Source organism: Streptomyces sp. NPDC052101 (genome assembly GCF_040680235.1).
In the GTDB taxonomy this organism is placed as follows: domain Bacteria; phylum Actinomycetota; class Actinomycetes; order Streptomycetales; family Streptomycetaceae; genus Streptomyces.
In genome coordinates, this window is record NZ_JBFAWH010000008.1 from 233,797 (window position 1) to 290,513 (window position 56,717).

Annotated in this window: 53 protein-coding genes (1 of these 53 running past the window's edge); 11 read left to right on the plus strand and 42 right to left on the minus strand. The window is 70.3% G+C overall.

Annotated elements, in window-relative coordinates; translation table 11 throughout:
- On the plus strand, positions 1-1,180 hold the 3' portion of the coding sequence (locus AB0L75_RS17385; RefSeq protein WP_365181622.1) for an amino acid deaminase/aldolase. 23 nt of this gene lie to the left of the window's left edge; only the last 1,180 of its 1,203 coding nucleotides appear in the window; the start codon falls outside the window, past its left edge; the stop codon is at positions 1,178-1,180.
- 9 nt (positions 1,181-1,189) lie between these two features.
- On the opposite strand, the gene AB0L75_RS17390 is transcribed toward AB0L75_RS17385, so the two are convergent.
- From AB0L75_RS17390 to AB0L75_RS17400, 3 genes are read right to left on the minus strand one after another with little or no spacing between them, the layout of a single operon-like run.
- Complete coding sequence (locus AB0L75_RS17390; protein WP_365181624.1) at positions 1,190-1,972, minus strand: 3-oxoacyl-ACP reductase; 783 nt, start codon at positions 1,970-1,972, stop codon at positions 1,190-1,192.
- On the minus strand, positions 1,969-3,357 hold the full coding sequence (locus tag AB0L75_RS17395; protein WP_365181626.1) for an aldehyde dehydrogenase family protein: 1,389 nt from the start codon (positions 3,355-3,357) through the stop codon (positions 1,969-1,971). The genes AB0L75_RS17390 and AB0L75_RS17395 overlap by 4 nt, the downstream gene beginning before the upstream one ends.
- A 23-nt stretch (positions 3,358-3,380) precedes the next feature.
- The gene (locus AB0L75_RS17400; protein ID WP_365181627.1) at positions 3,381-4,739 is read right to left on the minus strand and encodes a glutamine synthetase family protein; all 1,359 of its coding nucleotides are present in this window, start codon (positions 4,737-4,739) and stop codon (positions 3,381-3,383) included.
- Between the two features lie 96 nt (positions 4,740-4,835).
- Here AB0L75_RS17400 and AB0L75_RS17405 point away from each other — a divergent pair, with 96 nt between their 5' ends.
- A complete protein-coding gene (locus AB0L75_RS17405; protein WP_365181629.1) occupies positions 4,836-5,573 on the plus strand; it encodes an FCD domain-containing protein in 738 nt (245 codons plus the stop codon).
- A 52-nt stretch (positions 5,574-5,625) separates the two neighbouring features.
- Complete coding sequence (locus tag AB0L75_RS17410; protein WP_365181630.1) at positions 5,626-6,312, plus strand: gamma-glutamyl-gamma-aminobutyrate hydrolase family protein; 687 nt, start codon at positions 5,626-5,628, stop codon at positions 6,310-6,312.
- A 51-nt stretch (positions 6,313-6,363) separates the two neighbouring features.
- Here the strand turns inward: AB0L75_RS17410 and AB0L75_RS17415 are convergent, their stop codons facing one another.
- Complete coding sequence (locus AB0L75_RS17415; RefSeq protein ID WP_365181632.1) at positions 6,364-7,287, minus strand: LysR family transcriptional regulator; 924 nt, start codon at positions 7,285-7,287, stop codon at positions 6,364-6,366.
- A 70-nt stretch (positions 7,288-7,357) separates the two neighbouring features.
- Between AB0L75_RS17415 and AB0L75_RS17420 the strand changes: the two genes are divergently transcribed.
- Positions 7,358-8,524 (plus strand): TDT family transporter, encoded by a 1,167-nt coding sequence (locus tag AB0L75_RS17420; RefSeq protein ID WP_365181634.1) that lies wholly within the window; start codon positions 7,358-7,360, stop codon positions 8,522-8,524.
- Here AB0L75_RS17420 and AB0L75_RS17425 read toward each other — a convergent pair.
- From AB0L75_RS17425 to AB0L75_RS17440, 4 genes are all read right to left on the minus strand, one after another.
- Entirely contained in the window at positions 8,436-9,155 is a 720-nt protein-coding gene (locus AB0L75_RS17425; RefSeq protein WP_365181635.1) for a helical backbone metal receptor, read from the minus strand. The two genes, AB0L75_RS17420 and AB0L75_RS17425, sit on opposite strands and share 89 nt — an antisense overlap.
- Entirely contained in the window at positions 9,155-9,724 is a 570-nt protein-coding gene (locus AB0L75_RS17430) for a helix-turn-helix domain-containing protein (RefSeq protein WP_365181636.1), read from the minus strand. Before AB0L75_RS17430 ends, AB0L75_RS17425 begins: the two co-directional genes overlap by 1 nt.
- A gap of 304 nt (positions 9,725-10,028) precedes the next feature.
- Complete coding sequence (locus AB0L75_RS17435) at positions 10,029-11,843, minus strand: ABC transporter permease/substrate binding protein (RefSeq protein ID WP_365181638.1); 1,815 nt, start codon at positions 11,841-11,843, stop codon at positions 10,029-10,031.
- Positions 11,836-12,912, minus strand: a complete 1,077-nt coding sequence (locus AB0L75_RS17440; RefSeq protein ID WP_365181640.1) for a glycine betaine/L-proline ABC transporter ATP-binding protein — start codon at positions 12,910-12,912, stop codon at positions 11,836-11,838. Before AB0L75_RS17440 ends, AB0L75_RS17435 begins: the two co-directional genes overlap by 8 nt.
- Before the next feature lie 202 nt (positions 12,913-13,114).
- Here AB0L75_RS17440 and AB0L75_RS17445 point away from each other — a divergent pair, with 202 nt between their 5' ends.
- Entirely contained in the window at positions 13,115-14,035 is a 921-nt protein-coding gene (locus tag AB0L75_RS17445; RefSeq protein ID WP_365181642.1) for a 5'-3' exonuclease, read from the plus strand.
- 111 nt (positions 14,036-14,146) lie between these two features.
- A complete protein-coding gene (locus tag AB0L75_RS17450; RefSeq protein ID WP_365181643.1) occupies positions 14,147-14,992 on the plus strand; it encodes a siderophore-interacting protein in 846 nt (281 codons plus the stop codon).
- Between the two features lie 13 nt (positions 14,993-15,005).
- Here AB0L75_RS17450 and AB0L75_RS17455 read toward each other — a convergent pair whose 3' ends face one another.
- The 5 genes from AB0L75_RS17455 to AB0L75_RS17475 all read right to left on the minus strand — a co-directional run bounded on the left by AB0L75_RS17455 (position 15,006) and on the right by AB0L75_RS17475 (position 19,303).
- Positions 15,006-15,944: a 5'-nucleotidase gene (locus tag AB0L75_RS17455; protein ID WP_365181645.1), complete on the minus strand. Its 939-nt coding sequence runs from the start codon at positions 15,942-15,944 to the stop codon at positions 15,006-15,008.
- Between the two features lie 11 nt (positions 15,945-15,955).
- Positions 15,956-16,732, minus strand: coding sequence for an ABC transporter permease (locus tag AB0L75_RS17460; protein WP_365181647.1), 777 nt, complete (start codon positions 16,730-16,732; stop codon positions 15,956-15,958).
- Positions 16,729-17,736, minus strand: a complete 1,008-nt coding sequence (locus AB0L75_RS17465) for an ATP-binding cassette domain-containing protein (protein ID WP_365181649.1) — start codon at positions 17,734-17,736, stop codon at positions 16,729-16,731. The genes AB0L75_RS17460 and AB0L75_RS17465 overlap by 4 nt, the downstream gene beginning before the upstream one ends.
- A gap of 258 nt (positions 17,737-17,994) precedes the next feature.
- Positions 17,995-18,615: a PadR family transcriptional regulator gene (locus AB0L75_RS17470; RefSeq protein ID WP_365181651.1), complete on the minus strand. Its 621-nt coding sequence runs from the start codon at positions 18,613-18,615 to the stop codon at positions 17,995-17,997.
- A 106-nt stretch (positions 18,616-18,721) separates the two neighbouring features.
- Complete coding sequence (locus AB0L75_RS17475; RefSeq protein WP_365181653.1) at positions 18,722-19,303, minus strand: GNAT family N-acetyltransferase; 582 nt, start codon at positions 19,301-19,303, stop codon at positions 18,722-18,724.
- A 66-nt stretch (positions 19,304-19,369) separates the two neighbouring features.
- On the opposite strand from AB0L75_RS17475, the gene AB0L75_RS17480 reads away from it, so the two are divergent.
- The gene (locus tag AB0L75_RS17480) at positions 19,370-20,317 is read left to right on the plus strand and encodes an RluA family pseudouridine synthase (protein WP_365181655.1); all 948 of its coding nucleotides are present in this window, start codon (positions 19,370-19,372) and stop codon (positions 20,315-20,317) included.
- 19 nt (positions 20,318-20,336) lie between these two features.
- Here the strand turns inward: AB0L75_RS17480 and AB0L75_RS17485 are convergent, their stop codons facing one another.
- The 16 genes from AB0L75_RS17485 to AB0L75_RS17560 form a co-directional block, all read right to left on the minus strand.
- Complete coding sequence (locus AB0L75_RS17485; RefSeq protein ID WP_365181657.1) at positions 20,337-21,824, minus strand: cytochrome P450; 1,488 nt, start codon at positions 21,822-21,824, stop codon at positions 20,337-20,339.
- Between the two features lie 51 nt (positions 21,825-21,875).
- Complete coding sequence (locus AB0L75_RS17490; RefSeq protein WP_365181659.1) at positions 21,876-22,496, minus strand: ATP/GTP-binding protein; 621 nt, start codon at positions 22,494-22,496, stop codon at positions 21,876-21,878.
- The gene (locus tag AB0L75_RS17495) at positions 22,477-22,893 is read right to left on the minus strand and encodes a DUF742 domain-containing protein (RefSeq protein ID WP_365181661.1); all 417 of its coding nucleotides are present in this window, start codon (positions 22,891-22,893) and stop codon (positions 22,477-22,479) included. Before AB0L75_RS17495 ends, AB0L75_RS17490 begins: the two co-directional genes overlap by 20 nt.
- A complete protein-coding gene (locus tag AB0L75_RS17500) occupies positions 22,890-23,294 on the minus strand; it encodes a roadblock/LC7 domain-containing protein (protein ID WP_365181663.1) in 405 nt (134 codons plus the stop codon). The genes AB0L75_RS17495 and AB0L75_RS17500 overlap by 4 nt, the downstream gene beginning before the upstream one ends.
- Positions 23,291-24,961 (minus strand): ATP-binding protein, encoded by a 1,671-nt coding sequence (locus AB0L75_RS17505; RefSeq protein WP_365181665.1) that lies wholly within the window; start codon positions 24,959-24,961, stop codon positions 23,291-23,293. The genes AB0L75_RS17500 and AB0L75_RS17505 overlap by 4 nt, the downstream gene beginning before the upstream one ends.
- A 394-nt stretch (positions 24,962-25,355) precedes the next feature.
- The gene (locus AB0L75_RS17510) at positions 25,356-28,208 is read right to left on the minus strand and encodes a DEAD/DEAH box helicase (protein WP_365181667.1); all 2,853 of its coding nucleotides are present in this window, start codon (positions 28,206-28,208) and stop codon (positions 25,356-25,358) included.
- Positions 28,209-28,293: 85 nt separating this feature from the next.
- Positions 28,294-29,238, minus strand: a complete 945-nt coding sequence (gene tatC / locus AB0L75_RS17515; RefSeq protein ID WP_365181669.1) for a twin-arginine translocase subunit TatC — start codon at positions 29,236-29,238, stop codon at positions 28,294-28,296.
- Positions 29,239-29,285: 47 nt separating this feature from the next.
- Entirely contained in the window at positions 29,286-29,573 is a 288-nt protein-coding gene (tatA, locus tag AB0L75_RS17520; protein WP_069781847.1) for a Sec-independent protein translocase subunit TatA, read from the minus strand.
- A 240-nt stretch (positions 29,574-29,813) separates the two neighbouring features.
- Entirely contained in the window at positions 29,814-30,008 is a 195-nt protein-coding gene (locus tag AB0L75_RS17525) for a hypothetical protein (RefSeq protein ID WP_365181671.1), read from the minus strand.
- 42 nt (positions 30,009-30,050) lie between these two features.
- Entirely contained in the window at positions 30,051-30,311 is a 261-nt protein-coding gene (locus AB0L75_RS17530) for a hypothetical protein (RefSeq protein WP_365181723.1), read from the minus strand.
- Between the two features lie 197 nt (positions 30,312-30,508).
- Positions 30,509-31,501: a WYL domain-containing protein gene (locus AB0L75_RS17535; RefSeq protein WP_365181673.1), complete on the minus strand. Its 993-nt coding sequence runs from the start codon at positions 31,499-31,501 to the stop codon at positions 30,509-30,511.
- A 14-nt stretch (positions 31,502-31,515) separates the two neighbouring features.
- A complete protein-coding gene (locus tag AB0L75_RS17540) occupies positions 31,516-32,469 on the minus strand; it encodes a WYL domain-containing protein (RefSeq protein ID WP_365181675.1) in 954 nt (317 codons plus the stop codon).
- A 182-nt stretch (positions 32,470-32,651) separates the two neighbouring features.
- Positions 32,652-33,023, minus strand: coding sequence for an FKBP-type peptidyl-prolyl cis-trans isomerase (locus AB0L75_RS17545; RefSeq protein WP_365181677.1), 372 nt, complete (start codon positions 33,021-33,023; stop codon positions 32,652-32,654).
- A gap of 84 nt (positions 33,024-33,107) precedes the next feature.
- Positions 33,108-34,106, minus strand: a complete 999-nt coding sequence (locus AB0L75_RS17550) for an FKBP-type peptidyl-prolyl cis-trans isomerase (RefSeq protein ID WP_365181679.1) — start codon at positions 34,104-34,106, stop codon at positions 33,108-33,110.
- 143 nt (positions 34,107-34,249) lie between these two features.
- On the minus strand, positions 34,250-35,611 hold the full coding sequence (gene pafA / locus AB0L75_RS17555) for a Pup--protein ligase (RefSeq protein WP_365181681.1): 1,362 nt from the start codon (positions 35,609-35,611) through the stop codon (positions 34,250-34,252).
- 9 nt (positions 35,612-35,620) lie between these two features.
- The gene (locus AB0L75_RS17560; protein WP_365181683.1) at positions 35,621-36,880 is read right to left on the minus strand and encodes an MFS transporter; all 1,260 of its coding nucleotides are present in this window, start codon (positions 36,878-36,880) and stop codon (positions 35,621-35,623) included.
- A gap of 96 nt (positions 36,881-36,976) precedes the next feature.
- Between AB0L75_RS17560 and AB0L75_RS17565 the strand changes: the two genes are divergently transcribed.
- Entirely contained in the window at positions 36,977-37,993 is a 1,017-nt protein-coding gene (locus tag AB0L75_RS17565) for a LacI family DNA-binding transcriptional regulator (RefSeq protein WP_365181685.1), read from the plus strand.
- A gap of 92 nt (positions 37,994-38,085) precedes the next feature.
- Here the strand turns inward: AB0L75_RS17565 and prcA are convergent, their stop codons facing one another.
- From prcA to arc, 6 genes are all read right to left on the minus strand, one after another.
- Positions 38,086-38,838, minus strand: coding sequence for a proteasome subunit alpha (gene prcA / locus AB0L75_RS17570; protein ID WP_365181687.1), 753 nt, complete (start codon positions 38,836-38,838; stop codon positions 38,086-38,088).
- A gap of 63 nt (positions 38,839-38,901) precedes the next feature.
- On the minus strand, positions 38,902-39,747 hold the full coding sequence (gene prcB, locus AB0L75_RS17575) for a proteasome subunit beta (RefSeq protein WP_365181689.1): 846 nt from the start codon (positions 39,745-39,747) through the stop codon (positions 38,902-38,904).
- Positions 39,699-40,211 (minus strand): endonuclease VII domain-containing protein, encoded by a 513-nt coding sequence (locus tag AB0L75_RS17580; protein ID WP_365181691.1) that lies wholly within the window; start codon positions 40,209-40,211, stop codon positions 39,699-39,701. The genes prcB and AB0L75_RS17580 overlap by 49 nt, the downstream gene beginning before the upstream one ends.
- 123 nt (positions 40,212-40,334) lie before the next feature.
- Positions 40,335-40,553 (minus strand): ubiquitin-like protein Pup, encoded by a 219-nt coding sequence (locus AB0L75_RS17585; RefSeq protein ID WP_365181693.1) that lies wholly within the window; start codon positions 40,551-40,553, stop codon positions 40,335-40,337.
- A gap of 180 nt (positions 40,554-40,733) precedes the next feature.
- Positions 40,734-42,245, minus strand: a complete 1,512-nt coding sequence (gene dop, locus AB0L75_RS17590; protein WP_365181695.1) for a depupylase/deamidase Dop — start codon at positions 42,243-42,245, stop codon at positions 40,734-40,736.
- A gap of 232 nt (positions 42,246-42,477) precedes the next feature.
- Positions 42,478-44,244, minus strand: coding sequence for a proteasome ATPase (gene arc / locus AB0L75_RS17595; protein WP_365181697.1), 1,767 nt, complete (start codon positions 44,242-44,244; stop codon positions 42,478-42,480).
- Between the two features lie 520 nt (positions 44,245-44,764).
- Here arc and AB0L75_RS17600 point away from each other — a divergent pair.
- The gene (locus tag AB0L75_RS17600) at positions 44,765-45,067 is read left to right on the plus strand and encodes a ferredoxin (RefSeq protein ID WP_365181699.1); all 303 of its coding nucleotides are present in this window, start codon (positions 44,765-44,767) and stop codon (positions 45,065-45,067) included.
- A gap of 43 nt (positions 45,068-45,110) precedes the next feature.
- On the opposite strand, the gene AB0L75_RS17605 is transcribed toward AB0L75_RS17600, so the two are convergent.
- The 3 genes from AB0L75_RS17605 to AB0L75_RS17615 form a co-directional block, all read right to left on the minus strand.
- A complete protein-coding gene (locus tag AB0L75_RS17605; protein ID WP_365181701.1) occupies positions 45,111-45,692 on the minus strand; it encodes a hypothetical protein in 582 nt (193 codons plus the stop codon).
- Between the two features lie 244 nt (positions 45,693-45,936).
- Complete coding sequence (locus AB0L75_RS17610; RefSeq protein ID WP_351549202.1) at positions 45,937-46,839, minus strand: tRNA (adenine-N1)-methyltransferase; 903 nt, start codon at positions 46,837-46,839, stop codon at positions 45,937-45,939.
- Positions 46,840-46,886: 47 nt separating this feature from the next.
- Positions 46,887-48,713: a site-2 protease family protein gene (locus AB0L75_RS17615; protein ID WP_365181703.1), complete on the minus strand. Its 1,827-nt coding sequence runs from the start codon at positions 48,711-48,713 to the stop codon at positions 46,887-46,889.
- Between the two features lie 179 nt (positions 48,714-48,892).
- Here AB0L75_RS17615 and AB0L75_RS17620 point away from each other — a divergent pair, with 179 nt between their 5' ends.
- Positions 48,893-49,945, plus strand: coding sequence for a PD-(D/E)XK nuclease family protein (locus tag AB0L75_RS17620; RefSeq protein WP_365181705.1), 1,053 nt, complete (start codon positions 48,893-48,895; stop codon positions 49,943-49,945).
- A gap of 14 nt (positions 49,946-49,959) precedes the next feature.
- Positions 49,960-50,631 (plus strand): response regulator transcription factor, encoded by a 672-nt coding sequence (locus tag AB0L75_RS17625; protein WP_069781827.1) that lies wholly within the window; start codon positions 49,960-49,962, stop codon positions 50,629-50,631.
- 81 nt (positions 50,632-50,712) lie between these two features.
- Here the strand turns inward: AB0L75_RS17625 and AB0L75_RS17630 are convergent, their stop codons facing one another.
- From AB0L75_RS17630 to AB0L75_RS17645, 4 genes are all read right to left on the minus strand, one after another.
- The gene (locus AB0L75_RS17630; protein WP_365181707.1) at positions 50,713-52,293 is read right to left on the minus strand and encodes an ABC transporter substrate-binding protein; all 1,581 of its coding nucleotides are present in this window, start codon (positions 52,291-52,293) and stop codon (positions 50,713-50,715) included.
- Between the two features lie 97 nt (positions 52,294-52,390).
- Complete coding sequence (locus AB0L75_RS17635; RefSeq protein ID WP_365181709.1) at positions 52,391-53,995, minus strand: ABC transporter substrate-binding protein; 1,605 nt, start codon at positions 53,993-53,995, stop codon at positions 52,391-52,393.
- 433 nt (positions 53,996-54,428) lie between these two features.
- Entirely contained in the window at positions 54,429-55,130 is a 702-nt protein-coding gene (locus AB0L75_RS17640) for an HAD family phosphatase (protein ID WP_365181711.1), read from the minus strand.
- 310 nt (positions 55,131-55,440) lie between these two features.
- Positions 55,441-56,717: vitamin B12 dependent-methionine synthase activation domain-containing protein (locus AB0L75_RS17645; RefSeq protein WP_365181713.1), on the minus strand; the 1,277-nt coding region annotated here is incomplete at its 5' end.

Consider the following 56,717-nt stretch of genomic DNA (forward strand, 5'->3'; position numbering starts at 1 on the left):
GGCCCGTTACGACCGGGCCACCGCCCATCTCGACGCCCCTCTCGCGATCGTGGACCTGGACGCCTTCGACGCCAACGCGGCCGATCTCGTCCGCCGGGCCGCCGGCAAGCCGGTCCGGGTCGCGAGCAAGTCCGTGCGCTGCCGAGCCCTGCTGGAGCGGGTGCTGGCCAGGGACGGCTTCCAGGGGATCATGTCGTTCACCCTGGCCGAGTCGCTGTGGCTCGCCCGTTCGGGGTTCGACGACATCCTGCTGGCCTATCCGTCCGCCGACCGGGGCGGCTTCGCGGAGCTGGCCGCCGATCCCAAGCTCGCCGCCGCGGTGACCGTGATGGTGGACGATCCGGCGCACCTCGACCTCATCGACGCCGCCCGCGACGGCGGGCGTGAAGTGGTGCGGGTCTGCCTGGAGTTGGACACCTCGCTGCAGCTGCTGGGCGGCCGGGTCCGGGTCGGGGCGCTGCGCTCTCCGCTGCGCTCCCCCGCCCAACTCGCCGAACTGGCCCGCTCGGTGGCCCGGCGGCCGGGCTTCCGGCTGGTGGGCATCATGGCGTACGAGGGGCACATCGCGGGGGTCGGGGACGCGGTGTCCGGGCGGCCGCTGAGGTCGCGGGCCATCCGGCTGATGCAGGCGGCGGCCCGCCGGGAGCTGGCCGAGCGGCGGGCCGCGGTGGTGCGTGCGGTGCGGGCCGTCGCGCCCGGCCTGGAGTTCGTCAACGGCGGTGGCACGGGCAGTGTGCAGCACACCGCCGCCGAGGACGCCGTGACGGAGATAGCGGCCGGTTCGGGGCTGTACGTGCCGCGGCTCTTCGACAACTACACGTCGTTCACCGGCCGCCCGGCAGCCCTGTTCGCCCAGCCCGTCGTACGGCGGCCGGGGGTCGGGGTCATCACGGTGCTCGGCGGCGGGTATCCGGCCTCCGGCGCGGCCGGTCCCGACCGGCTGCCGGTGCCGTACCTGCCCGAGGGGCTGAGGTACGACCCGCAGGAAGGCCCCGGCGAGGTGCAGACCCCGCTGCTGGGCTCGCCCGCCGACGACCTCCTCATCGGCGACAAGGTGTGGTTCCGGCACGCCAAGGCGGGCGAGCTGTGCGAGCGGTTCGAGGCCCTGCACCTGGTCGCGTCGGACGCGGTCACGGCGACCGTGCCGACCTACCGGGGCGAGGGGCACACGTTCCTGTGACCGGTGCGCCTACAGGGGCGTGACGTACGCGCCCGCGATTCCGCCGTCCACCAGGAAGTCGGTGGCGTTGACGAAGGAGGAGTCGTCGCTGGCCAGGAAGGCGACGGCGGCGGCGATCTCCTCGGCATCGGCGAACCGGCCGACCGGGATGTGCACGAGCCGGCGGGCGGCCCGCTCGGGGTCCTTGGCGAACAGCTCCTGCAGCAGCGGGGTGTTGACCGGGCCCGGGCACAGGGCGTTGACCCTGATGCCCTCACGCGCGAACTGGACGCCCAGTTCGCGGGACATGGCCAGCACTCCGCCCTTGGAGGCGGTGTACGAGATCTGGGACGTGGCCGCGCCCATCCGGGCCACGAAGGACGCGGTGTTGATGATGGAGCCCTTGCCCTGGCGGCGCATGTAGGGGATGGCGGCCTTGCAGCACAGGTAGACGGAGGTGAGGTTGACCTCCTGGACGCGCTTCCAGGCCTCCAGGCCGGTCTCCAGGATGGAGTCGTCGTCGGGCGGCGAGATGCCGGCGTTGTTGAAGGCGATGTCGACGCTGCCGTAGGTGTCGTACGCCGTCTTGAACAGCGCCTCGACCTGCTCGGGGTCGGTGACGTCGACCTTCACGAAGAGTCCGCCGACCTCGTCGGCGGCGGCCTTGCCGCGGGCCTCGTCGACGTCCGCGCAGACCACGTGGGCTCCTTCGGAGGCGAGCCGGCGGGCGGTGGCGAGGCCGATGCCGCTGCCGGCTCCGGTGACGACGGCGGTACGGCCGACCAGGCGGCGGCAAACAGATTCTGCGGTCACTGTGCGGTGCCCTCCGTGCTGGGGGAGACGTTGCTGATGAAGACGTTCTTGGTCTCGGTGAAGGCGGTCAGGGCGTCGGGGCCCAGTTCGCGGCCGAGACCGGACTGCTTGTAGCCGCCGAACGGGGTCCAGTAGCGGACGCTGGAGTGCGAGTTGACGGACAGGTTGCCCGCGCGGACGGCCTGGGAGACGCGCAGGGCGCGGCCGAGGTCCCGGGTCCACAGGGAGCCGGAGAGGCCGTAGGGGGTGTCGTTGGCGAGGCGGACGGCGTCGGCCTCGTCGGTGAAGGGCAGGAGGACGGCGACGGGCCCGAAGATCTCCTCGCGGGCGGCCCGGCTGTCGTACCGCTCCCCCGTGAGGACGGTCGGCGGGAACCAGAACCCCGGGCCGTCGGGGGCGCTGCCGCGCAGGGCGGGGGCGTCCTTCGGGACGTACGACCGTACGCGCTCCAGCTGCTGAGCGGAGATCAGCGGGCCCATCTGGGTCTTCTCGTCGGCGGGGTCGCCCACGACGACGGCGGCCAGCGCGTCGGCGAGGAAGTCCCGGGCCTCCTCCAGCACCGTCTCCTGGACCAGGATCCGGGTGCGGGCACAGCAGTCCTGGCCGGAGTTGTCCAGGAAGGAGAAGGGGTCGAGGGCGGTCCGCAGGTCGGCGTCGGCGAAGACGATGTTGGGGCTCTTGCCGCCGAGTTCCAGGGTGACCGGCTTGACCAGGCGGGCACAGCGCTCCATGACCTCGCGGCCGGTGCGGGTGGAGCCGGTGAACACGATCTTGGCGACGTCCGGGTGGTCGACCAGGGCGCGTCCGGCGGTGTGGCCGTAGCCGGGCAGCACCTGGAAGACGTGCTCGGGCAGGCCCGCCTCCAGGGCGAGTTCGGCGAGGCGGAGCGCGGTGAGCGGGGTGGTCTCGGCGGGCTTGAGGACGACCGCGTTGCCGGCCGCGAGCGCCGGGAAGGAGCCCCAGGCAGCGATCGGCATCGGGAAGTTCCAGGGGGCGATCACGCCGATGACGCCGAGGGGTTCCTGGAAGGTGACGTTCCAGCCGCCGGGCACCGGGATCTGCCTGCCGAGGACGCGTTCGGCGCCGCCTGCCGCGTACAGCAGCAGGTCGCGGGCGTTGCCGGCCTCCCAGCGGGCGTTGCCGACGGTGTGCCCCGCCTCGCGGACCTCCAGCTGGGCGAGTTCCTCGGTGTGGGCGTCGACCACGTCCGCGAAACGGCGCAGCAGCCGGGCCCGGTCGGCGGGGGCGAGGGCGGCCCATCCGCTCTGGGCGCGCGCGGCCCGTACGACGGCGGCGGCCACGTCCTCCTCGGTCGCGGCGGGGACGGTGGCGACGACCTCTTCCGTGGCGGGGTTGAGGACCTTCAACTCGTCTGAGTCGGACACGAATTGACCTTTCACGGGCTGGCTCACAGGCGTTCGAAGGAGCGGCGAAGCTCCCAGTCGGTGACCGCGGCGTCGAAGGCCTCCAGCTCGACGCGCGCCATGTTGCGATAGTGGGCGACGACCTCGTCCCCGAAGGCCGCCTTGGCGATCGCACTGTTCTCCCACAGCTCGGCGGCCTCGCGCAGAGTGGTCGGGACGTGGGCGAGGCCGGCGGTGTAGGCGTTGCCGGTGCAGGGTTCGGGGAGTTCGAGTTTCTGCTCGATGCCGTACAGGCCGGCCGCGACCAGACCGGCGACGGCGAGGTGGGGGTTCACATCACCGCCGGGGAGGCGGTTCTCGAAGCGCAGGGAGCGGCCGTGGCCGACCACGCGCAGGGCGCAGGTGCGGTTGTCGTGGCCCCAGGCGACGGCGGTGGGGGCGAAGGAGCCCGGCTGGAAGCGCTTGTAGGAGTTGATGTTCGGGGCGTAGAGGAGGGAGAAGTCACGCAGGGCGGCGAGCTGGCCGGCGAGGAAGTGCCGCATGACGTCGGACATTCCGTCGCCGTCGGCCATGGCGTTGTGGCCGTCGGCGTCGGCGAGCGAGAGGTGGATGTGACAGGAGTTGCCCTCGCGCTCGTTGTACTTGGCCATGAAGGTGATCGAGACGCCCTCCTGGGCGGCGATCTCCTTGGCGCCGGTCTTGTACAGCGCGTGCTGGTCGCAGGTGACGAGGGCCTCGTCGTAGCGGAAGACGATCTCGTGCTGGCCCGGGTTGCATTCGCCCTTGGCGGACTCGACGGTGAGCCCGGCGCCCGACATGTCGTTGCGCAGCCGGCGCAGCAGGGGCTCGATGCGGCCGGTGCCGAGGATGGAGTAGTCGATGTTGTACTGGTTGGCGGGGGTGAGCCCGCGGTAGCCCGCGTCCCAGGCCTGTTCGTAGGAGTCCTTGAAGACGATGAACTCCAGCTCGGTGCCGACCTGGGCGGTGTAGCCCAGCTCGGCGAGCCGCTCCAGCTGGCGGCGCAGGATCTGGCGGGGCGCGGCGACGACCGGCGAGCCGTCGTTCCAGGCGAGGTCCGCGACCAGCAGGGCGGTGCCGGGGTGCCAGGGGATGCGGCGCAGGGTGGCGAGGTCGGGGCGCATCGCGAAGTCGCCGTAGCCGCGGTCCCAGGAGGACATCGCGTAGCCGTCGACGGTGTTCATCTCGGTATCGACGGCGAGGAGGTAGTTGCAGCCCTCGGTGCCGTGGTGCAGGACCTCGTCGAGGAAGAAGCGGGCGGCGAACCGCTTGCCCTGGAGGCGCCCTTGCATATCGGGGAAGGCCAGGACGACAGTGTCGATCTCACCGCTCGCGACGAGGGCGTGCAGTTCCTCGACGCTGAGCGGGGGTGTGCGGTCTGCCACGGGAGAGCCTCCTTCGGCGCCTTCGCGCTTTTTCGGCCGGGCCGGGAGCCATAAGGTATTGCTCAGAACCATTGCTTGGGAAGGGGGTACGGCCGGATGTCCCAGGAGAGCGACGCGCAGGGAGTGGGTGACCGGCTCGCTCCGGTGCTGCGGCCGGTGCGGGCGGGCAACGGCTTCGAGGAGGCGCTGGAGCAGATCCTCCAGGTCGTACGGCTCGGACTGGTGCCGGGCGGGGAGCGGCTGCCGGCCGAGCGGGAGCTTGCGGAGCGGCTCGGGATCAGCCGGGTGACGCTGCGCGAGGTGCTGAAGGTGCTCCAGGACCAGGGGCTGGTGGAGGCGCGGCGCGGACGCTACGGCGGAACGTTCGTCCTGCCGCGTGCCGACGCCGGCGGCGAGGACGAGCTGCGGCGGCGGATCGCCGAGGTCGACATCGAGGACGTGCTGCGTTTCCGCGAGGTCCTGGAGGTGGGCGCGGCCGGGCTGTGCGCGGCGCACGGGCTGGCCGGGGAGCAGGCCGGCCGGCTGCGCGAGGCGCTGGACCGCACCCACGAGGCCCCGCTCGCCGACTACCGGCGGGCGGACACCCTGCTGCATCTGACGCTGGCCGAGCTGTGCGGCTCGCCCTCGCTGACCGCCCAGTACGCGGCGGTCCGGGCCACGGTGAACGACCTGCTCGACTGCATCCCGCTGCTGGTGCGCAACCTGGAGCACTCGCAGCGCCAGCACACCGCGCTGGTGGAGGCGGTGCTGGACGGGGACGCGGACGGCGCGCGGGAGATGATGCGCGAGCACTGCGCGGGCACGGCGGCGCTGCTGCGGGGCTTCCTGACATAGGACGGTTCTGCAAAGGTATACAGATGAACCTTTGACTGCCGGGGAGGGCAGCATGACCGGACGGCCGCTGATCGGTGTGAGCACATATCTGGAGACCGGCGCGCGCTGGGGCGTGTGGGAGCTGGAGGCGGCGCTGCTGCCGGCCGGCTATCCACGGCTGGTGCAGCGGGCCGGCGGCCTGGCCTGCATGCTGCCGCCGGACGCACCCGGGCGCGCGGCGGAGACGGCGGCCCGGCTGGACGGGCTGGTCATCGCGGGCGGCCCGGACGTGGACCCGGCCCGCTACGGCACCGAGCGCGACCACCGTACCGGCCCTCCCGCCCTGGCCCGTGACGCCTGGGAACTCGCCCTGATCGAGGCCGCGTTGGACGCCGGCCTGCCCCTGCTGGGCATCTGCCGGGGCATGCAGTTGCTGAACGTCGCCCTCGGCGGGACGCTGACGCAGCACCTCGACGGACACGTGGAGGCCGTCGGCAGGTTCGGCGGGCACCCGGTCAAGCCGGTGCCGGGGACGTTGTACGCCGGGATCGCCCCGGAGGAGACGACCGTGCCCACCTATCACCACCAGGCCGTCGACCGGCTCGGCGCGGGACTCGTGCCGTCGGCCCACGCGGCGGACGGGACCGTGGAGGCGATCGAGCTGCCCGCCGACCGGGGCTGGGCACTGGGTGTGCAGTGGCATCCCGAGATGGGCGAGGACCTTCGGGTGATGGAGGCGCTGGTCACCGCCGCCTGCTGAGCCGGGGCCAAGTGGGCGGGCCGGGCGGCGCCGCCCCGGAGTGGCGCGCCGTCACCCCCGTGTCAGCGACAGCAGCTCCCGTGCCGGGCCCGTCGGGCGGTGCCCCGTGGGCCAGACCGCCCGCAGGGCACGGCGCAGGGTGACGTCCTCCAGCGGGATGCTGACCAGGCGCCGCATCGACAGCTCCTCCCCCACCGCCAGTTCGCTCAGCACCGAGGGGCCCGCTCCGCTCACCGCCGACGCCTTCACCGCCGTCGTCGAGGACAGCTCGATCAGGGGGCGGGCGAGGCCGCCGAGTGCCGCGTCCAGGACCTGGCGGGTGCCGGAGCCGCGCTCACGGAGGATGAGGGGCGTGGCGGCCAGCTCCTCGGCCGTCAGGGGGCGCCTGCGGCGGGCCCAGGGATGGCCGGGCGCCGTGACGACGACCAGGCGGTCGTGGGCGATGACGGCGGAGTCCAGGCCCGTCGGGACCGACAGCCCCTCCACGAAGCCCAGGTCCGCCTCACCGGACAGCAGCAGCTCCGCGACCTTCGCCGAGTTGCCGGCGAGGAGGGAGACCGCCGTGTCCGGGCGCTCGGCGTGGAGCGCGAGGAGCCAGCCGGGCAGCAGGTACTCGGCGATGGTCATGCTCGCCGCGACCCTGAGGCGCGAGTCCCGCCGGTCCCGCAGCGCCCGCGCCCCCACGTCGAAGGCCGCCGCCGCCTCCACGACCCGGCGGGCCCAGTCCGTGACCAGGGCGCCCGCGTCCGTGAGCCGGGAACCGCGCGGCGAGCGGTCCACCAGGGCCACGCCCAGCTGCCGTTCCATGGAGCGGATCCGGCTGCTGGCGGCGGGCTGGGTGATGCCGACCTCGCGCGCCGCCGCGCCGAGACTGCCCAGCCGCGCCACCGCCAGCAGCAGCTCCAGCGCGGCCAGGTCGGGCACCCGGTGTGCCAGTGATGTGGTGCGCTCTCGCTGCCCCTCGACCTCAGTCATAAGACCAGCTTATGTCCTGATAGAAAGGAACTCCCTGGTCAGGGGCGGGCGGCGGCGGGACCGTGGGGTCATGGTCACCGCAGCCCACCCCCTGTCCGCCACCTCCGCCGCCCGCGCCGCCCGGGTCCGCCACCTCGGCCCCAACTGGTACGCGTCCGTCATGGGCACCGCCATCCTCGGCTCCGCCGGAGTCGCGCTCCCCGCGCAATCGGGGGTCCTGCGCGATGTCTTCGCCGGGGCCTGGGCCCTGTCCCTGACCATGCTGTGCGCCCTGCTGGCGGCCCGGACCCTGCATTGGGCCCGGCACGGTGACCAGGCCCGCGCCCACCTCCTCGACCCGGCCGTGGCGCCCTTCTACGGCTGCCTGTCGATGGCCCTGCTGGCGGTCGGCGGTGGCGCCCTGACGGCCGGGCGGGATCTGATCGGCACCCGCCCGGCCGTCGTCCTGGACGCCGTCCTGTTCACCGCCGGTACGGCGGTCGGGCTCGCGGCCGCCGTGGCCGTGCCGTACCTGATGGCCGTACGGCATCGGGCCGACCCGGCGCAGGCGACCCCGGTGTGGCTGCTGCCGCTGGTCGCGCCCATGGTGTCGGCCGCGCTCGGACCGCTGCTCGTGCCGCATCTGCCGCCGGGCCAGCCCCGCGAGACCCTGCTGCTGGCCTGCCTGGCGATGTTCGGGCTGAGCCTGCTCGCGACGCTGCTGATGCTGCCGCTGGTCTTCGCCCGGCTGATCGGCCCCGCCCCGCTGCCGCTCGCGCTCACCCCGACCCTGTTCCTGGTCCTGGGCCCGCTCGGGCAGTCCACCACCGCGGTCGGCAAGATCGCGGACCTGGCGCCCGGGGTCGTGCCGGCCCCGTACGACCGCGGCCTCAGCGTGTTCGCCGTGCTGTACGGGGTGCCGGTCATGGGGTTCGCGCTGCTGTGGCTGGCACTGGCGACCGCGCACGTGGTGCGGGCCCGCCGGCGGGGCATGGGGTTCGCGATGACCTGGTGGGCCTTCACCTTCCCGGTGGGCACCTGTGTCACCGGCGCCATGGCCCTCGCCCGGCACACCGGTCTCGCGGTGTACGACGGGCTGGCCGTAGCGCTGTACGCCGTCCTCGCCGCCGCCTGGCTGGCCGCCGTGGCCGGCACCGTGCGCGGGCTGCTCAGCGGCGAGCTGCTCGCAGCGCCTCGCCCAGCACCCGTGGCGCGACTCGCAGCGACGGGCCGTACCAGGTCAGATGCCGCCCGCTGACCAGGGCGCAGGGCAGGCCCGGGAAGGCCTCCGGTCCGTCGTCGGCGGTGAAGCGGTAGGGCTCGTCGGGGAGCACCACCAGGTCCGGGGCAGCCTCCCGCAACTCCTCCAGCGGGACGCGGGGGTAGCGCTCGGGGTGGCCGGCGTGGCGGTGGTCGACGCCGAGCCGGGCGAGGACGTCACCCGCGAAGGTGTCCCGGCCGAGAACCATCCAGGGCCGTCGCCAGATCGGCACGACCGCCGTCGTACGGCCCCGCGCCCGCGGCAGGGCCGCCCACGCCTCCTCCGCCTCCACCAGCCAGCCGGGGCGTCCCCGCGCGCCGCACGCGGTGAGCACCCGCGCCAGCTCGGCGAAGGCCTGCGGCACCCCGCGCACCTCGGTGACCAGCACCCGCAGGCCCGCCGCGCGCAGGGCGTCGAGGTCCGGCGCGCGGTTCTCCTCCTCGTTGGCGATCACCAGATCGGGGGCGAGGGCGACGATCCGTTCCGTGTCCGGGTTCTTCGTCCCGCCGATCCGGCTGACGTCCAGGCCCGCCGGGTGGGTGCACCAGTCGGTCGCACCGACGAGGACTTCGGGCAGCGTCACGGCGACGGCCTCGGTGAGGGACGGGACCAGGGAGACGACCCGCACTAACGCGACCGGTCCTGCACGGCCTCGATGTGTTCCGCCACCGCCACCACGACCACCCGCGTGTCGGGGACGGTCGCCCGCCACCGGTGCCGGACCCCGCCGGTCAGGTACAACGTGTCCCCGCGTCCCAGGCGATACGCGCGCCCCTCGGCCTCGATCTCCACGGCACCGTCGGCGACGTACATCAGCTCGTCGTTGCGGTGCTGGAACTCGCGGCCGGCGTCGTGGTCGCCGGTGAACTCGGAGGCGTGCAGCTGGTGGTGGCCGCGCACCAGGGAGCGGGTGCGGGGCGCCAGGTCGCCCTCGGCGGCCGGGTCGGCGCGCACGACGTCCACACTGGCCGCCGGGTCGGCGGCGGCGAGGAGTTCGACGGCCGTGGTGCGCAGGGCGTCGGCCAGCTTCTCCAGGGAGGTGCGGCTGGGGCGGGCCCGGTCGTTCTCGACCTGGCTGAGGAAGGGCACCGAGAGACCGCTTCGCTCGGCGACGACGGCAAGGGTCAGGTTCAGGGCACGGCGGCGGCGCCGCACGGCCGCGCCCACCCGAACGGGCTGTTCTTTGTGGTCGCCCATCGCTCCGGCTCCCTCCCTCGCTCGTCGTGCCGCTGTCCGGGCGCCCGGGTCCGGGCGCACCGCTCCTGATGACTTCTCTGCACCCTACGCATGTTCGGCAAACCGTTTCACGCGGCTGTCACATCCTCGACATGCCGCCGAACCCCCGACCTCATGGTTCGCGCCAGTGTGACAGGGCACCCGGTGCGCCCGGGACGTCCTCCCGGACAGGGGTGAATATGCCGATCAGCTGGGCCGGGCACCCATCCTGGCCAAGGTTCGCCACGATCTGTGATTGACCGGATTCCTGCCGTACTCGGTCAGGTCACCCGGCCGCCCGGCCGCGGGCGTCGTTCCTGGCGACCGGGGCCCATGTGTCGACCAGGCCGGGGTTCTGCCGCAGCCAGCTGCGGACGGCGTCCTGCTCCTGGCCCTTGCCTGCCTGCTGGATCCGCGCCTCCAGGCTCGTGAGCTGCTTCTCGGTCATGGAGAAGTTCCTCAGCCAGCGTCCGACCTGCGGATTGTCCTGCGTGAAGCCCTTGCGGGAGAGGGTGTGCACGCCGTCGCCCTTGCCCCAGGCGCCCTGGGGGTCCTTGAGCTTCTTCAGGTCGTAGGTGTTGTAGGCCCAGTGCGGGGACCACAGGGTGACGACGACCGGCTCCTTCCTGGCGTAGGCGCGCTTGAGCTCGGCGAGCATGGCCGGGGTGGAGCCGTCGATCACCTCGTACGTGCCCTGCAGGCCGTACTCCTTGAGGACCTTGCTCTTGAGCAGGCCCATCTCGCCCGCGCTGGGCTCGATGCCGACGATCTTCCCGCCGAACTCGGAGGCGTGGTCCTTCAGGTCCGCCAGGGAGTTCACGTCCTTCACATACGACGGGACGGTCAGCTCCAGGGAGGTGGGGCCGAACCACGAGCCGAGGTCGTCCAGCTGCTTGCCGTACTTCTTCCAGTACTCGGCGTGGGTGGTGGGCAGCCAGGAGTCGGTCTCGAAGTCGATCTGGCCGGTGGCGAGGCCGGTGTAGAGGGGGCCGGCCGCGTACTGGGTGGTGGTGACCTTGAAGCCGCGTTCCTCCAGGATCTCCTTCCAGAGGAAGGTCGAGGCGACGCCCTCGTCCCAGGGGATGTAGCCGATCTTGATCTCCTTGCCCTTGCCGACGTCGGTGCCGGAGGCCTCGGAAGTGCCGTTCGAGGAGCCGAAGATCCCCATCCCGCCCGCGACGAGCGCGAGGACGACCACGCCGACGACGGCGACGGCCGGGCGCGGACGGTACGTCCACGCGCGCGTGGGCGCCTTCGCGGCGGCCCTGCGGCCCAGCGGGGAGAGCTGGGTGCCGAGCGCGCCGGTGATCCGGTCCAGGTAGATGGCGAGGACCACGATGCCGACGCCCGCCTCGAAGCCGTAGCCGATGTCGAGCTGGCCGATGGCCTCGTTCACGGCGCCGCCGAGGCCGCCGGTGCCGACCATGCCGGCGATGACGACCATGGACAGGCCCAGCATGATCACCTGGTTGACGCCGGCCATGATGGTCGGCAGGGCGAGCGGCAGCTGGACGCGCCACAGGATGTCCCGCGGGGTGGTGCCGAACGCCTCGGCGGCCTCGACCAGTTCGGCGTCGACCTGGCGGATGCCCAGCTCGGTCATGCGGACGCCGGGGGCGAGCGCGAAGATCAGGGTGGCGACGACACCGGCGGCGGTACCGAGGCCGAAGAACAGCATGGCCGGGATCAGCAGCACCATCGACGGCATCGTCTGGAGCAGGTCCAGAACGGGTCGTACGACCGCGCTGACCGCCTTGGAGCGGGCCGCCCAGATGCCGAGCGGGAGCGAGATCACCAGCGCGATCACGGTCGCCACGAGGACCAGGGCGAGCGTGGACATGGCCCGGTCCCACAGGGCGAGCGAGTCGACGAGGGCGAATCCGGCGAAGGCGAGGACACCGGCCAGCAGTCCGCGCAGCCACCAGGCGATGACGGCGAGGATGCTGGCCATCAGCAGCGGCTCGGGCGCGCCGAGCACGGCGTCGATGCCGTTGTACATGCCCTCCATGACGGTCTTGATGGCGTCGAAGAGCCAGGAGAGGTGGTCGACCAGCCAGTTGACGCCGGAGTCGACCCAGTCGCCGAGGTGGATCCTAGGCACGGCTGATCACCTTCCCGTCCGGGTTGTCGCAGGGCGCGGCATCGGCCGTCTCGTCGCCGAGGAAGCCGAGCAGCCGCTGCCTCGGGACGACACCGATGACCCGGTTCGCCTCGTCCACGACGGAGACGCGGTGGGACAGCCGGGCGCTGATGGCGCACAGCTTCGTGAACGGCGTCTCGCGGGTCGCGGTCTCACAGCCGCACAGGGGCGCGTCGGCCGTGACCGAGGTGTCCATGAGGGCGCCCGCCGTCAGCACGCGGGAGCGGTCGACGTCCTGGATGAAGGAGGCGACGTAGTCGTTCGCGGGGCGCAGCAGGATGTCCTCGGCGGTGCCGGTCTGCACGACGCGGCCGTCGCGCATGACGGCGATGCGGTCGCCGAGGCGCATGGCCTCGTTGAGGTCGTGGGTGATGAAGACGATGGTTTTCTTCAGCGTCTTCTGGAGTTCGAGGAGCTGGTCCTGCATGTCACGGCGGATCAGCGGGTCCAGGGCGCTGAACGACTCGTCCATCAGGAGCAGGTCGGCGTCGGTGGCGAGGGCGCGGGCGAGGCCCACGCGCTGCTGCATGCCGCCGGACAGCTCGTCGGGCCAGGAGTCCTCCCAGCCGGCCAGTCCGCACAGGGCGAGCGCCTCGTCGGCGCGGCGCTCGCGCTCGGGTCGGGGCACGCCCTGCACCGCCAGGCCGTAGGCGGCGTTGTCGCGGACGCTGCGGTGCGGGAACAGCGCGAAGTGCTGGAACACCATGCTGATCTTCTTCGAGCGCAGCTCGCGCAGTTCGCGGGCGGTGAGCCGGGTCAGATCCTGGCCGTCGAAGCGGACGCTGCCCGCGGTCGGCTCCAGCAGGCCGTTGAGCATGCGCAGCAAGGTGGACTTTCCGGAGCCCGACAGACCCATGACGACGAAGATCTCGCCCGCCTCGACCCGGAAGGAGGCGTCGATCACGGCGGCGGTGGTGCCGTCGGCGCGCAGCTCCTCCCGGTCGGCGCCCTGCCGCAGGCGCTGCACCGTTTCGTCCGGTCGTCTGCCGAACACCTTGAACAGGTGCTCGGCCTCAAGCCTCGATCCCACGCGTACCTCTCGTCTCGATGACGGAACAGGGAGACGAAGAGTCGCCGACAGTCGGAAAGAGCAACCCCCCTCGCTCCGGGGCGGCGCCTGCCCAGGTCAAGAGAGGGCAAACCGAGCAGTGGCCGGGCTCACGGCGATGCGCATCACGCAACGCGTTCCGGGGCGAAGGGCGCCTGTCAGTGCCGTACGGCATGATGCGAGCGTGACCGGACGACTCATGCTCCTCGACACCGCATCGCTGTACTTCCGCGCCTATTTCGGCGTCCCGGACTCCGTGAAGGCACCGGACGGCACGCCGGTGAACGCCGTGCGCGGGCTGCTGGACTTCATCGACCGGCTGGTCAAGGACCACCGGCCGCAGCAGCTGGTGGCCTGCATGGACGCCGACTGGCGGCCGCAGTGGCGGGTGGACCTCATCCCCACCTACAAGGCGCACCGGGTCGCCGAGGAGCACGAGGGCGCCCCGGACGAGGAGGAGGTGCCCGACACCCTCTCCCCGCAGGTGCCGGTCATCGAGGACGTGCTGGACGCGCTCGGGATCGCCCGGGTCGGCGTCGCCGGCTACGAGGCGGACGACGTGATCGGCACGTTCACCGCACGCGCCGAGGGCCCGGTGGACATCGTCACCGGCGACCGCGATCTGTACCAGCTGGTGGACGACGTGCGCGGGATCCGGGTGCTGTACCCGCTCAAGGGCGTCGGCACGCTGCAGCTGACCGACGAGGCGGTGCTGCGCGAGAAGTACGGAGTCGACGGTCGGGGGTACGCGGATCTGGCGCTGCTGCGCGGCGACCCGAGCGACGGCCTGCCGGGCGTGGCCGGGATCGGCGAGAAGACGGCGGCCAAGCTGCTCGCCGAGTTCGGCGACCTGGACGGGATCATGGCGGCGGTGGACGACCCGAAGGCGAAGCTGACGCCGTCGCAGCGCAAGCGGCTCACCGAGGCCCGGCCGTATGTGGCGGTCGCGCCGAAGGTGGTCCGGGTGGCCGCGGACGTGCCGCTTCCGGACATCGACACGGCCCTGCCGCACGCCCCGCGCGACCCGGCGGCGCTGGAGAAACTGGCCGGGCGATGGGGGCTCGGCGGCTCCCTGCAGCGGCTTCTGACCACGCTCACCGGATGACCTTGATCGGAATATTCCGGCAAAAGCCTCTCCCTCACCACCCGGAGAAGAGGTGTTCCCTGGAGGCGGATGCTAACTTAGGTAAACCTAACCAACTTGCAGGAGGCCGTGATGGCAGAGCGTCCGGGACGTAAGCCGCGCCAGACCCGCACCGCCCAGGTGGTCCGCACCGAGCGACTGACCCCGCACATGCAGCGGGTGGTGCTCGGCGGCGAGGGCCTCACCGACTTCGCGGCGGACACCTGCACCGACCACTATGTGAAGCTGCTCTTCGGCCCCGCGGGCATGACCTACCCGGAGCCGTTCGACCTGGAGCGGATCCGCGCGGAGTTCCCTCGGGAGCAGTGGCCGGTGACCCGGACGTACACCGTGCGTGCCTGGGATCCCGGGCACCGGGAGCTGACCCTGGACTTCGTCGTCCACGGCGACGAGGGCCTGGCAGGCCCGTGGGCCACCCGGGTGCAACCGGGCGAGACCGTGCGCTTCATGGGCCCCGGCGGCGCCTACGCCCCCGACCCGGCCGCCGACTGGCATCTGCTCGCCGGTGACGAGAGCGCGCTGCCCGCGATCGCACGGTCCCTGGAGGCCCTGCCCGCCGGCGCCCGCGCCCATGCCTTCGTGGAGGTGTCCGGCCCCGAGGAGGAGCAGAAGATCGACTCCGATGTGGAGGTCGTCTGGCTGCACCGCGGGGACCGGCCGGTCGGCGAGGCACTGGTGGAGGCCGTGCGCGCGCTCCGGTTCCCCGAGGGCCGGGTGCACGCGTTCGTGCACGGCGAGGCGGCCTGCGTCAAGGAGCTGCGCCGGCTGCTGCGGGTGGAACTCGACCTCCCGCGCGAGGACCTGTCGATCTCCGGCTACTGGCGCCTCGGCCACAACGAGGACGGCTGGCAGGCCTCCAAGCGGGACTGGAACGCCCGTATCGAGGCCGAGCAGGAGGGCGGCGCGCAGGCCGCGTGAGGGCGGTCCGCCCTCAGGGTGCCGTCTCGTTGAGCTTGCCGAAGGGGATGTGCACGCTGGGCGTGGTCCGGGACGCGCTCTCCAGGTGGGTCACCTGGTCGTCGAAGAAGATGTGCGGTCGGAGCACCTTCAGGACCGCGCCCTTCTCTATCCCGCCGAGGAAGAAGGCGCCGTTGACCCGCACACCCCACTGCTTGAGGCTCCGCACGGCCCGTTCGTGCGCCGGCGCGTTGCGCGCGGTCACGAGGGAGACGTGCACCCGGCTCGGGTAGCCCGGATCGATCGCGCGTCGCTCCTCCTCCCGCCGCTGTATCCGGTTCACTCCGGCGAGGAAGTCGCGCAGCGGCCCGGGGTCGTGCGGGGTCGCCGCGTTACGGGCCTCGTGCGCGCGGAACTCCTCCAGACCGTCGGCCTGGTAGACCCGCTCGGCGGCGTCGGTGGCGAGCACCCCGTCGAAGTCGAAGGCGATCCGCAGCTCGCGGTCGGCGGGGTCGTCGGCGTACGACGATCCGAGCACATGCCCGGCCGGCAGACCGGCGGCGACCGCCTCGCGCACGTCGTCTCCGTTCGCGGACAGGAACAGCGACATGTTCAGCGCGGTGATGAACGCATGCGGCGCTCTGCCCTGCATGAACACGGCCCGGCTGATGGGCAGTTCATGGGCCTGGATGGACCGCATGACCCGCAGGCCGGTGTCGGGGTCGTTGCGGGAGAGGATGATGACCTCGACGAGCGGATCTCCCGGCTCGCCGAGGTCGTTCAGCGACAGCAGCCTGCGGATGAACGCGAACGCGACCCCGGGCCGGAGCGTCGCGTCCACGTTCTCCTCCTGGTAGGCCCGGTAGGCCTCCTCGCCCTGCTCGCGGAAGACCGCGTCCGACTCCCGCAGATCGAACAGGGCGCTGGAGGCGACACCGACGACGAGTCGGTCCGCGAGGTCATAGGCGGGCATGCCCTACATCATCACACCGACCTCTGGTAGGAGCGGACCGTGCGGATCGACAGCCACACCGCCGCGATCGCGAGCGCGAGCAGCGCGCCGCCACGGCTGAGGACGGCAGCCCGGTCCGGATCCCCGGACATCGCCGAACGTCCCGCCACCATCGCCCAGTTGAGCGGGTTGAAGTCGGCGATGTGCCGCATCCAGCCCGGCATCTGCGAGGGTGCCATGAAGGCGCTGGAGAGGAAGGTCAGCGGCAGCAGGAGGAAGGTGTTGATGCCGATGATCGACTCCCGTTCGCGCACGAGCATGCCGAGCGCGTTGGACAGGGCTCCGAAGACCGTGCCGAGCAGTACGGCGGCCAGCACGAGGATCGCGATGCCGCCGATGCCGCCGGGGTAATCGGCGCCGCCGAGCAGGCCGAGCAGCACGATGACGACCGACTGGAACACGGTGACCAGGCCGTTGTTGACGACATTGCCGTTCATCAGCGCGGCCCGGCTGACCGGGGTGGTCAGGAACCGGTCGAGGGTGCCGCGCTGGATCTCCTCCAACGTGCCCATGCCGGCCCACATGCTGGAGCCGAGCGCGCTCATCACCACGACACCGGGCACCAGGTAGTCCAGATACGAGGTGGTGCCGAAGCCGCCCAGCTCGACGACCTTCTTGAACAGGTTGCCGAACAGGAACAGCCAGATCACCGGCTGGATCAGGGTGATGACCGCGTAGGCGGGCTGCCGGGCGAACACCCGCAGCTGGCGCTGGGTCATGTACCAGGTCTGGGTGAGGGCGTTGCTCATCGCGCATCTCCTGTTCCGGTCAGGACGGTCTGTGCCTCGGCCTCCGCGTACCGGCGCCCGGCGTGCCGGAGGTAGACGTCGTCCAGTGAGGGCCGGGCGACGGTGGCGGAGGCGACGGTGACCCCGGCCCGGTCCAGCGCGGCGAGCAGCGCGGGCACCGCGGCCGCGCCGTCATCGGCGCGGACGCTGATCCGGCGCCCCTCGCACAGTGCCTCGTGCACTCCGGGCAGGGCGGTGAGGGCGCCGGTGAGCGGGGTGCGCCCGGCCTCGCCGACCGGCTCGTCCAGCTCCATGTGCACGGCGTCGCCGCGCAGTTCGCCCTTGAGGGCGTCCGGGGTGCCCTCGACCACGATCCGGCCGCGGTCGACGATCGCGATGCGCTCGGCGAGCCGGTCGGCCTCCTCCAGATAGTGCGTGGTGAGCAGGATCGTCAGACCGTCCTGGCCGGCCAGCCGGTCGATCTCCTCCCACATCGCGGTGCGCGCCTCCGGGTCCAGTCCGGTGGTCGGCTCGTCCAGGAAGAGCACCTCGGGCCGGTGCACCAGCCCGAGGGCGACGTCGAGACGGCGCCGCATGCCGCCCGAGTAGCCCTTGACCTGCCGGCGGGCGGCGTCGGCGAGGGCGAACCGCGCCAGCAGCTCGTCCACCCGGCGGTTCAGCGCCGCGCCGCGCAGTCCGTAGAGGCGGCCCTGGAGTTGCAGGTTCTCCCGGCCGGTCGCGACCGGATCGGCGCCGGAGTGCTGGGCCACCACGCCGATCGCGCGGCGCACCCGGTCGGGGTGGCGCAGCACGTCGTGCCCGGCGACGGCGGCGGTGCCGGAGTCGGGGCGGGCCAGCGTGGTGAGGATCTTGACGGTGGTGGACTTGCCGGCGCCGTTGGGGCCGAGGAGCCCGAAGACGGTGCCCGGTGCCACGGTGATGTCCATGCCGTTGAGGGCGGTGATGTCACCGGGATAGGTCTTGACGAGTCGGCGCGCCTGCACTGCGGGCGCAGGAGTGTTCATGACGGCTGCTCTCCTGAATGAGCGGATGACGGACGATCCGCCGAGCGAGCGGACCATGGACGATCCGCTGAGCACGCGGACCGTGGAAGATCCGCCGAGCGCGCGGATCACGAAGATCCGCGTGAAGAGCGCCGGGCTATCCTGGGTGTGCCGCACCTCGATCGCCCGGAGCCGCCGCACGGCGGATCCGTTTCGGGGTTCGCGACCCCGGCGGAGCTGCTGCAACAGCCCTGCCGGGGTCGGCTTTCTCTGCTGGGTTCAGCTGAATTCGGCCGGCAGCTCCCCTGTCTCGTGGTAGCGCCGCCAGCCGTCCACGCCCGGCAGCGTGCCCTTCTCGATCTCCTCCAGGAAGCCGCGGACCCAGTCGGTCTGCGCCTGGAGCATGTGCAGCTGGTACTCCGTCTCCACGAGGAAGAGCCGCGGAAGGGTCTCGTACAGCTTCTCCAGCGCGCCGCGCCCGCTGGCCACCTGCACCTCCAGCGTGCTCAGCCGCTCCTGGAGCAGCCGCACCACGTCATCGGGGTGCAGGACCCCCATGACGGACAGGGCGGTCTCGAAGATCGGGAACTCCTTGACCGGGACGGCCATCAGGTCCGACAGCCACTCGGTCAGCTCCTCGCGCCCGGCGTCGGTGAGCCCGTACACCGTGCGCTCGGGGCGGTTGCCCTGCCGCTCGACGTCGGTCACCTCGACCAGGCCGTGCTTCTCCAGGCTCTGCACGACCGTGTAGAGCGAGCCGTAGTTGATCTTCGTGCTGCTGTCCTTGCCCTGGCGGCGCAGGGTCTGGGCGATCTCGTACGGGTGCATGGGCTTCTGCCACAGGGTCGCCAGCACCGCGAGTGCCAGCGGGTTGCCGAGCTTGCGCCGCTTCACGGCCATGACGATCACCTCGCTCCCGAATATCCGTGACCGAACATATCGCGTCCCGCATGCGGGGGCAATACACACGATGTATCGCGTTCGACGGGACGGTCCGAGGGCTGGGTCAGTCCCCGCGGACGCGCGCGTGGAGGTGCATGTCGTGCCAGCCGTCCGGATGCAGCAGGGCGCTGCGCTTGGTGCCCTCCGCGGCGAAGCCGGCCTTCACGGCCACGCGGCAGGAGGCCTCGTTGGCGGTGGCGTGGGAGAGTTCGAGGCGGTGGAAGCCGACCTCGTCGAACGCCCAGCGGGACAGGGCGGTGGTGGCCCGCACCGCGACACCCCGGCCCCGCGCCCGGGCGACCGTCCAGTACGCGACCTCGGCGCAGCCGTCGCCGAGCAGCATCTGGCGCAGTGCGACCCGGCCCCGCAGTTCGCCGGTGTCCGCGTCCACGACGGCCCACTGGGCCTCGGTCTCCTCCTTCCAGCCGCTCACCCACTGCGTGATCCAGCCGGCGACCTCCTCCTCGGAGTCGGCGGCCCGGATGTGCCACTGGTGCATCAGCGGATCCTGGAAGGCGGCGTACACGGCGGGCGCGTCCTGCGGCTGCCAGGGGCGCAGCAGCAGGCCGTCGCCGGTGGGAAGGGCGGGCTGGGCGGTGCGGGCGAGCGTGCCGGCGGGCACGACCGGGCTGATGAGATACGGCATGATCCACATCCTGCCGACCGCCCGACCCGCACCGCACCCACTTTGCGCCTCGTACCCTTGACCACGATGAGACGCCGTACGCCACCCCCGCCCGCCCCGCTCCCCCAGCGCGACGGTGTCGACCCGGTGCGGGTGCGGCTGCCGTACGGCGGGGCGTGGGCCACCGTGCGGGAGCATCTGGTGGAGCGGCTGACGGGGGCCGGGCCCGGAGTGATCGCGTCGATGTTCGACGACGGGCTGGTCGTCGGCGCCGACGGGCGGGCGGTGGCGCCGGACGCGCCGTACGAGCCGGGGATGTTCGTGTGGTTCCACCGCGAGCTGCCGCCCGAGGTGCCGGTGCCGTTCCCGGTGGACGTGCTCTACCAGGACGCGCACATCGTCGTCGCCGACAAGCCGCACTTCCTCGCCACGACCCCGCGCGGCTCCCATGTCGCGCAGACCGCGCTGGCCCGGCTGCGGCACGAGCTGGGCATCCCGGAGCTGACCGCCGCGCACCGCCTGGACCGGCTGACGGCGGGTCTGGTGCTGTTCACGGTGCGGCCGGAGGAACGCGGTACGTACCAGACGCTGTTCCAGGACCGGCGGGTGCGCAAGGAGTACGAGGCGATCGCCCCGTACGATCCCGCGCTGGTCCTGCCCCGGACCGTGCGCAGCCGGATCGTGAAGGAGCGCGGGGTGCAGGCGGCCCTGGAGGTCGAGGGCGAGCCGAACGCCGAAACATATGTCGAACTGGCCGGGCACCGGGGCGGCCTCGCCCGCTACCGGCTGGTCCCGGCGACCGGGCAGACCCATCAGCTGCGGGTGCACCTGAACGCGCTCGCCGTGCCCATCCTCGGCGATCCGCTGTATCCGGAGGTGACCGGCCCGGTGCCGGCCGGCGACTTCCGGCGTCCGCTGCAACTGCTCGCGCGGAGGCTGGAGTTCACCGATCCGGTCACCGGCAGGGAGCACGCGTTCGTCAGCGGACGCGTGCTCCGGGCATGGTCGTCCTACGGCAGCTGGGCCGAGGAGTAGGACAGGCCCTGGCCCCCGGTCACTCTCCGCGCCACCAGCGGAGCACGCGGCGCCACAGGCCCCGGGGGCGGGCCGGTTCGGGTGCCGTGGGGTAGGGCACCGGCGCGGCGGGGGGCGGCGTGGCGGGGCGTGGCTCGGGGGCCGGGGCCTGCTCGGTGCGCGGGGTGCCGACCTGCCAGGTGGAGCGCTGCGCCGGGACGGCCATGGGCCGCGGCGGAAGGTTGACGTCCTGCTGCGGCTTCGGTTCGAAGCGCACGGGCAGGGCCACCAGGTGCCGGGAGGCGATGGACGAACGCCAGCGCAACTCCGCTTCCGGGCAGTCGAGTTGGATGTCGGACAGCCGCATCAGCAGCGCGTCGACGCCGACGTCGGCGATGGCGCGGCCGATGTCCTGTCCGGGGCATTCGTGCGGGCCGCCGCCGAAGGCGAGGTGGGAGCGGTTGCCCTGCATGCTCGCGGACAGGTCCGGGCGGATGTGCGGGTCGAGGTTGCCCGGCGCGGGCGCGAAGAGCAGCCCGTCGCCCTTGCGGATGCGCTGCCCGCCCAGCTCGGTGTCCTGCTTGGCGTAGTAGCCGAGGACGGTGCTGAACGGCGGCTCGTCCCACAGGGACTGCTCGATCGCCTCCGGCACGGTCATCTGGCCGCCGCTGAGCTGGGCGCGGAAGCCCGGCTCGGTCAGCACCATGCGCAACGCGTTGGCGAGGAGGTTCGCGGTGGCCTCGTAGGCCGCGAAGAGGACGAGCCGCAGGTGTTCGCGGACCTCGTCGTCGCCGAGTCCGGCGGGGTGGGTGACGAGGTGGCTGGTGAAGTCGTCCTCGGGCCGGGCGCGCCGCCGGGTGGTGAGCCGGCTCAGCGCGTCCATGACGTAGGTGTGGCTCTGGATGGCGGTCTCGGTGCCCTTCAGGGCGTCCCGGGCGGCCTGCACCATCCGGTCGTTGTACTCCTCGGGCATGCCGAGGATCTCGCACATGACGGCCATCGGCAGGTGCTCGGCGAACTGCGAGACCAGGTCGGCCCGGCCGAGTTCGCAGAAGCTGTTGACCAGGCCCTGGGTGTAGCGGCCGATGTGGCGGCGCAGGGTGCGCTGGTCGATGGTGGCCATGGCCGAGGTGACCGCCGCGCGCAGCCGCTGGTGCTCGTCGCCCTCGGCGTGCGAGCAGATCGGCTGCCAGGCGATGTGCGGCATGAGCGGGTGGTCGGGCTTGACCATGCCCTCCGCCAGCGGACTCCAGATCCGGCTGTCGCGCGTGTACAGGGAGGGGCTGCGCACCAGGTGCAGGTTCTCGGCGTGCCCGAGGACCACCCACATCGGTACGTCCTCGTGCAGCAGCACGGGCGCCACGGTGCCGTGCTGCTCCCGCAGCTGCTCGTAGAGGTCGCCCAGGTCCTGCGCGCCGGGGCCGTAGAGCCGGTGCACACCGCCGGGGCCGAGGTCGTGCGCGGGGCAGCCCGGCGGCGGGCCGGCGGTGGGGTCTGTGTCGGTCAGCGGGGAGGAATCAGACGTCACGGTGTCGCTCCGGAACGGGAAGGTGTGGGGGTCGGTCGGCTGCGGATCGGGTCAGGTGAGGGCCCGGGACAGGGCGATGGAGTGCAGGAAGCGCATCAGGGTCAGCAGTACGTCCCTGCTGGAGGCCCGGCGGCGTACATCGCACTCCATGATCGGGATCTCCGGGGTCAGGTCGAGTGCGGTGCGCAGTTCCTCGACCGGGTAACGGGGCGCGTCCGGGAAGGTGTTGACGGCGACGACGAAGGGGACGCCGCGTTCCTCCAGCCGGCCCATGACGTCGAAGCTGACCTCCAGACGCCGGGTGTCGACGAGGACGACCGCGCCGAGCGCGCCTTCGAACAGCCCGTTCCACAGGAACCAGAAGCGCTCCTGGCCGGGGGTGCCGAACAGGTAGAGCACCAGCTTGTCGGTGATGCTGATGCGGCCGAAGTCCATGGCCACGGTGGTGGCCGTCTTGGATTCGGAGCCGTAGTTGTCGTCCACGCCGATACCGGCCTGGGTCATGGTCTCCTCGGTGGTCAGCGGTCTGATCTCGCTGACGGAACCGACCATGGTGGTCTTGCCGACGCCGAAACCGCCCACGATCACGATCTTCACCGCTGTCTCGGCCGTGTGCGGCAGATGATCCTCGGTGCGCGGGCCGGGGATGGTGTCAGAGCCTTTGAAGTCCATGCATCACCGCTTCGAGGATGGAACGGTCGGGAACCGCCTGACGGGCGATCGGGGCGCGCACCTGGACCAGTTCGGCCGTGATCAGCTCGGTGATCAGGACGGTCATCGCGCTGAACGGCAGGTTCAGGTAGGCCGACAGCTCGGCCACGGACAGGGGGTTGGCACAGAGCCGCAGCACCGCGGCCTGCTCCGGTGAGGCGGCCGTCCGGGACGCGTCGCGCGCCACGATCAGCGTCACGAGGTCGAGTTCGGCGCGTGCGCCGTCCTCGGATCCGGCGACCGTGTACAGCCGTTCGGGGTTCTTGGGCTCGGCCTCGCCGTCCGCCGGCTTGGGCGCCGGGGGCTGCGGAGGCGGCAGGGGTTTCGGCTCGCGCCGTTTGCGTTGCGGAGGAGTCATACGGTCTGCCCGTTCCGCCGGGGCGGACTCGTCAGATGGGCGCCGATACGGACGACGAGGTCGCGCATCATGCCGCTCATCCGGCCCGGCTCACAGGTCACGTCGGCGAGTACGGCGAGGTAGGCGTTGTCGCCGGCGTTCATGAGGTAGAAGTAGCCGCCCTCGATCTCGAACACGACGACCTTGATGTCACCGGCGCCGGGCAGCTCCTGGATGATGGCGCCGGCCAGGCTCTGTACGCCGGCGCAGGCGGCGGCCACCCGGTCGGCGGCGTCGGGGTCTCCGCCGTAGCGGGCGATGCGCAGTCCGTCCGCGGAGAGGACCACGATCATCTCGATGCCCGGCACGCCGTCGTTCAGCTGCTTGAGCATCCAGTCGATGTTGCCTCGCTGCTGGATCACTTGAGGTCCCCCTCGTCGTCGGCCCCGGTGGCGGCCTCGGTGGCGGTGTCCGAATCGTTGAGCAGATGTACGTACTTTTCCGGGTGCAGCGTGAAGTCGGTCAGTTCGGGCCCGGTGGCGTCCTCGGGCATGCCCTTGCGCAGGCCCGCCCAGAACTCCTCGATCCCCAGGCCGGGCGGCCGCTCCCTGAGCCTCTTGATCTCGGGGTCCATCTCGGGCTCGGGCTTGGCTTCGGCCTTGGTCTGCGACCAGATGGTGGGCTTGCCCTCGCGCTCGGCGCGCTCGACCTCGGCCGCTTCGGCGAAGCGCTGGCTCAGCGGGGTCTTCATCCGGCTGCGGCGCTGCGGCAGACCGCCCGCCGTCCATTCGGTGACGACGGGGATGTCGTCCTCCATGGAGATGCCGGCCGGGATCTTGGGGCTGGTGGGGCGGCGCTTCTTCGGCGGGCGCTTGGGGCCCTCGACGGCGCCGAGCGCGGCCATCGGGGTGCCGGTGGCACCGATGCCGTGGGCGGCACCGACACCGGGCTCGGTGGTCGTCATCACGCGCGGCACGATGAGGATCGCGCGGACACCGCCGTAGGCGGAGGCCCGCAGCGAGACCTCCATGTCGAACATCTTGCACAGGCGGCCGACGACGGCGAGGCCGAGGCGCGGGTTCTCGCCGAGGTTGTGGGCGTCGTCGAGGTTCTTGGCGTCCTCGATCATCTGCTCGATGCGGGCGCGGGACTCCTCGGTGAGGCTGACGCCGGCGTCCTCGATCTCGATGACGATGCCCGTCTGCACCTCGGTGGCGGTGACGTGCACCTTGGCCGTGGGCGGCGAGTAGCGGGTGGCGTTGTCGAGGAGTTCGGCCGCGGCGTGGATGACCGGCTCGACGGAGGTGCCCTTGATGTTGATGTTGACGATGGAGTTCAGCTGGATGCGCCGGTACTCCAGGATGCGCGACATGGCGCCGCGCAGCGTGCTGTACAGGGAGACCGGCAGCGGCCACTGGCGGCCGGGGCGGCCGCCGCCGAGGACGGAGATGGTGTCGGCGAGACGGCCGATCAGCGAGGTGCCGTGGTCGATGCGCAGCAGGTCGTCGAAGACCTCGGGGTTGCGGCCGTGGTCCTCCTCCATCTCCCGCAGTTCGTTGGACTGCTGGTGGACGATGGCCTGGACGCGGCGGGCGATGCTCACATAGGAGCGCTCGGTGGCGTCGCGCATCGAGATCTCGTGGTCGGCGCCGCGCAGCGCGGCGTAGGCCATCTGGCGGTACATGTCCGGCAGGACGCGCAGTTCGGGGTCGGTGTCGTAGATGTTGGGCAGGACGTCCCGGAGCGGTTCTCCGGCACGCAGCCGCAGCAGACCGGTGGGGATGATGTCGGTGGCGAACTTCTCGATCAGCTCGTCCTGGGCGGCGATCCGGTGCTGCAGATACGCGGCGTGACGGGCGTGCTCGGCCTGTTCCTCGCGGATCGTGCGGCCGCGACGGGCGGCCTCGGCGCCGGTGGCGAGGAGCAGCAGCACGGCGAGTGCCCCGACCGCGCCTACGGCGATCCGGGCCGACACCGGTGCGAGGGCGGCGGCCGCCCCGGTCGCGGCGGCCATCAATATGGCCGGCGGCAACAGCACACGCGCATAGGGACGTTCACGGCGGCCGGGAGGCTTCTGAACACTCACCATGGATGCCTTCTGGGACGAATCGGCTGGGTGTCGGGAGAGCTTTTTGGGGGAAGGTTCATGGAACTGATGGGATCTATCGCATGATTGGGAACAGGCGCACGAATTCACCTCAACTCGGTGCGCCGCGGGCGAGCTTAGTCCGACCGGATCATCGCCGTGTCATATTCGGCAAGCACCTGAAATCGCCCCCACAGCAGCGGTACGCTCATCCTCATTTACACACTCAGCTGCGATTCGAACACGTTCGGTAACGGCGAGTGGGCATGCGAAAGCGACTCACCGTTACGAGTGAGCAGAGGGTCAACTAAGCCAGGGGCGCGGGGCTGTGTCGATATGCGGCTCCGCCGCGTGGGCGCGACCAGCCACAGTCCGCCCGCGCCCGCGACACGACAGGTCACCCCACAGACGAGTAGGCGACCACACCCCGCAGCAACTGATCAACGGCCTTGCGCGCAGCCTTCGCCACGGTCGACCCCTCCGCGGGAGCCGCCGCCGAGATCTGCCCCAGCACGTCGATGACCTGCTTGCACCACCGCACGAAGTCCCCCGCGGGCATCTCCGCCTCGCGCAGCACCTCGTCGAGCCCCTTGCCCGAGGCCCACATGTACGCGGCCCAGGCGAAGCCGAGATCGGGCTCGCGCTGTCCGACGCCCTCGGTCTGGTTGATCCGGAACTCCTCCTCCAGACCGTCGAGCCGGCCCCAGATCCGGACCATCTCACCGAGCACGGCCTTCGCCCTGCCCGAGGGCAGCTTGGGGGCCATCGCGTCGTCGCCGACCCGTGCCTCGTACACCAACGCCGAGACGCATGCGGCGAGTTCGGCCGGGCCGAGCCCCTCCCAGACGCCCTCGCGCAGGCATTCGCTGGCCAGCAGGTCGAGTTCGCCGTACAGCCGGGCGAGTCGCTTGCCGTGCTCGGTGACCTCGTCGCCGCGCAGATAGTCCAGTTCGGTCAGCAGGGCCACGATCCGGTCGAAGGTCCGTGCGATGGTGTTCGTACGGCCCTCGATACGGCGTTCCAGCTGTGAGGTGTCGCGCAGCAGCCGGTGGTACCGCTCGGCCCAACGGGCGTGGTCCTCACGGTCGTTGCAGCCGTGGCAGGCGTGGGCCCGGATCGCCGTGCGCAGCCGGGCGATCTCGCGGTCGTCGGCGGCCTGGGAGCGATTCCTGCGGGCCCGCTCCGGCGGGATGTGCCCGGCCTTGGCGCGCAGCGCGGAGGCCAGGTCCCGGCGGGACTGCGGAGAGCGCGGGTTGAACGACTTCGGGATCCGCATCCGGTCCAGCGGCTCGACCGGCACCGGGAAGTCCATCGACGCAAGCCGCTTGACCTGCCGTTCGGCGGTCAGCACCAGCGGGCGCGGGCCGTCGTGGTGGTCGAAGCCGCGGTGGCCGTTGGAACGGCCGGCCGGCAGCCCGGGGTCCAGCACCAGGGCCAGACCGGCGTACTTGCCGGTCGGGACGTGGATGACATCGCCCGGCTTGAGTCTCTCCAGGGCGCCGGCGGCCTCGGCCCGCCGCTGGTTGACACCCTGCCGGGCCAGCTCGGTCTCGCGGTCCTTCAGCTCGCGGCGCAGCCGCGCGTACTCCTCGAAGTCGCCGAGGTGGCAGGTCATGGAGGCCTTGTAGCCCTCCAGCCCCTCCTCGTTGCGCTGCACCTGCCGGGAGATGCCGACGACCGACTTGTCGGCCTGGAACTGTGCGAAGGAGGTCTCCAGCAGCTCGCGCGAGCGGTGCCGGCCGAACTGCTCGACCAGGTTGACCGCCATGTTGTACGACGGCTTGAAGCTGGAGCGCAGCGGGTACGTACGCGTGCCCGCGAGACCGGCCAGGTGCTCGGGGCTCATCCCGCGCTGCCACAGCACGACCGCGTGGCCCTCGATGTCGATGCCCCGGCGGCCGGCGCGGCCGGTCAGCTGGGTGTACTCGCCGGGGGTGATGTCGGCGTGCTGCTCGCCGTTCCACTTGACGAGCTTTTCCAGCACCACCGAACGGGCGGGCATGTTGATGCCGAGCGCGAGGGTCTCGGTCGCGAACACGGCCTTGACCAGGCCGCGGACGAACAGCTCCTCGACGACCTCCTTGAACGTCGGCAGCATGCCCGCGTGGTGGGCGGCGATACCGCGCTCCAGGCCCTCCAGCCATTCGTAGTAGCCGAGGACGTGCAGGTCCTCGGAGGGGATGGCGGCGGTGCGCTCCTCGACCAGGGCGCGGACCTGGTCCCGCGCCTCCTCGTCGTTGAGTCTCAGTCCCGCGTACAGGCACTGCTGTACGGCGGCCTCGCAGGCGGCGCGGCTGAAGATGAAGGTGATGGCCGGGAGCAGGCCCTCGGAGTCGAGGCGTTCGATGACCTCGGGGCGGCCCGGCGTCCATACGCGCGAGCGCTGTCTGCGCTCCCGCTCCCGGTCGGCCTCGCGCATCGCCCGGCCGCGCCTGCGGTCCTGGTACGACGGTCTGGTGGCCTCCATGCGGGCCAGGCGGGCGAGGTCGGGGTTGACGGCCTTCTTGTGGCCCTCGCCCTCCTCGAACAGGTCGTACATCCGGCGCCCGGCGAGCACATGCTGGAACAGTGGCACGGGCCGGTGCTCTGCGACGATCACCTCGGTGTCGCCACGGACGGTGTCCAGCCAGTCACCGAACTCCTCGGCGTTGGACACGGTCGCGGACAGCGACACCAGGGTCACCGACTCGGGAAGATGGATGATCACTTCTTCCCAGACGGCGCCGCGGAAGCGGTCGGAGAGGTAGTGCACCTCGTCCATGACCACATGGCCGAGGCCTAGGAGGGTCTGGGAGCCGGCGTACAGCATGTTCCTGAGGACCTCGGTGGTCATCACGACCACCGGGGCTTCGGAGTTCACGCTGTTGTCGCCGGTGAGGAGGCCGACCTTGTCGGTGCCGTAGCGCCGGCACAGGTCGGCGTACTTCTGGTTCGACAGCGCCTTGATGGGTGTCGTGTAGAAGCACTTCCTGCCCTGCTGCAGGGCGAGGTGGACGGCGAACTCGCCGACAATCGTCTTGCCCGAGCCGGTGGGGGCGGCCACCAGCACGCCCTTCCCCGCCTCGAGCGCCTCGCACGCCTCGATCTGGAAGGGGTCGAGGCCGAAGTCGTACATCTCGCGGAAGGACGCGAGCGCGGTGGCCTGCTCGGCTGCCCGCCTGCGGGCTGCCGCGTACCGCTCGGCCGGTGAGAGGTCCTCTGTCATCGTGCTTTCGAGCGTACCGGGCCCCACTGACAACCGGACGATCATTATCCCGATCGTGCACTTCGCGACATGACGCTGCCCCCGTCCACCTGGGCGGGGGCAGTGTGCGTGAGGTGCTGTGGGTGCGGGATCAGGTCACGTCGTCGTAGCCGTTGACCCGGTCGGTGCCCGACTGCTCGGGCAGGGCCCGGGTGGCCGAGACGGACTCGATCTCGCCGATGTCCTCGGGGGTGAGGTCCAGCTCGGAGGCCTCGTCGTCGGCGGGACCCTCGCCCTCACGGCGCGCCCGGCGCCGGTCGTTGATCAGCGAGATGGCCACGGCGATGAAGAACAGCGCCCAGATCGGCGCCGCCAGCGCCAGCATCGTGCCCGGGTCGGGGCTGGGCGTGGCCACGGCCGCGAAGGCGGCGATGCCGACGATCATGCCGCGCCACCAGCCGAGCATGCGCCGGCCGGACAGGACTCCGGTGAGGTTCAGCATCACCAGCAGCAACGGCATCTCGAAGGCGAGCCCGAAGACGACGATCATGCGGGTGACCAGGTCGAGCAGCTCATCCAGCGGCAGCAGGTTCTCCGCGCCGCTGGGCGTGAGGTCGATCAGCACCTTCGCCGTCATCGGCAGCACGTTGTAGGCGAGGTAACCGCCGCCGAGGAAGAGCGGGAAGCCGAATCCGACGAACGCGTAGGCGTACTTCTTCTCGTGCCTGTGCAGACCGGGCGCGACGAACGCCCACAGCTGGTAGAGCCAGACCGGAGCCGCCAGCACGACGCCGGACATCAGCGCGACCTTCAGGGCCAGGGTGAACGGCGCCAGCAGGCCACTGACCGTGAGGTGCGCGCAGTGCGCGTTCTTGCTCTTGGCCAGCTCCCCGAACGACTGCCCGCAACCGACCGTGTCGAGCACCGGCTGGGTGATGAAGTTGATGATGTCCTTGTAGAAGAAGGCCGCCACGACCGCGACAACGACGATCGCGAGCATTCCCTTCGCGAGCCGGTTGCGCAGCTCACGCAGGTGATCCGCGAGCGGCATCCGCCCCTCGGGATCTCTCTCCTTCTTGCGGGCAGGCTTGGGCAACCCACATCCTCATCTCGTGCAACGGACCGGATGCCCCGGTCCTCGCGTCAGCGCTGGGTCGTCGTGTCCGTCGGCTCGTTGACCGGCCGAGAGCTGGTCACATCGCCGGGCGACGCCTGGATCGTGCGCTGCGCCGGGGCCTGCTCCTCGGCGGGCTGGGCGGAGGTGGTCGACTGCTTGCCGTCGTCCTTCATCGCCTTGGCCTCGCTCTTCAGGATGCGCGCGGACTTGCCGAGCGAGCGGGCCATGTCCGGAAGCTTCTTGGAGCCGAACACGAGGACGATCACCAGAACCAGAAGCACCAGGTGCCACGGCTCAAGTGCGTTGCGGAACATAAGTCTTCACCTTCTCACTGAGGCGGGGCGACGGGGCATGTCCGACTGGTCGGACAAGTGTCTGACCATCGTGCTGGCAGCGATCGTATCGCCCGGGGGTGAACGTAGAACAATCCCCGTGCGTACTCCCGGCTCCCTCTGCGGACCGCGCCTCGTTCTCCGGGCCGCGACCACGAGCGTACCTGGCCGGACCGACAAGGTGACAGGGCGAAGTGACCCAAAGCGCATGACGTAAGGCAATCACAGGGCATCCGCGGCACGGGCCGCGCTGGTGGCCGCCCGCTCCAGCTCCTCGGCCGCCCTGCTGATACGGCGCGCGGAATCCGTGACCTGCTGCCCGAGGCTCCGCGCCGCCAGGAAGACCCGGACGGCGAGCACCCCCAGCACCGTAAGACCCAGGAAACCCACCGCTACCGCGAACATCGGCCAGAACATGATGTCGAGACTAGACCGTCCCACAGCCGGGACCGCAGCCGCCTACACCGTGGAGTGCAGCCGCAGCGTCCGGACGCCGCCGCCGGTGAGCAGCTCGACGATGCGCTCCCCCGCGGGCTTGCGGACGGCGACGCCGCACTCGGGGCAGGTGAAGGAGTAGAACGTGGTCCGGCTGCTGGCGCCGATGGCGAGGCGCAGCGCGCTCGCGGCGAGTTCGAAGCGGCCCCGGCAGTCCGGGCAGCCCGCCTTGAACATCACCGGGACCACTCTTCTCATCCCGGCGAAGGCCGCCCCCACCGTCATCTCGCCCGCACCGGACACCGGAGACTCGCTCACAGCTCTCGCTCCTTCTTCTGGTCGTTCGCCGGCCGGCGATGCGCTGGCGCTCCGCTGGGCAGGCCGCGGTGCGCCGTCCTTCGCCTGCGGCGCCGTCGCCGCTGGTCGGGCGGTTCCCCGCGCCCCGGGTGCACCGCGCCGCTGGTGCGGTGCGCCCCGGCAGCTCACTCCGGCGGTGCCGTGTCGTACGCCGCCAGTGCCTCCGCGGCCGCCCTCCGGGCGCTCTCGGCCAGGTCCGGCGGCGAGACGATCCTGCCGTCACGGCCGAGCCGCAGTGCCAGCCTGCGCAGCGAGGCCGGATCGGGGGTGCGCAAAGTGATACGCAGACCGCCGTCGGGAAGCTCATCCGCGCTGTCGTGCGGGTAGTACTCGGCCACCCAGCGGCCGCCCGGGCCGACCTCGGCCACGACCTCCGGGTCCTCGGCGGCCGGCTGCACCAGGGCCTCGGACAGGTCGCGCAGCTCCATCTCCGGGGGCGCGGACGGCTCGTCCAGGATCCTGATCTCGGCGACCCGGTCGAGCCGGAAGGTACGCCGGGCCTCGGAGCGGCGGCACCAGGCCTCGACATAGGTGTGTCCGACGCTGACCAGGCGGATCGGGTCGATCTCGCGCTCGGTGACCTCGTCGCGGGCCGGGGAGTAGTAGCGGATCCACAGCCGGCGGCGCTCGGAGATCGCCCGGTCCACGTCGGCGAAGACCCCGCCCTCGGACTCGAACGTCACCGAGAGCCGGGCGCTGGCGCCGGCCGCCTCACCGGCGGCGGCCTCCACCTTGGCGGTGGCCCGCAGCAGCGCCTGGCGGTCGCCCTCGCGCAGCCCGGGCAGGGTGGCGACCGCGCGGGCGGCCACCAGCAGGGCCGTGGCCTCGTCGGCGGCGAGCCGCAGCGGCTCGGCGGCCTCCTCGCCGAGCGCGGCCGGGTTGTGCCACCAGATGCGCTCGCCGTCGGTGTCGATGTCCAGCAGATCGCCGCCGCGGAAGCTGGTGCCGCACATGGGCAGCAGATCGAGGTCGGCGACCAGCTCGTCCTCGGTGATGCCGAAGGCACGCGCCACGTCCGCGATCCGCGCACCGGGGCGCTCCCTGAGATAGGTCACCAGGGAGAGCATCCGCCGGGTCTGGTCGATGGCGTTCACGGGCCTGACCGGTTTGCCTGCCACAGTCCTGCTCCCCCTCAGCCCTTGGCCACGGCACGCAGCCGGTCCACCACGTCCGCGCGCAGCTCGGCCGGCTCCAGGACCAGCACGTCCGGCCCGAACTCCACCAGCCAGGCGTCCAGTCCGTGCCCGTACGGAATCTCCAACTCGTCCCAGCCGTCGCCGAGTTCCCGCACCCGGGTCGCCTTCGCCCGAAGGGGGTAGCCCGCGCCGGAACGCAGCCGGATCAGGGCCGTGCCCTCGGCGATCTCGCCCGCCCAGCTCGCGACGGTCTCGCGCACGGTGACGACGTCGGGCACGGGAGCGGTGAAGCCCGTACCGCGCGAGCGCACCCGGCCGGTGATCCTGGAGAGCCGGAAGACCCGCTCGGCACCCCGGTCCCGGTCGAAACCGGCCAGGTACCAGTGGCCGCGCCAGCACTCCAGCGCCCACGGCTCCACATGGCGGGGCTCGGGGTGGGCGGCGGAGGCCTTGCGGTAGTCGAAGACGACCGGACGGCGGTCGCGGCAGGCCAGCATCAGCGGCTCGAACGCGGCCTCGTGCACGGGGATGCGCGGCTCCAGGGCGCCGTGCGCCTCGTACGGATCGACGTCCTCGGGCAGGCCCGCGGCGCGCAGCTTCTGCAGTGCGCCGCTGGCCGCGCCGGCCAGGCGCGCCTGCTGCCAGACCTTCGCGGCGAGGCCGAGGGCCGCGGCCTCCTCGGCGTCCAGGGTGATGGGCGGCAGACGGTTGCTGTCGCGGCGGGCGAGATAGCCGACCTCGCCGTCCAGGTTCTCGACCGTCTCGATGACGAGGCCCAGCTCGCGCAGGTCGTCCTTGTCCCGCTCGAACATCCGGTTGAAGGAGTCGTCACTGCCCGCTTCGAGGTAGGCCTCGATGGACGCACGCAGCTCCCGCTTGCTGAGTGGCCGCCGTGTGCCGAGCAGACACAGCGCGAGGTTCATCAGCCGCTCGGCCTTGGCAATGGCCATCGACGCCCTTCGCCTTTCCTCTGATGCTTCCGAGCGATGACCGTACCGCTCCGGAGTGCGGTGGCAAAAGCCGAGGGCCCATGCCCGGACAGGCATGGGCCCCAGGTGGTCGGATCCGGTCGGACCCGGCCGGACGATCAGGCACGGATCCGGTCGGACCCGGCCGGACGGCCAGGGAGGGATCAGACGGCGATCAGGTCCACCACGAAGATCAGCGTCTCGCCCGGCTTGATCGCCGGGGTCGGGCTCTGGTTGCCGTAGGCGAGGTGGGCGGGGATGGTCAGCTGGCGACGGCCGCCGACCTTCATGCCCTGCACGCCCTGGTCCCAGCCCTTGATGACACGGCCCCCGCCGAGCGGGAAGCGGAACGGGGTGCCCCGGTTCCAGCTGGCGTCGAACTCCTCGCCGGTGCTGAAGGCGACACCCACGTAGTGCACGGTGACGGTCTGACCCGCCTGCGCGACCTCGCCGTCGCCCTCCCAGATGTCCTTGATCTCAAGGTCCTTCGGGGCCTCGCCGTCCGGGAAGTCGATCTCGGGCTTGTCGATGCTCACGTCAAAAGCTCCTGCTTGTGTACGGCACGAAACACGGACAGTCTTTCATCTCGGCAGCCCTGCCGCCCATCACGGGCACACCGGTCAGATCGCCGCCAGGATGTCCACCGTGAACACGAGCGTCGAGCCCTTCTTGATGACACCGCCGCTCGGCGGCGTGTTGCCGTAGCCCAGCTCCGGCGGGGCCACGATCAGCACCCGGCTGCCCACCTTCTTGCCGGTCAGACCCTGCGCCAGGCCCTTGACCGTCTGCTGCATCTGCTCCAGCGAGAACTGGGCGAGCCGACCCGAGCCGTACGTCCGCTGGAACGGCTTGCCGCTGTCCCAGACCAGCCCCTGGAACTGGCACAGAACCGCCTGGTCGGCCTTCAGCTCGGGCCCGTCGCCCTCCAGGACGTACGTCGAGACGAGCTTCTTCGGCGCGCCCGCCTTGGGCACCGTGACCTTGGGGACAGTGCCGTCGGTGTTGGTGGCCACCTTGGGCAGGGCGGCATCGGTCTGCGCCACCGGCTTGCCCTTGACCGAGCTCTTGGAGTTGAAGGTGTCGATGAGGTCGATGACGAACACCAGCGTGTCCGTGCCCTTGATGCCCGCCTGCGGCTCGCCCCCCTCGCCGTAACCCCACTTGGGCGGCACCGCGATCTGGATGCGGCTGCCGGCCTTCTTGCCCGCCAGCGCATACCGCCAGCCGTCGATGACGCCGCCCTGGGCCAGCTGCAGCACCAGCGGACGCTTCTTGTCGTAGGAGTTGTCGAAGACCTTGGCCGTGTCCCAGATCTGACCCAGGTAGTGCGCCTGGACGAAGTCGTTCTCCGCGACCGTGCCACCGCTGCCCGCGATCAGCGTCTTCACCGCCAGGTTCTTCGACGGCTCGCCCGGCCCCTTGGCCACCGTCGGCTTCTCGCCGAACTTCGTACCCGCCGTGATCGCCGGCAACGGCCCTTCCACGATCTTCGGCGGCGGCGCCGAGGGCACCGCCGGAGATGCCGAGGCACCGGCCTTGCTGGACTTGCCGTCACCACACGCGGCGAGTGTGACCAGTCCTGCGGGAACAGCGGCGAGGAGAAGTGAACGTCGGCGCACGGAAGAGCCTCGTAATCGGTCGATCTTGCGGATGGCGTGCGCGCAACTCTACGGCGTGAGAAGGGCGCCGTACCGTAAACGTACGACGCCCGTGTGGCGTTCCGGCATTTCACACCCGAAACGCTTGACTCACCCGCTTTCGACTACATTCCGGCGATCAGCTTCTCCACCCGGTCGTCCACCGAACGGAACGGGTCCTTGCACAACACGGTCCGCTGCGCCTGGTCGTTGAGCTTCAGATGCACCCAGTCGACCGTGAAGTCCCGGCGCTGCTCCTGCGCCCGCCGGATGAAGTCGCCGCGCAGCCGCGCCCGAGTGGTCTGCGGCGGCACCGACTTGCCCTCGAAGATCTTCAAGTCGTTGCAGACCCGGGCCGCTTGGCCCTTCCTCTCCAGCAGGTAGTACAGACCACGACGGCGGTGGATGTCGTGGTAGGCGAGGTCTATCTGCGCCACCCGCGGATGCGACATCGTCATGTTGTGCTTGGCCCGGTACCGCTCGATGAGCTTGTACTTCATCACCCAGTCGATCTCGGTGGCGATCCGGTCCAGCTCCTCCGACTCGATCGCGTCCAGCGTACGACCCCACAGCTCCAGGACCTGCGCGACCGTACCCGTACGGATCCCCCGGCGGTCGCAGAAGTCCACGGCCTTGTCGAAGTACTCGCGCTGCACCTCCAGCGCCGAGGCCTCCCGGCCGCTCGCCAGCCGCACCTTGCGCCGGCCGGTGATGTCATGACTGACCTCGCGGATCGCCCGGATCGGGTTCTCCAGCGTCAGATCACGCATCACCGTGCCCGCCTCGATCATGCGCAGCACCAGGTCCGTGGCACCGACCTTGAGCAGCATCGTCGTCTCGGACATGTTCGAGTCGCCGACGATGACATGCAGCCGGCGATACCGCTCGGCGTCCGCGTGCGGCTCGTCACGGGTGTTGATGATGGGCCTCGAACGGGTCGTCGCCGAGGAGACCCCCTCCCAGATGTGCTCCGCGCGCTGGCTCACGCAGTACACGGCGCCACGCGGCGTCTGCAGCACCTTCCCCGCGCCGCACAGCAGCTGCCGGGTCACCAGGAACGGGATGAGGATGTCCGCGAGCCGGGAGAACTCCCCGTGCCGCGCCACCAGATAGTTCTCGTGGCAGCCGTAGGAGTTGCCCGCCGAGTCGGTGTTGTTCTTGAACAGGTAGACGTCGCCCGCGATTCCCTCCTCGTGCAGGCGTCGTTCCGCGTCCACCAGGAGTCCCTCGAGAATGCGCTCGCCGGCCTTGTCGTGGGTGACCAGTTCGATCACGTTGTCACATTCGGGTGTCGCGTATTCCGGATGTGAGCCCACGTCGAGATAGAGCCGGGCGCCGTTTCGCAGAAAGACATTGCTGCTGCGGCCCCATGACACGACACGGCGGAAGAGGTACCGCGCCACCTCGTCAGGAGACAGGCGCCGCTGTCCCCTGAACGTGCACGTGACGCCGTACTCGTTCTCCAGCCCGAAAATGCGGCGGTCCATGACTGAACATTACGCCCGATCCCCTGAGCTGAAACGGGGTTCGACAGCACGATTTGGATCATTTTCCGATGAAGCCGCAACGACCCCGCCCCGCGCGGGAGCTGCGAGGACCCGCCCCGTGGCGAGCAGGACCAGCAACGACACCGCTCCCGCCGCACCCGGCACCGCGAAACCCCACACCGTGCCACCGGCCTGGACCACCGGCCCCGCCACCCCCGTCCCCACCGACGCACCCACCGTGAACGTCGTCACAAGCCAGGAGAACGCCTCGGTGACCGTCCCGCTCGGCGCATGCCGGTCCACGATGATGAACGCACAGGCGATACACGGCGCCAGAAACACCCCCGAGAGCGCGGAGAGCAGCACCATGGCCACCGCACCCGGCACCAGCATCAACGGCAGATAACACACCGCCAGAAGCGCCACCAGGAGCCGCAGTCGCCGCTCGGGCGAACCGGCCCACTGACGCGCGCCGTACGCCGTGCCGCCCACCAGCGCACCCAGGCCCAGCCCCGCCATCATCCAGCCGTACACCGCGTCACCACCATGGCCGTCCGCGTACGACACCGAGGCCACCGTGATCGAGCCCAGCGCCAGACCGACGAACAGGAAGGCACCCAGCAGCGCCAGCAGACCCGGCGCACGAAGGGCGCCGAGCCAGTGCGCCTCGCGCGGAGCCGACCGCCACGCGCGCGACGGCGGTGAGACCACCACGGAGAGCGCACCCAGCACACCGAGGAGACTCAGCACCAGCAGAGCGGCGCGCTCGTCCCACAGGGACACGCACAGCGTCACCAGCAGCGGCCCGACCGTGAACATGACCTCCTGCGCGATCGCGTCCATCGCGTACGCGGTGTGCACCTGCTCCTCACCGCGCAGCACCGACGGCCACAGCGCCCGCAGCCCGCCCTCCAGGGGCGGCGTGAACAGGCCCGACGCCGCCACCGTCGCATACGCGAGCGGCAGCGGATCGGTGCCCGAGAACGCGAAGAGCGTCATGGACAGAGCCGCGAGAACGGCCGCCGGCAGCTGCACGCGCGGCTGGCCGTACAGATCCACGAGCCGGCCCAGCACCGGCTGACCGACGGCGTTGGCGACGCCGTACACGGCCGCCAGGGCACCCGCGAGGCTGTACGTGCCGCCCTCGGCACGGACGAACAGCACCAGGGCGATCGCGGCGGTCGCGTTGGGCAGCCGGCCCACCAGGGTGCCGGTGAGCAACCGCAGCGCATGCCTCGCCCGGAGTATCTCCAGATAACCCGCGGCCATGTGCTGCCCTCCAGCTCGACGTTTTACGTATAACTTCGCTTCCCATACGTACCATGTGCGCTGTTCACACGTCCAGACGAAACGGCAGGCCCCACGGTGGCACACAGCAGCACGCGCCCGACCAGCCGGGACGTCGCCCAGGCAGCCGGGGTCTCCCAGGCCGCCGTCTCACTCGTCCTCGGCGACAAATGGCGCGGCCGCGTCTCCGCAGCCACCGCCGAACGCGTCCGGGAAGCCGCACGCGAACTGGGCTACCGGCCCAACCTCGCCGCCCGCAACCTCCGCCTCGGCCACACCCGCACCGTCCTGCTCGTCGTACCCGCCCTGACCACGGAATTCTTCGCCGGTGTCTACACCGGCGCCGCACGCGTGGCAGCCGAGAACGGCTTCGGCGTCGTCCTCTACCCCTCCCCCGAAGGCATCGGCCCCGCCCGCGACCCCTTCGCCTCCGCACAAGCAGCCCTCGACGGCGTCCTCGCCTCCTCCATGGCCGCCGACGCCCTCACCGCCATCCGCGGCGACCAACTCCCCCTCGTCATGCTCGACAGCGACCCCACGGGCAGCCTCGGCGCCGCCACCGTCAACCTCGACATCACCGACGGCGTCCGCCAGGTCGCCGAACACCTCCTCGGCCTCGGCCACCGCCGCATCCTGCACCTCGCCGCCGACGTCCCCTCATGGACCTTCGAGATCCGCGCCCAGGAACTCGCCACACGCCTCGCAGCCGCACCCGGCACGACCCTCACCACCGCCCGCGCCCCCATCTCCATCGAAGGCGCCCGCACCGCCACCGAGACCGCCCTCACCGCACCCGGACCCCGGCCCACCGCCGTCGTCTGCGACGACGACAAACTCGCCGCCGGCGCCTACAAAGCCCTGCGCCGCCTCGGCCTGCGCATCCCCGACGACATCTCCGTCACCGGCCTCGACGACCTCGCCCTCGCCACCGCCATCGACCCAGAACTGACGACCGTACGACTGGACGCCGAACTCTTCGGCGAACGCGGCATGCAAGCCCTGCTCGCCGTCCTGCAAGGTCAGGAGCCACAGAGCGGAGACATCCCGGTCCAACTCGTCGTCCGAGGCTCCACAGCCCCACCCCCGACCGCCTAGACACCCCGCGCAGGACCGGCACACCCGAACGCCGTGTGCCACGGCCGGAAAAACGGCCGGGGCACACGACAACAGACAGACGGGACGCCAGGTCACTCCTCCTCGGAGCCGTCCTCCTCGGAACTCTCCGCCTCCGTCACCGCACCCTCCGCCGCCAGCAGACGAGACAGCTGACGCCCGACAATGCGCTTGAACTTGCGCTTCTGCGGCCGCGCACGATCCAGCACCGCGACCTCAAGACGCTCCGCCGGGATCTCCCGCTCACTGCCATTGGGGTCACGGGACAGAGCCTGCACGGCCAGCTTCAGCGCCTCGGCCAACGACATACCGTCACGATGACGCTGATCCAGGAAACTGCTGATCTGCTCCGCATTGCCACCCACCGCGACCGACCCGTGCTCGTCCACGATGGAACCGTCATGCGGCAGCCGGTAGATCTGATCGCCCTCCGGGGTCTCCCCCACCTCCGCCACGACCAGCTCCACCTCATACGGCTTCTCGGCCGCGGAGGAGAAGATCGTGCCGAGCGTCTGGGCGTACACGTTCGCCAGACCACGAGCGGTCACATCGTCCCGGTCATAGGTGTAACCACGCAGGTCGGCGTAGCGCACACCACCGATCCGCAGATTCTCGTACTCGTTGTACTTACCGGCGGCCGCAAAACCGATCCGGTCATAGATCTCGCTGAACTTGTGCAGCGCACGGGACGGGTTCTCACCGACGAACACGATCCCGTCGGCAAACTGCATGACCACCAGACTGCGGCCACGGGCGATGCCCTTCCGGGCGTACTCCGCCCGGTCGGCCATGGCCTGCTGGGGTGAGACATAGAACGGCGTCGACACCGGTTATCCGTCCCTTTCTGTCATGGTCACTGGATCACCTTGATAAGAAACCGCGGCCCGCGCTCAGAGCAGGGCGGCCTTGGGGCCGTCCGGCTCCTCCAGACGCCGCTGGAGCACCGCGCGCGCGATCTCGGAGGACTCCTCCTCCGTCAGCCGGCGGAAACCGTCCTCGGTGATCACCGTGATGATCGGGTAGATCCGGCGGGCGACATCGGGACCACCGGTCGCCGAGTCGTCGTCAGCCGCGTCATAGAGGGCCTGCACCACCAACGTGGTCGCCTGCTCCTCGGTCAGGTCGCCACGGAACAACTTCTTCATCGCACCACGAGCGAAGATCGAGCCGGAACCCGTCGCCGCGAAGTTGTGCTCCTCGCTGCGGCCACCCGTGACGTCGTACGAGAAGATCCGCCCCCTCTCCCGGTCCAGGTCATACCCCGCGAAGAGCGGGACGACAGCCAGCCCCTGCATCGCCATGCCGAGGTTCGACCGGATCATCGTCGACAGCCGGTTCGCCTTGCCCTCCAGCGACAGCTGAGCACCCTCGACCTTCTCGAAGTGCTCCAGCTCCAGCTGGAAGAGCTTGACCATCTCCACCGCGAGACCAGCCGTACCGGCGATACCGACCGCGGAGTACTCATCGGCCGGGAAGACCTTCTCGATGTCCCGCTGGGCGATGACATTGCCCATGGTGGCCCGGCGGTCACCGGCGAGCACCACGCCCCCCGGGAACGTCACGGCAACGATCGTCGTCCCATGCGGCGCCTCGATCACGCCCTGCGTGGGCGGCAGCTGCCGCTTCCCCGGCAGCAGCTCGGGCTGGTGCTCCGACAGGAAGTCCATGAAGGAGGAGGACCCAGGCGTCAGGAAGGCAGCTGGTAGACGCCCGGTGCCACGAGTATTGGCTTCCACGAGTTTCCTTCCAGATAGGCAGCGGCTCGGCGTACGACTTCGGGGTCGTCCCTCAACAGGCCGAGGCCGGAATTGCAGTTGAAGCACAGTACGCCACGGACCCTACCCGTGTTATGGCAGTGATCCACATGCACGGCCGGGGCAGCCAGGCAGATCGCACACAGGCCGCGCTGGGAGGCGATCAACGCGTCACGCTCGATTTCGGTGAGGCCGTACTTGCGCTTGAAGTAGCTGGCCCGATTCCGCTCCGCGCGGCACGCCCGGCAGTAGCTCGCCCAGCCGTCAGACGTGGCCCTGTTCCGCTCCCACTCCGAGTGCGGCTTCACGACACCGCATTGCGGACACCGCTTGTGACCCTGCGGCACGGAAACGTTCTCCCGCACCTTCTTGCCCCTGGCCTCTTGGCGCTCCCGGTAGTACTCGGCCGAGCACTCCCGGCAGTAGGCCTGAAGGCCATCAGGCATGCCCCTGTTGCTGGCGAACGCTGCCCTCGGCAGGTGCTCCCTACACCGAGAGCAGCGCTTCACCCCGGAATCTTCGCTCACTCCACCACTCCCCCGAAACCTTCGAATCGAAGGCAGAAAGGCCTACTGGCCTCCCTTTTGAACGAATGATCGAACGAAATCCTCTGCATTCTCCTCCAGGACATCGTCAATCTCGTCCAGGACGGAGTCCACGTCATCGCTCAGCTTCTCGTGCCGCTCCTTGAGGTCCTCCGAAGCCTGCGCGTCCTGCGCCTGCTCCTCGGCCTCTTCGGTAGCGCGCGTGGCCTTCTGCTGACCGCCGCCGGTGTCCTTGGTTGCCATAACCCTCACCCCGCTCAGTTCGCCTGCCGATCGGTGATGATCAGACCCTACAAGCCGGGTCCGACATCGGCCCCGCAGTTTCTCCAACGTACGGGGGCCACCTCGATGATTCCCGGGCGGTGGGATTTCCACCCTGTCCGCCCTGTCCACCCGGGCGGACCGGGTGCTCTGCTGATCCGCTCAGCCGCCTGACAGGACCCTGACCAGGTCTTCCGCGGTGCGGCAGCGGTCCAGCAGTTCCTTGACGTGATTTCGCGTTCCGCGTAGCGGCTCCAGGGTTGGAACGCGCTGGAGGGAGTCGCGGCCGGGGAGGTCGAAGATGACCGAGTCCCAGGAGGCGGCCGCGACGTCGTCGGCGTACTGCTCCAGGCAGCGGCCACGGAAGTAGGCCCGGGTGTCCTCCGGCGGCTTCGTCATGGCCTCCTGGACCTCCGTCTCGTCCAGGAGGCGCTTGATGCGGCCGCGGGCCGCGAGGCGGTTGTAGAGGCCCTTCTCGGCGCGTACGTCGGCGTACTGGAGGTCGACGAGGTGGAGCCGGGCGGCGTCCCAGTCGAGGCCGTCGCGGCGGCGGTAGCCCTCCATGAGTTCGCGTTTGGCGACCCAGTCGAGTTCGCCGGCGAGGCTCATCGGGTCGTTCTCCAGCCGGGTGAGGGTGTCCTCCCAACGGGTCAGGACGTCCTTGGTCTGGTCGTCGGCGTCGGCGCCGTAGCGTTCCTCGACGTATTTGCGCGACAGCTCGAAGTACTCCATCTGCAGTTGGACCGCGGTCAGGGTCCGACCGCTACGCAGGGTGACCAGGCTCTTCAGTGAGGGGTCGTGGGAGACCTGGTGCAGTGTCCGTACGGGCTGGTCGACGGCGAGGTCCACCGCGATGAAGCCGTCCTCGATCATGGACAGGACCAGGGAGGTCGTGCCCAGTTTGAGGTAGGTCGAGATCTCGGAGAGGTTGGCGTCGCCGATGATCACGTGGAGGCGGCGGTATTTCTCGGCGTCGGCGTGCGGTTCGTCCCGCGTGTTGATGATCGGGCGCTTCAGTGTCGTCTCGAGGCCGACCTCGACTTCGAAGTAGTCGGCGCGCTGGCTGATCTGGAAGCCGTGTTCGTGGCCGTCCTGGCCGATGCCGACGCGGCCGGCGCCTGCGAAGACCTGGCGGGAGACGAAGAAGGGGGTGAGGTGGCGCACGATGTCGGAGAAGGGGGTTTCCCGCTTCATCAGGTAGTTCTCGTGCGTGCCGTAGCTGGCGCCCTTGTTGTCGGTGTTGTTCTTGTAGAGGTGGATGGGCTGGGCGCCGGGGAGCTGGGCGGCGCGTTCCGCCGCTTCTGCCATGATGCGTTCGCCGGCCTTGTCCCAGAGGACGGCGTCGCGGGGGTTGGTGACTTCGGGGGCGCTGTATTCGGGGTGGGCGTGGTCGACGTAGAGGCGTGCGCCGTTGGTGAGGATCACGTTGGCGAGGCCGATGTCCTCGTCGGTGAGCTGGCTGGCGTCGGCGGCCTCTCGGGCGAGGTCGAAGCCTCGCGCGTCCCGTAGCGGATTCTCCTCCTCGAAGTCCCAGCGGGCCCGGCGGGCCCGGTGCATCGCCGCCGCGTAGGCGTTGACGATCTGGGACGAGGTGAGCATGGCATTGGCGTTGGGGTGGCCGGGGACGGAGATTCCGTACTCCGTCTCGATGCCCATTACTCGCCGTACGGTCATGCGGCCCTCCTTGCCGGGCGGCACCCTCGGTCGTGGGCGCCGCTCAAGTACCGCTGGCGCTCCGGTGCGTGTGCGGTGCCCGTCCCCGCACTGCGCGACTCGGCGGTAGGAACGAGCCTAGAACGCCTTTGCGCTGGTGGGGAGATCATTTGCGTCATTGCCTGCTCCGGTCGTGGCCGGAAAAACAGTCGGCTGCGGGTACCCGGTGAGGGCACCCGCAGCCGCCCTGCTTTTACAGGTACTGACCGGTGTTCGCCACCGTGTCGATGGAGCGTCCGGTGTCCGCGCCCTGCTTTCCGGTGATGAGGGTGCGGATGTAGACGATCCGTTCGCCCTTCTTTCCGGAGATTCGGGCCCAGTCGTCGGGGTTGGTGGTGTTCGGCAGGTCTTCGTTCTCCTTGAACTCGTCCACGCAGGCCTGGAGGAGGTGGGAGACGCGGAGGCCTTTCTGGTTCTTTTCGAGGAAGTCCTTGATCGCCATTTTCTTGGCGCGTCCGACGATGTTTTCGATCATGGCGCCGGAGTTGAAGTCCTTGAAGTAGAGGACTTCCTTGTCGCCGTTGGCATAGGTGACTTCCAGGAAGCGGTTTTCCTCGGATTCGGCGTACATCTGCTCGACGGCCGTCTGGATCATGCTCTGGACGGTCGTCTCCTTGCTGCCGCCGTGCTCGCCGAGGTCGTCGGCGTGCAGCGGGAGCCGCTCGGTGAGGTACTTGCCGAAGATGTCCTTTGCCGCTTCGGCGTCCGGGCGCTCGATCTTGATCTTCACGTCGAGTCGGCCGGGGCGCAGGATGGCGGGGTCGATCATGTCCTCGCGGTTGGAGGCGCCGATGACGACCACGTTCTGCAGGCCTTCGACGCCGTCGATCTCGGCGAGCAGCTGCGGGACGATGGTGTTCTCCACGTCGGAGCTGACGCCGGAGCCGCGGGTGCGGAAGAGGGATTCCATCTCGTCGAAGAAGACGATGACGGGGGTGCCCTCGCTGGCCTTTTCGCGGGCTCGCTGGAAGACGAGGCGGATCTGCCGCTCGGTCTCGCCGACGTACTTGTTGAGCAGCTCGGGGCCCTTGATGTTGAGGAAGAAGCTCTTGCCGGCGGCCTGACCGGTGACCTCGGCGACCTTTTTGGCGAGCGAGTTCGCGACGGCCTTGGCGATGAGTGTCTTGCCGCAGCCGGGGGGGCCGTAGAGCAGGACGCCCTTGGGTGGGCGCAGCTCGTGCTCCTTGAACAGGTCCGGGTAGAGGTACGGCAGCTCGACCGCGTCGCGGATGGCTTCGATCTGGTTGCCGAGGCCGCCGATCTGGTCGTAGCCGATGTCGGGGACCTCTTCGAGGACGAGTTCTTCGACCTCGCTCTTGGGGACGACCTCGTAGACGTAGCCGGAGCGGGGTTCGAGCAGGAGGGCGTCGCCGGGGCGGATGGTGACGTCCAGCAGCGGCTCGGCGAGCCGTACCACCCGTTCCTCGTCGGTGTGCCCCAGTACGAGGGCGCGCTCGCCGTCCTCGAGGATCTCCTTGAGGGTGACGATGTCGCCGACGCGCTCGAACTCCATGGCTTCGACCACGTTGAGCGCTTCGTTGAGCATGACTTCCTGGCCGCGCCGCATGTCGTCGAGGTCGACGCTTGGGCTGACGTTCACCCGGAGTTTGCGGCCGCCGGTGAAGATGTCGGCGGTGCCGTCTTCGTTGGCCTGCAGGAAGACTCCGAAGCCGGCCGGCGGCTGGGCGAGTCGGTCGACCTCTTCCTTGAGGGCCACGATCTGGTCGCGGGCCTCGCGGAGGGTGTTGGCCAGCCGTTCGTTCTGGGCGGACACGCCGGCCAGGTTGGTCTGCAGCTCGACGATCCGCTCTTCGAGAATCCTCGTGTGTCGCGGAGAGTCGGCGAGCTTGCGTCGCAGGACGGCGATCTCCTGCTCAAGGTAGGCGATCTGCCCGGCCGGGTCGTCGGACCCTCGTCCCGGGCGGATGCCGCGGTTCATGTCGTCGTCGTGGGCTGCCACGGTCCTCACCTCCTCCAAGGGGAGCTGGACGCTTCCAGACCCTACCTGGGTGGGTGTCGATTGAAACCCCTAGATCACAAAGACTGTCAAGGTGTGTCGTCGGTCACCCGGTGCGCTCTCCCTCGCACGGAGGGGATACCCACTCAACGTGATGGGGAAGCGGCTTGTTCCGGGCATCGCGAGGTCGAAACCCTTCGGGAGTGGGCGGAGTTGTCCGCTCCGGGCTGTTGGTTCCGGATGCGGGCAGGGGTGGGGCGCGCTCGTACGGACATTACGCAGAGCGACGGTGCGGGCGGGTGGTGTCACTGTGGGCCCGGCTTGATGTGGTCGTTCTCTCGGCTGGGACGCCTGTGTTCTGGTCGGGCGCTGGTACCCGGGCGGGGCGGGGTGGAAACCCGGTGGCGGTGGAGGACGGCCGGATCTCGGGCGGAGGTAGGGTCGGGGGTGTTCAACAGCCGCTGGCGCGGACCTGGCTGGCCCTTGTGGTGCCGGCCCGCGCGGCGTTCCGACGGCAGGAGAGGTGACCGTGCAGCAGGAGGCCCCGGGCGGGGAGGCGCTGGAGGTCTGGATCGACCAGGATCTGTGTACCGGCGACGGGATCTGCGCCCAGTACGCCCCTGAGGTGTTCGAGCTGGACATCGACGGGCTGGCCTATGTGAAGGGCGCGGACGACGAGCTGCTGCAGGCGGTGGGGGCGACGACGCCGGTGCCGCTGCCGTTGCTGACGGATGTGGTGGACTCGGCGAAGGAGTGTCCCGGCGAGTGCATTCATGTGCGCCGGGTTTCGGACAAGGTCGAGGTGTTCGGGCCCGACGCGGAGTGATTCCACTGCCGGGCCTGGGGAGCGTATGCCGTCGGGCCCGTGGTCAGACGCTGTGGGCGTCGGTGGCTGTGGAGCGGATGAACGTGTTGCCGTTCCAGTGCCACTTGACGGGGGTCTTCAGGTCGGGGCAGCAGTTGGGGACGGCGTCGGAGGAGTAGCCGAGCAGGGTGGCGCCGAGGGTGCCGGCGCTCAGGGTGAAGTCGGTGACGGTGAGCCGGTCCTTGGGGTCGACGAGGGTGGCGACGATGCGTGGCTTGCCGCTGTCCGCGGAGCGGGTGAGGACGTAGATCCCGTCGGGCGGGGTGCCCATGGCGGAGTCGCAGTGCACGACTGCGACGGTTTCCGGTCGGCCGTCGCCGTCCAGGTCCCCGGTGGCTTTCTTGGCGACCAGGGCTTTCACGGGTCCGCACTGCAGGGGGAAGTCGACGCCGGTGGTGCCGGGCGGCTGTATGGCCGCGGGGGCGGACTTGTCCTGGGTGCCGGTGGCGGACTGGGCGGCTGTGGCCGATCCGGGCTGTACGACGGAGGTGAGGGCCACGACGCCGGCGATGGCCGTGGCGGTGGCGACCCAGTGGATGGGCCGGGTCTGGGTGTGGGCGAGCTCCGGAACGGCGGATTGCTGCACTAGGAGTGTCTCCTGCGAGGGCTGTACCGGTGGGGGTGGCCAGCATGGTGCCACACGTCACAGTGCGGGGGAACGGCGGGGTCCGGGATTCCTGCAGGCGGGGAGCCCGCGCGCGGGGGCGGGTGTTGGGGCCGGGGGTGGGGTTCCTGGTGTTCTGTCAACGAACGGGCGCCGTGCCCGAGTTCCCGTCGATGGGTGGGAACTCGGGCACGGCGCCCTTGCGTTGTGCTGTGTGCGGGGTGGGTCAGCGGCCGGCGCCGCCGTCGGCGTTGGGTCCGGCGTAGTCCTCGCCGTAGGCGCCCTTGGCGGGGCGGCGGCGGCGCATGGGGGGCTCGACTCCGTCGGCGAGGCGGCGGGCGGTGAGCAGGAAGCCGGTGTGGCCGATCATGCGGTGGTCGGGGCGGACGGCCAGGCCCTCGATGTGCCAGTTGCGGATCATGGTTTCCCAGGCGGTCGGCTCGTTGAAGCAGCCGATCTCCCGGATGGACTCCACGGTCCGGGCGAGCTGGGTGGTGGTGGCCACATAGCAGCACAGGATGCCGCCGGGGACGAGTGCCTTGGAGACGGCCTCCAGGCATTCCCAGGGGGCGAGCATGTCGAGGATGACGCGGTCGACGTCGGTGTCGGACAGGTTGTCCTGGAGGTCGCCGACGGTGAGCTGCCAGGCGGGGTGCGGGCCGCCGAAGTAGCGTTCCACGTTCTGCTGGGCGATCTCGGCGAAGTCCTCGCGGCGCTCGTAGGAGTGCAGCATGCCCTGGTCGCCGATGGCGCGCAGCAGGAAGCTGCTGAGCGAGCCGGAGCCGACGCCGGCCTCCACGACGCGGGCGCCGGGGAAGATGTCGGCGAAGGCGAGGATCTGCCCCGCGTCCTTGGGGTAGACGACGGCTGCCCCGCGGGGCATGGACAGGACGTAGTCGGGGAGCAGGGGGCGCAGCGCGAGGTAGGCGACGTTGCCGGTGGTGCGGACAACGCTGCCCTCGGGAGCGCCGATCAGTTCGTCGTGCGGGAAGGAGCCCTTGTGGGTGTGGAAGTTCTTCCCGGCTTCGAGCGTGAACGTGTAGTGGCGGCCCTTGGGGTCGGTCAGCTGTACCTGGTCCCCGACCTTGAAGGGCCCGCGTCTGCGGGCGGCACCGGTCGGTTCGGACATGTGACCAGCGTACCGGTCCCTGCGGTGGTCTCCGACCAGCGGACGCTTCAGGCGGGCCTTGCCATCGCCCTGACGAAGGCCCGTTCCACGTCTGCTGCTGACAGGACGCCGTAGATCTCGCCGGTTTCCTCGACGACGAGGTATTCGGTGGCCGGGGTGGCCCGCAGGGTGTCCAGGAGTTCTTCCCCGGCCAGTTCGGCGGAGACGCGCATGCCGTCGGTGAGGTCCTGGGCGAGGCCGCTGACGGCGACCCAGGGGCGGCGGTGTTCGGGTACGCCGACGATGGCGGACTCGCGGACCAGGGAGAGGGGGTTGCCGTGGGCGTCGACGACAACGAGGGCGCGGGCTCCGGCGGCGTTGGCGCGGCGCAGGGCTTCGGAGAGCGGGGTGTCGGTCTGGACGGGTACAGCGCGCCGGGTGAGGGTGCGGGCGCGCAGTTCGGGGAGGTGTTCGCGCAGGCGGGCCATGCGCAGGCTGTTGCCGGCGCCGGTCCAGATGATCGCGGCGAGGATGGCGGCGAGCAGGGCGTCGGTGACGGTGTCCATGCCGCCGGTGTCGGCGTTGTCGCCGCCGAGGGCGCCGGACTGGTTGAGCAGGGGCAGGCCGATGAGGACGGCGACGGCGAGGGCGCGGCCGACCCAGGCGGCGGCGATGGTGCCGCTCATGGGTTTGCCGGTGATCTTCCAGACGACGGCGCGGAGCATACGGCCGCCGTCGAGGGGCAGGCCGGGCAGCAGGTTGAAGATCGCCACGATGAGGTTGGAGATCATCAGGCCGGCCAGCAGGACGCCGGGGACGGTGCCGGGTTCGACGGGCTTCATGGCGAGGTAGAACAGCCCGGCGAGGACGAGGGAGAGCAGTGGGCCGACGAAGGCCAGGACGAATTCCCGGCCCGGGGTCTCGGCCTCCTTCTCGATCTCGGAGACGCCGCCGAAGAACTGCAGCTGGATGCGGCGGACGGGGAGCTTGAAGCGGATCGCGGCGACCGTGTGGGCCAGCTCGTGGACCAGGACGGAGGCGTAGAAGGCGACGGCGAAGAACAGGGAGACCAGGTAGCGGGCGGCGCCCAGTTCGGGCAGCACGCGGTCGAGCTGGCCGCCGAAGACCCAGGTGATCAGGGCGGCGACGAGGAACCAGCTCGGCGCGACGTACACCGGCACGCCGAACGGGCGGCCCATGAGGATGCCCCCGCCGGGTTCCTTGGGCCGTGGCTGCGGCGGCTCGCCCTTGGCGATCCCGGAGTGCGCGAGGGAGCGGTGCTCGGTGTGCGGGTCGTGGGGGGTGCCGGTGTGCGGGGGCGGGGTGTCCTGGGGGCGGGGAGTGGTGTCGTGGGACTGCGGGCTGCCGGAGGCCTGCGCGTCGTTGCCGAGCCTCTCGTGGTCCGTGCCGCCGGGGGTCTGCGTGCCGTTGGTGGGCGTCTTGGCGTCCGAGCTGCCGCTGGTGCCGGCGTCGCCGGTGGCGGACTCCTGCGTCCCGTCGGAGGCCGTGGTCGCTGTGCCGCCGGGGGTTGCCTGGGCTTCCGGGCCGCCGTTGGTGGCGGCGGCGGACGTGTCCGCGTGGTCGTCGGTCGCGGTGGGGTCCGGGCCGTCACCCGTGCCGGTGCTGTCGGTGTGCTCCGGGTTGCCGGTGGTGTCCGCGGTGGCCTGAGCAGGTCGTGGGGCCGGCGGGCGGCTGGTCGCGGCTGTGGTGTCCGCGGCGTCGGCCGCACCCTGGTCCTTGCCTTCCTGGCGGGGGGCGGCGCCGGGCATGTGGGGGTGGGGCTCCGGGCCGGGCTGGTCGGTGGGGCCGGTCGTCGGGGCCGTTGGACCTGCGGGGTGCTCGGCCGGCTTGTCGTTGCCGGACCGCGGCTGCCCGCTCCCGCCGCTCACGTCCACGGTGTCCCCTCGTTCGAAGCGTCTTCCGTACCTGCCGGACGGAAGGGTCTGTGGTCGATGGTATGCGGCCGTGGTGGCGCGTTCCGCCCCGGCACCCCTTGTGTTTGCCCAGCGGTCGCGCGGTCGAACACGGGCAGCGGGTGGGTCACTGTCAGTGGTGGGCCGTAAGGTCTGTGGACATGGACAGCAGCATCGAGGACGCGGGAGCCCTGGCGGGCGGCGCCGAGCAGAAGGATCCGGCCGAGGCGCCGCAGCCGACGCCCACGACGGCTGCGCCGACCGAGGTGCAGACGTCGTCGCCGGGCCCCTCGATACCGGCGGTGGCGGCCGGGGAGCTCCCCGCGTCCGAGGCGCCCTCGGCAACCGGTGCCGAGCGCGGTGCCATCCCGCCCACTTCGCTCTCGCCCTCCCGGGCCAGTGATTTCATGCAGTGTCCGTTGCTGTACCGGTTCCGAGTGATCGACCGGCTGCCGGAGAAGCCGAGTGCGGCGGCGACTCGGGGCACGCTGGTGCACGCGGTGCTGGAGCGGTTGTTCGACGCGCCCGCCGCGGAGCGGACCGCGCCGCGGGCCAAGGCGCTGGTCCCGGGCCAGTGGGACCGGCTGCGGGAGAGCAGGCCGGAGGTCACGGAGCTGTTCGCCGACGACCCGGACGGGGAGCGGCTGGCAGGGTGGCTTCAGGAGGCCGAGCGGCTCGTCGAGCGCTGGTTCACGCTGGAGGATCCGTCGCGGCTGGAGCCGGCCGAGCGGGAGCTGTTCGTGGAGGCCGAGCTGGAGTCAGGGCTGCGGCTGCGCGGGATCATCGACCGGGTGGACGTGGCGCCGACCGGCGAGGTGCGGATCGTCGACTACAAGACGGGGAAGGCGCCGAGACCGGAGTACTCCGAGGGCGCGCTGTTCCAGATGAAGTTCTACGCCCTGGTGGTGTGGCGGTTGAAGGGGGTCGTGCCGCGGCGGCTCCAGCTCGTCTATCTCGGCAGCGGGGATGTGCTGACGTACGACCCGGTCCTCGCCGATCTCGAACGGGTCGAGCGCAAGCTGCACGCGTTGTGGGACGCCATCAGGCAGGCCACGGAGACGGGTGAGTGGCGGCCGCGCCCGACGAAGCTGTGCGGCTGGTGCGACCACCAGGCGCACTGCCCGGAGTTCGGCGGCACTCCCCCGCCGTATCCGTTGCCGGTGAGGGCGGCCGAGTCCGCAGCCGTGCCGCAGGGCAGAATGGGGCCGGACTAGCGAAGGAGTGTCACGTGGCCATCCGTGTCCTACTGGTCGACGACCAGCCCCTGCTGCGGACGGGTTTCCGGATGATCCTGGAGGCCGAGCAGGACATCGCGGTCGTGGGCGAGGCCGGTGACGGTCTGCAGGCCCTCGACCAGGTGCGGGTCCTGCAGCCGGACGTGGTGTTGATGGATATCCGTATGCCGCGGATGGACGGGGTGGAGGCGACCCGGCAGATCACCGGTCCCGACCGGTCCGGGCCGGCGAAGGTGCTGGTGCTGACCACGTTCGATCTGGACGAGTACGTGGTGGAGGCGCTGCGTGCCGGCGCCAGCGGCTTTCTGCTGAAGGACGCACCCGCCAACGAGCTGGTGCAGGCGATCCGTGTGGTGGCGGCGGGTGAGGCGATGCTGGCGCCGAGCATCACGCGCCGGCTGCTGGACAAGTACGCCACGCATCTGCCCTCGGGCGAGGAGCCGGTGCCGGACACGCTGAACACCCTCACCGACCGTGAGGTGGAGGTGCTGAAGCTGGTGGCGCGTGGTCTGTCGAACGCGGAGATCGCGGCCGATCTGTTCGTCAGCGAGACGACGGTGAAGACGCATGTGGGGCATGTGCTGACCAAGCTGGGCCTCAGGGACCGGGTGCAGGCGGCGGTGTACGCGTACGAGAGCGGCCTGGTGCGTCCCGGCGCCCAGTGAGCGGACGGTCCGGTACGACGCCGAAGGGCGCCCCTCCCGTGCGGGGAAGGGCGCCCTTCGCGTCGACAGGGTCAACGGGTGTCAGCTCTTGCTGAGTTCCCAGAAGCGGAACACCGTGGAGGCGTCCAGGCAGTACTCCAGGCCGTAGACGCCGTCGCGGACGACCGCGTACTGCTTGGCCTGCCAGACCGGCAGGACGGGCAGTTCGGTGGCGACGATGTTCTGCAGCCGGCCGAAGTCCTTGTCGGTGGCGGCGCGGTCGCTCTGTGCGGCGGTGCCGGGGATGAGCGAGCCGGTGATGGTGCGGTTGTCGTAGTTGTTGTCCAGCACGTTGCCCTTGCCGAAGAAGGGCGCGGTGAAGTTGTCCGCGTCCGGGTAGTCGGGCACCCAGCCCTTGACATAGACGCCGTACTTGCCGGCGGCGATGTCCTTCTCGTACTGGTCGAAGCCGACGGACTTGACGTCGGCTTCGAACAGGCCGCTGTCGTTGAGCTGGCCGGCTATGGCCTTCAGCTCCTCGTCGGTGGCGGGGCCGTAGCGCGACGGCGTGGACCACAGGGTGAGCTTGACCTTGCCGGTGATGCCGACGGTGCGCAGCACCTCGGCGGCCTTGGCGCGGGAGGGGCGGGCGCCGTAGGTGTCGAAGAAGGCCGTGTTGTGGCCGACGATGCCCGCAGGGATGATCGAGTACAGCGGGGTGGCGGTGCCCTGGTAGACGTTCTTGATGAGGGCGTCGCGGTCGATGAGGTAGGCCATGGCCTTGCGGACGCCGAGCTTTCCGGCGACCGGGTCCTTCATGTTGAAGACCAGGTGCTGGACTTCGGCGCTGGTGCCCTCGATGACGTCGACGCCCTTGTTGCCGCCCTGCTGGTCGAGGCCGGCGATGTCGGAGGCGGACAGGCCTCGGTAGGCGATGTCGATGTGGCCGTCGAGGAGGGACTTCTTCAGGGCGGTGCGGTCGCCGTGGAAGAACTTCAGGGTGACGCCGGAGTTCTTGACCTTGGCGGTGCCCTTGTAGTTGCCGTTGACGGAGAAGACCGCCTGGTCCTTGTCGAAGGAGTCCAGTTTGTAGGGGCCGGAGCCGACGGCCTTCTGGTCGGTGCGCAGGCCGTTCGCGTCGTACTGGCTGTGGTCCACGATGGAGCCGGCGCCGGAGGCGATCTTGCTCGGGAAGGTGGCGTCGGAGGACTTCAGGTGGAAGACCACGGTCTTCGCGTCGGGAGTGTCGATGCTGCCGAGCATCGGGAACATGATGGCGGGCCCGGCCGCGTCGTTGATCTTCAGCATGCGGTCGAAGGAGAACTTCACGTCCTTCGAGGTGAGGGCGTCACCGTTGCTGAATTTCAGGCCGTCCTTCAGTTCGCACTTGAAGACCGTGGCCCGGGTGTCGGTGAAGGAGCAGGCCTTGGCCAGTTCGGGCTGGGGTTCGGTCGCGCCCTTGGGGAAGCTGAGCAGCGACTGGAAGACGTTGTCGAACAACAGCCAGGAGCCGGGGTCGTAGCCGGATGCCGGGTCCGTGGCGAGGACGTCGTCGGACATCCCCATCACCACGGAAGAGCCGGTCCCCCCGGAACCACCGCTCTCCGAGCCACAGCCGGTCAACAGGCCGGAGGCCAGCCCCGCCACGATGGGCAGGACTGGCCACTGGTTACGCATATTCACTCGCGTGTGCCTTATTCGTCGGTTCGTCACCCCGGGGCCGCCGTCCTGGCCCCGGGTTACCGGGGCAGCCGTCCCTGGCCCCCGGATGAGAGAGCCGTCAGCCGCTCACACCGCGGCCGAGCTCCCACAGCTGAAGCGTCGAGGAGGAGTTGAGGGCGTAGGCGACACCGGTGATGTCGTCCCGCGCGGCGACGTACTGCTTGCCCTGCCACAGGGGCAGGACCGGAACGTCCTCGGCGACGGTGTCCTGGATCGCGGTGAGGCTCTTGGCGGCGGCGAGCCGGTCGGCCTCGCGGCGGGACTCCGGGATCAGGGTGTGCTGGATGGTGGGGTTGGAGTACGGCGAGCCGAGGAAGTTGTCCTTGTCGAGGAAGGGTGCCAGGAAGTTGTCGGCGTCGGGGAAGTCGGGGAACCAGCCCATGCCGTAGACGTCGTACTGGCCCTTCTGCTCGGCGGGCCGGAAGGTCTCCCAGGTGTGGCCCTGGATGGAGGTGTCGAACAGGCCGCTGTCGTTGAGCTGCTGCTGCAGGACCTCGAACTCCTTCTTCGTGGCGGAGCCGTAGTGGTCGGTGGTGTAGTGCAGGGTCAGCTTCACCGGGGTGGTGATGCCGGCCTTGCTGAGCAGGCTCTTGGCCTTGTCGACGCTGGGGTTGCCGTACTTGTTGAAGAACGAGTTGGAGTGGCCGGTGACCGTGGCCGGGACCAGCGAGTACAGCGCTTCGGCCTGGGTGCCGTAGACCTTGCCGACCAGTGCGCCTCGGTCGACGATCTGGGCCATGGCCTGGCGTACGGCCTTGGACTTCACGCTGGCCGCGTTGGTGTTGAAGGCCAGGTAGCGGATTTCCAGGCCGGGCATGTCGACGAGGTCGACCTTGTCGTCGCCGCCGGCGTCCAGCTTCTGGATCTGGGAGGGCGACATGGTGCGGCTCATGACGTCGATGTCACCCTTGTCGATGGCGGCGCTCATGGCGTCGGCGTCGGAGAAGGAGCGCAGCGCGACCTTGTTGTTGTTCACCTTGAAGTAGCCCTTGTAGTTGGGGTTCTTGGTGAAGGTGGCGGTGGTGATCGCGTTGCCGCTGACGTCGGCGTGGAAGGTGTACGGACCGGAGCCGTCGATGTCGAAGCCGTTGCGCAGCTTGTCCTTGTCGTAGTCCTTCGGGTTGATGATGCCCGCGACCGGAGTGGACAGCTTGTACGGGAAGGTGGCGTCGGCCGTCTTCAGGTGGAAGATGACCTCGTGGTCGCCCTGCGTCTCGATGGTGTCGATGGTGTTCAGCAGGGAGGCCACACCGCTGCTCGACTTGATGCGCAGGGCACGCTCGATGGAGAACTTGACGTCCTGGGCGGTGACCGGGTCGCCGCTGGCGAACTTCAGGCCGTCGCGGAGCTTGCAGGCGTAGCGCTCACTGCCGCTGTCGGTGAAGGAGCAGCTCTCGGCGGCGTCCGCGACGGGGTCGCCCTCGCCCTTGGGCTGGGTCATCAGGGTCTGCACGCTCTGGCGCAGGATGTTCCAGGTGCCGACGTCGTAGGCGTAGGCCGGGTCGAGGGGCGCCGGGGCGTCGGTGGTGGCGGTGAACCGGTCCGTGGTGCCGACGACGATGGCGTCGCCGCCCTTGCTCCCGCTGCCGGACCCGCCGCACGCGGCGAGGACCGGGGTGAGCAGGCCGGCCACCGCCGGCAGCACCAAAGTCTTGCGGTTCATGCGGGGGTTTCTCCAGAGCTGTTCGGGTCCGTGTATCCGACATGCATGGGTGGTGCGGCGGATCGCGGGGGGTTGCGGCGATGTTCTCGCGATGAGATTAGTCCGCGCCCGCTGGGGGGTTCACGGCCGTGCGAGTTGACCCCTCATCACGCAGTGGAACCGGGTGCGGACACACCGAAAACCCGACAGCGGCAGGATTAGTGCAGCCTCCCATCAATCGGGACACAAAGACCCGCCGATCCGGCCCGAACAGGGTCGTTCAGCACACCTGACCCTGACTGTCGAGGGCCGCAAAGGTGGCGAACGTCACACTTCCAACTGTGCGGCGAGTCAGTGGAATTCGGCCGGACGACCGGGCCGGAATTCCACGTGGGTGTACTTCCCCGGAAATTTGTCCAACCCGGCCAATGGACTTTTCACGCTGGGTGAACAGCTAGGGCATTTCCGTCATGAGGCCGCGCAGAAATGCCAGGTCGACCTCTTCCAGAGAGGTGACCACGGTGCGTCGCTCGGCCGGGGTGATGGGGGCGACGGAGGGCACGGCGACCACGCGGCAGCCCGCGGCCTCGGCGGCGGCGACACCGGTCGCGGTGTCCTCGACCACCGCGCATCTGCCGGGCTGTGCGCCGAGCCCGGCGGCGGCCAGCAGATAGGGGTCGGGAAAGGGCTTGGTGCGTGAGACCTCGTCACCGGCGATGGAGAGGGCGAAGTGGTGCGTGCCGAGAATCTTCAGCACACGGTCGATGATGCGCCGGTGGGAGGCCGAGACGAGGGCCGTGGGGATGCCGTGCTCGTGGAGTTCGGCGAGCAGGCGGGCGGCGCCCGGCATCAGCGGCAGGGCGTGGTCGATCCGGCCCTCGAAGCCCTCGTTGAGCAGCAAGGTGAGTTCGTCCAGGGTGATGTCGGCGCCGGTGGCCTCGATGAGGAAGCCGGCGCTGCGGGTCATGGGCCCGCCGACCACGATGTGCCGCCAGGATTCGTCCAGGGTGTGGCCGAGGCCGGCGAAGATCTCGACCTCGACGTCCCACCAGAAGCCCTCGGTGTCCACCAGGGTGCCGTCCATGTCGAGGAGCACCGCCTGCAGCGCTGAGCCTTCGGCCGTACGGGTTCCGAGCGCGGGGACCGTGCTGGTCATCCGGGCGCACCTCCTTGAGGGACGATCAGGCCGGTTCCCGGACAGGGAACCGGCCTGCAGTGGGCCGACAAGTGTACGTCCCCAGCGCCCGAAGCGCCCTCGTTTATCACGCGACCCAGCGGGTACACCGAAAAACACCCCGGCGCAGGCCAGAGGGCCATGGTCATGCCCGTAGCAACCCGCCAGGGGCGCGGGGCTCTGCCGATATGCGGCTCCGCCGCGTGGGCGCGACCGGCGCCCACACACCCGAACACGCGCACGGCCCGCCGCTCCTCCGACGGTGGGCGCCCCGGCCGAACCCCCGGAGGGCTCAGCGGGCGTTGAAGTACTTGGCCTCCGGGTGGTGAATCACGATCGCGTCCGTGGACTGCTCTGGGTGCAGCTGGAACTCCTCGGACAGGTGGACGCCGATCCGCTCCGGCCGCAGCAGGTCGGCGATCTTGGCGCGGTCCTCCAGATTCGGGCAGGCGCCGTAGCCGAGGGAGAAGCGGGCGCCCCGGTACTTCAGAGCGAACATGTCCTCGATGTCGGCCGGGTCCTCGGCCCCGAAGCCGAGTTCGGCGCGGACGCGCGCGTGCCAGTACTCGGCGAGTGCCTCGGCCAACTGGACGGACAGGCCGTGCAGTTCGAGGTAGTCGCGGTAGGCGTTGGCCTCGAAGAGCTTCGCGGTCTCCTCGCCGATGCGCGAGCCGACGGTCACCACCTGCAGCCCGACGACGTCCGTCTCCCCCGACTCCTCCGGGCGGAAGAAGTCGGCCAGGCACAGCCGGCGGCCGCGGCGCTGGCGCGGGAAGGTGAACCGGGTGCGCTCGTTGCCCTGTTCGTCCAGGATGATCAAGTCATCGTCCTTGGAGACACAGGGGAAGTAGCCGTGGACGACCGCCGCTTCCAGCAGGTTCTCCGTCTGCAGCCGGTCCAGCAGGCCGCGCAGGCGCGGGCGGCCCTCGCTCTCGGCCAGCTCCTCGTACGAGGGTCCCTCGCCGGTGCGGGCCTGCTTCAGCCCCCACTGGCCCTTGAACAGCGCGCCCTCGTCCAGCCAGGAGGCGTACTCCTTGAGCTGGATGCCCTTGACGATCCGGGTGTCCCAGAACGGCGGGACCGGCACCGGGTTGTCGATCGCCACGTCGGAGCGGACGTGCCCCTCCTCCGGGCGTTCCTCGACCTCGACGGCGGCCGCGGCCCGCACCCGGCGCTGCTTCAGCTCGGGCAGCTTCGCGCCCGGCACACCACGCTTGACGCCGATCAGCGCGTCCATCAGACGCAGGCCCTCGAAAGCGTCACGGGCGTAGCGGACCTCGCCCTCGTAGATCTCGTGCAGGTCCTGCTCCACATACGCCCGGGTCAGCGCGGCACCGCCCAGGATCACCGGGAAACGGGCCGCCAGGCCGCGCTGGTTCAGCTCCTCCAGGTTCTCCTTCATGATCACCGTGGACTTCACCAGCAGCCCCGACATACCGATCACATCGGCCCGGTGCTCCTCCGCCGCCTCCAGGATCGCCGACACCGGCTGCTTGATCCCCAGATTGACCACGTTGTAGCCATTGTTCGACAGAATGATGTCGACCAGGTTCTTGCCGATGTCATGCA

Bases quoted from the DNA above. Each gene is read 5' to 3' on its own strand.
- AB0L75_RS17405 (WP_365181629.1), top strand. From the start codon at position 4,836: ATGTCCCAGGAGAGCGACGCGCAGGGAGTGGGTGACCGGCTCGCTCCG.
- AB0L75_RS17410 (WP_365181630.1), top strand. From the start codon at position 5,626: ATGACCGGACGGCCGCTGATCGGTGTGAGCACATATCTGGAGACCGGC.
- AB0L75_RS17415 (WP_365181632.1), bottom strand. From the start codon at position 7,287: ATGACTGAGGTCGAGGGGCAGCGAGAGCGCACCACATCACTGGCACAC.
- AB0L75_RS17420 (WP_365181634.1), top strand. From the start codon at position 7,358: ATGGTCACCGCAGCCCACCCCCTGTCCGCCACCTCCGCCGCCCGCGCC.
- AB0L75_RS17430 (WP_365181636.1), bottom strand. From the start codon at position 9,724: ATGGGCGACCACAAAGAACAGCCCGTTCGGGTGGGCGCGGCCGTGCGG.
- AB0L75_RS17450 (WP_365181643.1), top strand. From the start codon at position 14,147: ATGGCAGAGCGTCCGGGACGTAAGCCGCGCCAGACCCGCACCGCCCAG.
- AB0L75_RS17455 (WP_365181645.1), bottom strand. From the start codon at position 15,944: ATGCCCGCCTATGACCTCGCGGACCGACTCGTCGTCGGTGTCGCCTCC.
- AB0L75_RS17460 (WP_365181647.1), bottom strand. From the start codon at position 16,732: ATGAGCAACGCCCTCACCCAGACCTGGTACATGACCCAGCGCCAGCTG.
- AB0L75_RS17465 (WP_365181649.1), bottom strand. From the start codon at position 17,736: ATGAACACTCCTGCGCCCGCAGTGCAGGCGCGCCGACTCGTCAAGACC.
- AB0L75_RS17470 (WP_365181651.1), bottom strand. From the start codon at position 18,615: ATGGCCGTGAAGCGGCGCAAGCTCGGCAACCCGCTGGCACTCGCGGTG.
- AB0L75_RS17475 (WP_365181653.1), bottom strand. From the start codon at position 19,303: ATGCCGTATCTCATCAGCCCGGTCGTGCCCGCCGGCACGCTCGCCCGC.
- AB0L75_RS17480 (WP_365181655.1), top strand. From the start codon at position 19,370: ATGAGACGCCGTACGCCACCCCCGCCCGCCCCGCTCCCCCAGCGCGAC.
- AB0L75_RS17490 (WP_365181659.1), bottom strand. From the start codon at position 22,496: ATGGACTTCAAAGGCTCTGACACCATCCCCGGCCCGCGCACCGAGGAT.
- AB0L75_RS17495 (WP_365181661.1), bottom strand. From the start codon at position 22,893: ATGACTCCTCCGCAACGCAAACGGCGCGAGCCGAAACCCCTGCCGCCT.
- AB0L75_RS17505 (WP_365181665.1), bottom strand. From the start codon at position 24,961: ATGGTGAGTGTTCAGAAGCCTCCCGGCCGCCGTGAACGTCCCTATGCG.
- AB0L75_RS17510 (WP_365181667.1), bottom strand. From the start codon at position 28,208: ATGATCGTCCGGTTGTCAGTGGGGCCCGGTACGCTCGAAAGCACGATG.
- tatA (WP_069781847.1), bottom strand. From the start codon at position 29,573: ATGTTCCGCAACGCACTTGAGCCGTGGCACCTGGTGCTTCTGGTTCTG.
- AB0L75_RS17525 (WP_365181671.1), bottom strand. From the start codon at position 30,008: ATGTTCTGGCCGATGTTCGCGGTAGCGGTGGGTTTCCTGGGTCTTACG.
- AB0L75_RS17530 (WP_365181723.1), bottom strand. From the start codon at position 30,311: ATGACGGTGGGGGCGGCCTTCGCCGGGATGAGAAGAGTGGTCCCGGTG.
- AB0L75_RS17540 (WP_365181675.1), bottom strand. From the start codon at position 32,469: ATGGCCATTGCCAAGGCCGAGCGGCTGATGAACCTCGCGCTGTGTCTG.
- pafA (WP_365181681.1), bottom strand. From the start codon at position 35,611: ATGGACCGCCGCATTTTCGGGCTGGAGAACGAGTACGGCGTCACGTGC.
- AB0L75_RS17560 (WP_365181683.1), bottom strand. From the start codon at position 36,880: ATGGCCGCGGGTTATCTGGAGATACTCCGGGCGAGGCATGCGCTGCGG.
- AB0L75_RS17580 (WP_365181691.1), bottom strand. From the start codon at position 40,211: ATGCCTGATGGCCTTCAGGCCTACTGCCGGGAGTGCTCGGCCGAGTAC.
- AB0L75_RS17585 (WP_365181693.1), bottom strand. From the start codon at position 40,553: ATGGCAACCAAGGACACCGGCGGCGGTCAGCAGAAGGCCACGCGCGCT.
- dop (WP_365181695.1), bottom strand. From the start codon at position 42,245: ATGACCGTACGGCGAGTAATGGGCATCGAGACGGAGTACGGAATCTCC.
- AB0L75_RS17610 (WP_351549202.1), bottom strand. From the start codon at position 46,839: ATGTCCGAACCGACCGGTGCCGCCCGCAGACGCGGGCCCTTCAAGGTC.
- AB0L75_RS17620 (WP_365181705.1), top strand. From the start codon at position 48,893: ATGGACAGCAGCATCGAGGACGCGGGAGCCCTGGCGGGCGGCGCCGAG.
- AB0L75_RS17635 (WP_365181709.1), bottom strand. From the start codon at position 53,995: ATGAACCGCAAGACTTTGGTGCTGCCGGCGGTGGCCGGCCTGCTCACC.
- AB0L75_RS17640 (WP_365181711.1), bottom strand. From the start codon at position 55,130: ATGACCAGCACGGTCCCCGCGCTCGGAACCCGTACGGCCGAAGGCTCA.